Source organism: Streptomyces sp. NPDC050674 (assembly GCF_040654575.1).
Taxonomy (GTDB): domain Bacteria; phylum Actinomycetota; class Actinomycetes; order Streptomycetales; family Streptomycetaceae; genus Streptomyces.
The window spans coordinates 227,420-284,157 of the sequence record NZ_JBFAIG010000007.1 but is presented as its reverse complement, the minus strand read 5'-3'; the positions used below and the strand labels follow the sequence as shown (position 1 = coordinate 284,157).

General features: G+C 73.3%; 48 protein-coding genes (2 of these 48 running past the window's edge). 25 read left to right on the top strand and 23 right to left on the bottom strand.

Going from position 1 to position 56,738, the window contains the following annotated elements:
• The 3 genes from AB0I06_RS14780 to AB0I06_RS14770 all read left to right on the top strand — a co-directional run.
• On the top strand, positions 1–770 hold the 3' portion of the coding sequence (locus AB0I06_RS14780; RefSeq protein WP_363119153.1) for a LuxR C-terminal-related transcriptional regulator. It extends 40 nt beyond the left edge of the window; only the last 770 of its 810 coding nucleotides appear in the window; its start codon lies off the left edge, out of view; its stop codon occupies positions 768–770.
• 204 nt (positions 771–974) lie between these two features.
• Positions 975–3,827, top strand: coding sequence for an AAA family ATPase (locus tag AB0I06_RS14775; RefSeq protein WP_363119152.1), 2,853 nt, complete (start codon positions 975–977; stop codon positions 3,825–3,827).
• 203 nt (positions 3,828–4,030) lie between these two features.
• Entirely contained in the window at positions 4,031–4,822 is a 792-nt protein-coding gene (locus AB0I06_RS14770) for a serine protease (protein WP_363119151.1), read from the top strand.
• A 104-nt stretch (positions 4,823–4,926) separates the two neighbouring features.
• Here the strand turns inward: AB0I06_RS14770 and AB0I06_RS14765 are convergent, their stop codons facing one another.
• Positions 4,927–6,042 (bottom strand): winged helix DNA-binding domain-containing protein, encoded by a 1,116-nt coding sequence (locus tag AB0I06_RS14765; RefSeq protein ID WP_363119150.1) that lies wholly within the window; start codon positions 6,040–6,042, stop codon positions 4,927–4,929.
• Between the two features lie 266 nt (positions 6,043–6,308).
• Between AB0I06_RS14765 and AB0I06_RS14760 the strand changes: the two genes are divergently transcribed.
• Both AB0I06_RS14760 and AB0I06_RS14755 read left to right on the top strand, forming a co-directional pair.
• Positions 6,309–6,875 carry an isochorismatase family cysteine hydrolase gene (locus AB0I06_RS14760; protein ID WP_363119149.1) on the top strand — a complete coding sequence of 189 codons (567 nt, stop codon included), beginning with the start codon at positions 6,309–6,311 and terminating at the stop codon, positions 6,873–6,875.
• Positions 6,876–6,976: 101 nt separating this feature from the next.
• Positions 6,977–7,978 (top strand): NAD-dependent epimerase/dehydratase family protein, encoded by a 1,002-nt coding sequence (locus AB0I06_RS14755; protein WP_363119148.1) that lies wholly within the window; start codon positions 6,977–6,979, stop codon positions 7,976–7,978.
• A 15-nt stretch (positions 7,979–7,993) separates the two neighbouring features.
• Here AB0I06_RS14755 and AB0I06_RS14750 read toward each other — a convergent pair whose 3' ends face one another.
• Positions 7,994–9,106 (bottom strand): HAMP domain-containing sensor histidine kinase, encoded by a 1,113-nt coding sequence (locus AB0I06_RS14750; protein WP_363119147.1) that lies wholly within the window; start codon positions 9,104–9,106, stop codon positions 7,994–7,996.
• Positions 9,107–9,108: 2 nt separating this feature from the next.
• Positions 9,109–9,834, bottom strand: a complete 726-nt coding sequence (locus tag AB0I06_RS14745) for a response regulator transcription factor (protein WP_363119146.1) — start codon at positions 9,832–9,834, stop codon at positions 9,109–9,111.
• Positions 9,835–9,956: 122 nt separating this feature from the next.
• On the opposite strand from AB0I06_RS14745, the gene AB0I06_RS14740 reads away from it, so the two are divergent.
• From AB0I06_RS14740 to AB0I06_RS14730, 3 genes are read left to right on the top strand one after another with little or no spacing between them, the layout of a single operon-like run.
• Positions 9,957–10,652 (top strand): glycosyltransferase family 2 protein, encoded by a 696-nt coding sequence (locus tag AB0I06_RS14740; RefSeq protein WP_363119145.1) that lies wholly within the window; start codon positions 9,957–9,959, stop codon positions 10,650–10,652.
• The gene (locus AB0I06_RS14735; RefSeq protein ID WP_363119144.1) at positions 10,649–11,299 is read left to right on the top strand and encodes a DUF2064 domain-containing protein; all 651 of its coding nucleotides are present in this window, start codon (positions 10,649–10,651) and stop codon (positions 11,297–11,299) included. The genes AB0I06_RS14740 and AB0I06_RS14735 overlap by 4 nt, the downstream gene beginning before the upstream one ends.
• Positions 11,296–12,054: a class I SAM-dependent methyltransferase gene (locus tag AB0I06_RS14730; protein ID WP_363119143.1), complete on the top strand. Its 759-nt coding sequence runs from the start codon at positions 11,296–11,298 to the stop codon at positions 12,052–12,054. Before AB0I06_RS14735 ends, AB0I06_RS14730 begins: the two co-directional genes overlap by 4 nt.
• Before the next feature lie 313 nt (positions 12,055–12,367).
• Here the strand turns inward: AB0I06_RS14730 and AB0I06_RS14725 are convergent, their stop codons facing one another.
• Positions 12,368–13,609: a molybdopterin-dependent oxidoreductase gene (locus AB0I06_RS14725; protein ID WP_363119142.1), complete on the bottom strand. Its 1,242-nt coding sequence runs from the start codon at positions 13,607–13,609 to the stop codon at positions 12,368–12,370.
• Between the two features lie 116 nt (positions 13,610–13,725).
• Here AB0I06_RS14725 and AB0I06_RS14720 point away from each other — a divergent pair, with 116 nt between their 5' ends.
• Entirely contained in the window at positions 13,726–15,081 is a 1,356-nt protein-coding gene (locus tag AB0I06_RS14720) for a hypothetical protein (RefSeq protein WP_363119212.1), read from the top strand.
• A gap of 32 nt (positions 15,082–15,113) precedes the next feature.
• Here AB0I06_RS14720 and AB0I06_RS14715 read toward each other — a convergent pair whose 3' ends face one another.
• On the bottom strand, positions 15,114–15,623 hold the full coding sequence (locus AB0I06_RS14715; RefSeq protein ID WP_363119141.1) for an ATP-binding protein: 510 nt from the start codon (positions 15,621–15,623) through the stop codon (positions 15,114–15,116).
• A gap of 253 nt (positions 15,624–15,876) precedes the next feature.
• Here AB0I06_RS14715 and AB0I06_RS14710 point away from each other — a divergent pair, with 253 nt between their 5' ends.
• The 4 genes from AB0I06_RS14710 to argG all read left to right on the top strand — a co-directional run bounded on the left by AB0I06_RS14710 (position 15,877) and on the right by argG (position 22,388).
• Positions 15,877–17,688, top strand: a complete 1,812-nt coding sequence (locus AB0I06_RS14710) for a methylmalonyl-CoA mutase family protein (protein WP_363119140.1) — start codon at positions 15,877–15,879, stop codon at positions 17,686–17,688.
• Complete coding sequence (gene scpA, locus AB0I06_RS14705) at positions 17,685–19,871, top strand: methylmalonyl-CoA mutase (protein ID WP_363119139.1); 2,187 nt, start codon at positions 17,685–17,687, stop codon at positions 19,869–19,871. Before AB0I06_RS14710 ends, scpA begins: the two co-directional genes overlap by 4 nt.
• A complete protein-coding gene (meaB, locus tag AB0I06_RS14700; RefSeq protein ID WP_363119138.1) occupies positions 19,868–20,860 on the top strand; it encodes a methylmalonyl Co-A mutase-associated GTPase MeaB in 993 nt (330 codons plus the stop codon). Before scpA ends, meaB begins: the two co-directional genes overlap by 4 nt.
• Before the next feature lie 73 nt (positions 20,861–20,933).
• The gene (gene argG / locus AB0I06_RS14695; protein WP_363119137.1) at positions 20,934–22,388 is read left to right on the top strand and encodes an argininosuccinate synthase; all 1,455 of its coding nucleotides are present in this window, start codon (positions 20,934–20,936) and stop codon (positions 22,386–22,388) included.
• 64 nt (positions 22,389–22,452) lie between these two features.
• Here argG and AB0I06_RS14690 read toward each other — a convergent pair whose 3' ends face one another.
• The 3 genes from AB0I06_RS14690 to AB0I06_RS14680 all read right to left on the bottom strand — a co-directional run bounded on the left by AB0I06_RS14690 (position 22,453) and on the right by AB0I06_RS14680 (position 26,285).
• Positions 22,453–23,133 (bottom strand): hypothetical protein, encoded by a 681-nt coding sequence (locus AB0I06_RS14690; protein ID WP_363119136.1) that lies wholly within the window; start codon positions 23,131–23,133, stop codon positions 22,453–22,455.
• Between the two features lie 159 nt (positions 23,134–23,292).
• On the bottom strand, positions 23,293–24,726 hold the full coding sequence (pntB, locus tag AB0I06_RS14685; protein WP_363119135.1) for a Re/Si-specific NAD(P)(+) transhydrogenase subunit beta: 1,434 nt from the start codon (positions 24,724–24,726) through the stop codon (positions 23,293–23,295).
• Between the two features lie 5 nt (positions 24,727–24,731).
• Positions 24,732–26,285 carry a Re/Si-specific NAD(P)(+) transhydrogenase subunit alpha gene (locus tag AB0I06_RS14680; RefSeq protein ID WP_363119134.1) on the bottom strand — a complete coding sequence of 518 codons (1,554 nt, stop codon included), beginning with the start codon at positions 26,283–26,285 and terminating at the stop codon, positions 24,732–24,734.
• A 295-nt stretch (positions 26,286–26,580) separates the two neighbouring features.
• On the opposite strand from AB0I06_RS14680, the gene AB0I06_RS14675 reads away from it, so the two are divergent.
• Positions 26,581–28,110 carry an MFS transporter gene (locus AB0I06_RS14675; protein WP_363119211.1) on the top strand — a complete coding sequence of 510 codons (1,530 nt, stop codon included), beginning with the start codon at positions 26,581–26,583 and terminating at the stop codon, positions 28,108–28,110.
• Between the two features lie 23 nt (positions 28,111–28,133).
• Here AB0I06_RS14675 and AB0I06_RS14670 read toward each other — a convergent pair whose 3' ends face one another.
• Together AB0I06_RS14670 and AB0I06_RS14665 are read right to left on the bottom strand one after the other, a co-directional pair.
• Complete coding sequence (locus AB0I06_RS14670) at positions 28,134–28,589, bottom strand: VOC family protein (protein WP_363119133.1); 456 nt, start codon at positions 28,587–28,589, stop codon at positions 28,134–28,136.
• Positions 28,590–28,652: 63 nt separating this feature from the next.
• Positions 28,653–29,495, bottom strand: a complete 843-nt coding sequence (locus AB0I06_RS14665; RefSeq protein ID WP_363119132.1) for an AraC family transcriptional regulator — start codon at positions 29,493–29,495, stop codon at positions 28,653–28,655.
• A 162-nt stretch (positions 29,496–29,657) separates the two neighbouring features.
• On the opposite strand from AB0I06_RS14665, the gene AB0I06_RS14660 reads away from it, so the two are divergent.
• The 3 genes from AB0I06_RS14660 to AB0I06_RS14650 all read left to right on the top strand — a co-directional run bounded on the left by AB0I06_RS14660 (position 29,658) and on the right by AB0I06_RS14650 (position 32,544).
• On the top strand, positions 29,658–31,100 hold the full coding sequence (locus tag AB0I06_RS14660; RefSeq protein ID WP_363119131.1) for a family 43 glycosylhydrolase: 1,443 nt from the start codon (positions 29,658–29,660) through the stop codon (positions 31,098–31,100).
• A gap of 49 nt (positions 31,101–31,149) precedes the next feature.
• The gene (locus AB0I06_RS14655; protein WP_363119130.1) at positions 31,150–32,097 is read left to right on the top strand and encodes a polysaccharide pyruvyl transferase family protein; all 948 of its coding nucleotides are present in this window, start codon (positions 31,150–31,152) and stop codon (positions 32,095–32,097) included.
• Between the two features lie 105 nt (positions 32,098–32,202).
• Entirely contained in the window at positions 32,203–32,544 is a 342-nt protein-coding gene (locus AB0I06_RS14650) for a DUF3040 domain-containing protein (protein ID WP_363119129.1), read from the top strand.
• Here AB0I06_RS14650 and AB0I06_RS14645 read toward each other — a convergent pair.
• Together AB0I06_RS14645 and AB0I06_RS14640 are read right to left on the bottom strand one after the other, a co-directional pair.
• Entirely contained in the window at positions 32,541–33,518 is a 978-nt protein-coding gene (locus AB0I06_RS14645; RefSeq protein ID WP_363119128.1) for a glycosyltransferase family 9 protein, read from the bottom strand. The two genes, AB0I06_RS14650 and AB0I06_RS14645, sit on opposite strands and share 4 nt — an antisense overlap.
• Positions 33,519–33,757: 239 nt before the next feature.
• Positions 33,758–34,357, bottom strand: a complete 600-nt coding sequence (locus tag AB0I06_RS14640; RefSeq protein WP_363119127.1) for an HAD-IIIA family hydrolase — start codon at positions 34,355–34,357, stop codon at positions 33,758–33,760.
• Positions 34,358–34,569: 212 nt separating this feature from the next.
• Between AB0I06_RS14640 and AB0I06_RS14635 the strand changes: the two genes are divergently transcribed.
• Positions 34,570–35,337, top strand: a complete 768-nt coding sequence (locus tag AB0I06_RS14635; protein ID WP_363119210.1) for a polysaccharide deacetylase family protein — start codon at positions 34,570–34,572, stop codon at positions 35,335–35,337.
• A 28-nt stretch (positions 35,338–35,365) separates the two neighbouring features.
• The gene (locus AB0I06_RS14630) at positions 35,366–35,806 is read left to right on the top strand and encodes an SRPBCC family protein (RefSeq protein WP_363119126.1); all 441 of its coding nucleotides are present in this window, start codon (positions 35,366–35,368) and stop codon (positions 35,804–35,806) included.
• Positions 35,807–35,810: 4 nt separating this feature from the next.
• On the opposite strand, the gene AB0I06_RS14625 is transcribed toward AB0I06_RS14630, so the two are convergent.
• The 5 genes from AB0I06_RS14625 to AB0I06_RS14605 all read right to left on the bottom strand — a co-directional run bounded on the left by AB0I06_RS14625 (position 35,811) and on the right by AB0I06_RS14605 (position 42,441).
• Positions 35,811–36,962: an XdhC/CoxI family protein gene (locus tag AB0I06_RS14625; protein ID WP_363119125.1), complete on the bottom strand. Its 1,152-nt coding sequence runs from the start codon at positions 36,960–36,962 to the stop codon at positions 35,811–35,813.
• 37 nt (positions 36,963–36,999) lie between these two features.
• Positions 37,000–38,457 carry an NCS2 family permease gene (locus tag AB0I06_RS14620; protein WP_363119124.1) on the bottom strand — a complete coding sequence of 486 codons (1,458 nt, stop codon included), beginning with the start codon at positions 38,455–38,457 and terminating at the stop codon, positions 37,000–37,002.
• Positions 38,458–38,567: 110 nt separating this feature from the next.
• On the bottom strand, positions 38,568–40,967 hold the full coding sequence (gene pucD / locus AB0I06_RS14615; protein ID WP_363119123.1) for a xanthine dehydrogenase subunit D: 2,400 nt from the start codon (positions 40,965–40,967) through the stop codon (positions 38,568–38,570).
• 2 nt (positions 40,968–40,969) lie between these two features.
• Positions 40,970–41,551 (bottom strand): (2Fe-2S)-binding protein, encoded by a 582-nt coding sequence (locus tag AB0I06_RS14610; protein ID WP_363119122.1) that lies wholly within the window; start codon positions 41,549–41,551, stop codon positions 40,970–40,972.
• Positions 41,551–42,441 (bottom strand): xanthine dehydrogenase family protein subunit M, encoded by an 891-nt coding sequence (locus AB0I06_RS14605; protein ID WP_363119121.1) that lies wholly within the window; start codon positions 42,439–42,441, stop codon positions 41,551–41,553. Before AB0I06_RS14605 ends, AB0I06_RS14610 begins: the two co-directional genes overlap by 1 nt.
• Before the next feature lie 306 nt (positions 42,442–42,747).
• On the opposite strand from AB0I06_RS14605, the gene AB0I06_RS14600 reads away from it, so the two are divergent.
• Both AB0I06_RS14600 and AB0I06_RS14595 read left to right on the top strand, forming a co-directional pair.
• A complete protein-coding gene (locus tag AB0I06_RS14600; RefSeq protein ID WP_363119120.1) occupies positions 42,748–44,421 on the top strand; it encodes a PucR family transcriptional regulator ligand-binding domain-containing protein in 1,674 nt (557 codons plus the stop codon).
• Between the two features lie 165 nt (positions 44,422–44,586).
• Entirely contained in the window at positions 44,587–45,354 is a 768-nt protein-coding gene (locus tag AB0I06_RS14595) for a hypothetical protein (RefSeq protein ID WP_363119119.1), read from the top strand.
• Between the two features lie 313 nt (positions 45,355–45,667).
• Here the strand turns inward: AB0I06_RS14595 and AB0I06_RS14590 are convergent, their stop codons facing one another.
• The gene (locus AB0I06_RS14590; RefSeq protein ID WP_363119118.1) at positions 45,668–46,474 is read right to left on the bottom strand and encodes a GntR family transcriptional regulator; all 807 of its coding nucleotides are present in this window, start codon (positions 46,472–46,474) and stop codon (positions 45,668–45,670) included.
• A 177-nt stretch (positions 46,475–46,651) separates the two neighbouring features.
• On the opposite strand from AB0I06_RS14590, the gene AB0I06_RS14585 reads away from it, so the two are divergent.
• Positions 46,652–47,503: a (2Fe-2S)-binding protein gene (locus AB0I06_RS14585; protein ID WP_363119117.1), complete on the top strand. Its 852-nt coding sequence runs from the start codon at positions 46,652–46,654 to the stop codon at positions 47,501–47,503.
• A 304-nt stretch (positions 47,504–47,807) separates the two neighbouring features.
• Positions 47,808–48,848, top strand: coding sequence for a DUF2637 domain-containing protein (locus tag AB0I06_RS14580; protein ID WP_363119116.1), 1,041 nt, complete (start codon positions 47,808–47,810; stop codon positions 48,846–48,848).
• A gap of 57 nt (positions 48,849–48,905) precedes the next feature.
• On the opposite strand, the gene AB0I06_RS14575 is transcribed toward AB0I06_RS14580, so the two are convergent.
• Both AB0I06_RS14575 and AB0I06_RS14570 read right to left on the bottom strand, forming a co-directional pair.
• Positions 48,906–49,388, bottom strand: coding sequence for an ATP-binding protein (locus tag AB0I06_RS14575; RefSeq protein ID WP_363119115.1), 483 nt, complete (start codon positions 49,386–49,388; stop codon positions 48,906–48,908).
• A gap of 427 nt (positions 49,389–49,815) precedes the next feature.
• On the bottom strand, positions 49,816–50,439 hold the full coding sequence (locus tag AB0I06_RS14570) for a hypothetical protein (protein ID WP_363119114.1): 624 nt from the start codon (positions 50,437–50,439) through the stop codon (positions 49,816–49,818).
• A 239-nt stretch (positions 50,440–50,678) separates the two neighbouring features.
• Here AB0I06_RS14570 and AB0I06_RS14565 point away from each other — a divergent pair, with 239 nt between their 5' ends.
• Positions 50,679–51,998 carry a helix-turn-helix domain-containing protein gene (locus AB0I06_RS14565; RefSeq protein WP_363119113.1) on the top strand — a complete coding sequence of 440 codons (1,320 nt, stop codon included), beginning with the start codon at positions 50,679–50,681 and terminating at the stop codon, positions 51,996–51,998.
• On the opposite strand, the gene AB0I06_RS14560 is transcribed toward AB0I06_RS14565, so the two are convergent.
• Entirely contained in the window at positions 51,995–53,737 is a 1,743-nt protein-coding gene (locus AB0I06_RS14560) for a pyruvate dehydrogenase (protein WP_363119112.1), read from the bottom strand. The genes AB0I06_RS14565 and AB0I06_RS14560 overlap by 4 nt on opposite strands.
• A gap of 66 nt (positions 53,738–53,803) precedes the next feature.
• Positions 53,804–55,567 carry a protein phosphatase 2C domain-containing protein gene (locus AB0I06_RS14555; protein ID WP_363119111.1) on the bottom strand — a complete coding sequence of 588 codons (1,764 nt, stop codon included), beginning with the start codon at positions 55,565–55,567 and terminating at the stop codon, positions 53,804–53,806.
• A 209-nt stretch (positions 55,568–55,776) separates the two neighbouring features.
• On the opposite strand from AB0I06_RS14555, the gene AB0I06_RS14550 reads away from it, so the two are divergent.
• Positions 55,777–56,259, top strand: coding sequence for a DUF456 domain-containing protein (locus tag AB0I06_RS14550; protein WP_363119110.1), 483 nt, complete (start codon positions 55,777–55,779; stop codon positions 56,257–56,259).
• A 3-nt stretch (positions 56,260–56,262) separates the two neighbouring features.
• Here the strand turns inward: AB0I06_RS14550 and AB0I06_RS14545 are convergent, their stop codons facing one another.
• Positions 56,263–56,738: the 3' portion of a methylated-DNA--[protein]-cysteine S-methyltransferase gene (locus AB0I06_RS14545; RefSeq protein ID WP_363119109.1), read on the bottom strand. Its footprint extends 19 nt past the window's final position; only the last 476 of its 495 coding nucleotides appear in the window; the start codon falls outside the window, past its right edge; the stop codon is at positions 56,263–56,265.

The window sequence follows — 56,738 nt, the reverse complement described above, 5'->3', positions numbered from 1 at the left end:
CGCTGCTGCGTCTGCGGCGCGGCACCGGCCTCCCGGTCGCCTTCGGCGGCCTGATGGAGGCCGGGCAGCAGATGCGCATCAGCGAGCTGAGCGGCACGGCCACCCCCGCGCTGCGGTCGCTGGTGGTGACGTCCGGCACCGGTCTGGGCGGCAAGACGGTGGCGCTGTCCCGTCCGTGCGTGGTGACGGACTACTCGGCGTCGCGGCAGATCAGCCACGAGTACGACGCGCCGGTGGCCGTGGAGGGGCTGCGCTCGGTGCTGGCCGTGCCGGTGGTGGTGCGCAACCGGGTGCGCGGGGTGCTGTACGGGGCCCTGCGCACGGCCCTGCCGCTGGGCGGGCGGATGCTGGACACGGCCGTCGAGGCGGCGCGGGACGTGGAGCGGGCGCTGGTCGTGCGGGACGAGGCCCGCACGCTCGCCGCCGGGGCCGGGACGGGCCCGGGGTGGGAACAGGTGCGGGAGGCGCACGCGGCGCTGCGGGCGCTGGCCCCGCGGATCACGGACCCGGAACTGCGCGCGGAGCTGCTCGGCGCGTGTGCGCTGCTGACGGCCGACACGGGCTCCGCGGCCCGGGTCCGGCTCGCGCCCCGCGAGGTGGACGTGCTGGCGTGCGTCGCCGCGGGGGCCACGAACGCGGTGGCCGCGGAGCGGCTGGGGGTCACGCCCGAGACCGTCAAGGGGCACCTGCGGTCGGCGATGCGGAAGCTGCGGGCCCGTACCCGTGGCGAGGCCGTGGTCGCCGCGCGACGGGCGGGGTGGTTGCCGTAGGTTTGTGGTGCTTTCCGAGATGCCTGTCCGATCGCTGGGCCGACGAAGTCCCGACGGGGCGCCGGCCCTGTGTTCCGCGGCATTCGGGACTCCGCTGAATTCGCCGGCCTGCCTGTGTTGTTATTTCCCTCACGACACCGTCCCTCCGAAATTCAAACAGCTGTTGCCTAATATTGGCCAGGACACGACACAGGGAGGGAAGAGGTGACCGTGCGACGGGACTTCCAGGAGCCTCCCAGGAGCCGCCCCGACCTGGTCATCGGCCGGGAGGATCTGTTCGCGTCGGCGCGTGAGCAGCTCGGCCGAGGGGGCAGCGTGCTGCTGCACGGCCCGGCCGGAATTGGAAAGTCGACGGTCCTGCGGGCGCTGGCCGCGGATTACGGCGGCGCGGACCGGACGGTGTTGCGCTGCTCGGCGACCGAGTCGGAATCCCACCTGCCCTTCCTGGCCCTGGCGGACCTGTTCGGACTCGTGCTGGACGACGTGTCCGGTGCGCTGCCCGGCGCCCAGCGCACCGCCCTGGAGTCGGCGCTCACCGGCCGCGGCGAGTCCACGCTCCAGCGGGACGGCCTGGCGCTGCGGCTGGCCGTGCTGTCGGCGCTGCGTGCCCTCGCCGCCAAGGGCCCGGTGCTCGTGGTCGCCGACGACCTCCAGTGGCTGGACGCCGCCAGTGCGGAGCTGCTCGGTTTCGCGGCCCGCCGGCTGGGTGACACGCCCGTGCAGATGCTGTGCGCGGTGCGGACCGAGGGCCAGGAGTACGACCGTCATCTCCCGGCGTCCCCGCCCGACACCCTCGCGGTGCGGCTGGGCCCGCTGAACCGCACGCAGGTCTCGGCGCTGCTCGACCACCGCGGCTACACACCGCTGTCCCGTTCGACGGTCCGCGACATCCACCGCACCAGCGGCGGCAACCCGCTCTTCGCCCTGGAGCTGGGCCGGGCGCTGGCCGAGAGCCCGGCCCGGCCCCGGCCCGGTGAGCCGCTGCCGGTGCCCACCTCCCTGCGGGCCCTGGTGCTGAGCCGGCTGGAGATGCTGTCCGACGAGGCCCGCCGCACCCTCCTCGTGGCCAGCGCCGGTGCCCGTCCCACGCTGGCGCTGCTGCACGCGGCCGGGCGGGAGCACGCCGAGGCCGAGACGGCCCAGGCGGCGGCCCTGGGGCTGCTGACCACGGACCCCGAGGCACCGGCCCTGCGGTTCGCGCATCCGCTGATCTCGGCGGCGCTGTACGCGGAGGCGCCCGCGCAGGAACGGCGGGCCGTGCACGCCGCGCTGTCCACGGCGGCCTCCGACCCGATCGAGCGGGCCCGGCACCTGGCCCTGGCGACCACCGGCACCGACCCGGACGTGGCGGCCCGGCTCGCCGAGGCGGGTGCGCTGGCCCGGGACCGCGGCGCCCCCTCCGTCGCCGCCTCGCTCGGGCTGCTGGCCGCCCGGCACACCCCCGCGGACAGCACCCCGGGCCCCGACGAGCGGCGCCTCCAGGCCGCGGAGGACGCGATCACCGCCGGCGAGGCCGATCTCGCCCGGGACATCGCACGCGACGTACTGACGCGTGCCACCGTGCCCGCCGAGCGGGTCCGGGCCTGGATGGTGGTCATCGAGGCCGCCGGGCAGGCCCTGGGCGAGGTCGACGCCGTCTTCCCGCAGGTCCTGGCCGACGCGGGCGACGACCCGGGCCTCCTCGCCCTGGTCCACTACCAGCTGGCCTGGCGCGGTCTGGTCGTCGAGGGCGACTTCGCCGAGGCCCGCCAGGAGGCCGCGCACGCGGCGGAGCTGGCCGCCCGGGGCGGGGACCGGCGCACCGAGCTGATGGCCCTGTCGTTCCAGGCCTCCACCGAGACCCTGATGGGCCACCCGGACGCCCCCGTGACCGTCAAACGGGCGCTGAAGGAACCCCAGGACCCCTATGTGGCCTGCCACCACAACGGCGCCGGGTCGGCCCGGTTCCGCTGGCTGATCATGAGCGACCAGCTGCCCGAGGCCCGGGCCACCATCACCGCGCTGCTGCGCGAGGTGCGCCGGCGCGGCATGGTCGAGAGCGAGGTGCACTTCCTGCGCTTCCTCGCCGACACGGAACTGCGCTCCGGGCACTGCGGCCGCGCCCTGGACCTGGCCCGCGAGAGCCTGCGGCTGGCCCGGGACTCCGGGATCGGCGAGGGCGCCTCGGCCATGCTCGCCTCCCTCGCGGAGGCCTCCGCCGGGGACGTCGACCGGGCGCTGGCCCTCGCCCGGGAGGCGGCGGACCACGCCGAGGTCGACGGCGACCAGATGTATCTGTCCCGGGCCCTGGCGGCGCTGGGCTACGCCCAGCTGGTGGCCGGCGACCCGGCCGCCAGCGTCCGCTCGCTGCGCCGGGTGCGGGAGCTGGAGCAGGGCCTCGGCATCAACGACCCCGGGCGCGGGCGCTGGCACGGCGACCTCGCGGAGGCCCTGGTCCGCATCGGCGAGCCGGGCGAGGCGCAGGACGTCATCGACACGACCCGGGCGCACGCGCTGCGGCTGGGCCGGCAGAGCGTGCTGGCTGTCCTCGACCGCGCCGAGGCGCTGGTGCGGGCGGCACGCGGCGAACACGAGGCCGCCGCCGTGCGGTTGACGTCCGTGCAGGACCGGCTCGGCCGGCTCGGCTACGGCCTGGAGGAGGCCCGCGCCGCCTTCGTGCTGGCCCGGCTGCGCGCGCAGGCCGCCGCGTCCCCGCGGGCCGGCGCGCGGCCCCTGCCGGGTCCGGTGTCGTACGACGAGGCCGCGCGGCTGTTCCGGCGCTGCCGCGCGCTGCCCTGGCTGCGGCAGGTCGACGCCGCCGCGCAGGCCGGCCCGACGACGGTTCAGCCGCCCGCCGCCACGCCGGCCGTCGCCCTCGACGCACTGGAGGGGCTGGCGGCGATGGAGCGTCAGGTCGCCTCGCTGGTGATGGAGGGCGCGACCAACCGGGAGATCGCGGGGCGCCTGTTCATCAGCGTCAAGACCGTCGAGGCGACCCTGACCCGGGTCTACCGCAAGCTCGGGATCCGCTCGCGCGTGGACATCGTCCGGCTGGCCGCCGGTCGCCGCACCACCTGACCCCACCTGGGTTTACGGGGCCCGACCGAGGGTTATCCCTGCCCAACTCCCTTAGGGGGTTCCCTCATTGGGAGCCCCCTCGCCCTGGCTCTAGCTTGGGGGCGTGCCGCTCGCCGGGCACACGGAGATCCGAACAACGACGTCGGAGTCCCCGTGCACCACCACCCGCGCGACCCCCCACCGGCAACTCCCCAAGGAGACCCATGTTCGGGCTCAGCACTGCCAAGAAGGCCGCCGCCGTCGCCGCGGCGACCGCCGCCGCCGCCACGACCGCGCTGCTCGCCGCTCCCACGGCCGTCGCCGCACCCCAGCCGATCGTCGGCGGTACCACGACCACGGCGTCCGCCTACCCGTTCGTCATGCAGATCACGGACGCCTCGCAGAACCAGTTCTGCGGCGGCACGCTGGTCTCGCCCACGAAGGTCGTCACCGCCGCGCACTGCATGGTCGGCGAGACCACCAGCAGCGTGCGCGTCGTCGGTGGCCGGACCTACCTCAACGGCACCAACGGCACGGTCGCCAGAGTCAGCAAGATATGGATCCACCCGAGCTACACCGACGCCACCAAGGGCGACGACGTGGCCGTGCTGACGCTGTCGGCGTCGATGCCGTACACCCCGGCGAAGTACGTCTCCTCTTCCCAGACCTCGGTGTACGCGGCCGGCACCACCGCCCGCATCCTCGGCTGGGGCACCACCGCCTCGAACGGCAGCAGCTCCAACCAGCTGCGCACCGCGACCGTACCGACCGTGTCCGACTCCAGCTGCGCGAGCTCCTACGGCTCCGACTTCCTGAAGAGCGACATGGTGTGCGCCGGGTACTCCTCCGGCGGCGTGGACACCTGCCAGGGCGACAGCGGCGGCCCCCTGCTCATCGGGGGAGTCCTGGCAGGCATCACTTCCTGGGGCGAAGGCTGCGCCCAGGCCGGTTACCCGGGTGTCTACACCCGGCTGACCACCTTCTCCAACCTGGTCACGACGCAGGTCAACTCGTGACCACCCGCTAACTCCTGAGCAACCCTCAGGTGAAAGACCAGGGGGCGTTGCGGGCCTCCACGAGCGGCCCGCAACGCCCCCTCTCCATGCCGTGCGGCGGCTTTCTAGGTCCGCACGGCACCAAAGCGGATGTCGTACGGCGTCTGCGGGTGCATGATCCGCAGCATCCGCTCCCCCTCGGCGGTGACCTCGTCCCGCTGCTTCCGGGTGAGGTGCCCGAACGGCTCGATCACGAGGGCGTCCTCCGCCAGCCGCCACAGCCCCGCGAGGAAGCCGTCGACGAGGAGCGAGCGGTAGGCCATGTTGCCCTTCCAGGAGCGGCCCCTGTACGCGGGCGGGACGACACGCGTGCGGTCGGCGTGCGACAGCAGCAGGTTGTCGAACTCGGGCAGGAAGCGCGGCGGCGCGGGGGTGTCCGGGTCGGGGCGGGGGGCGTCCGGAAGGTCGAAGAGTTCGACGCCGCTCGCGTCCCGGAAGGTCACGAGCCGGGGGCGCAGGCGCTCGAAGGCGTCGCGCAGACGGGTCATGCCGGCCCAGGCCTGCATGTCCTTCACCGACGCCGGGCCGAAGGCGCCGAGGTAGCGCAGGACGACCGTGTCGGGCGTGGGCGCGGGCTGCGCGGGCCGGCCGAGCCAGTGTTCCGCGGTGGTGAGACTGACCTGCCCGCTGCGCTCCCACAGGCCGCGCGGAGTGACCTGCACGAGAGGGAGCCGGCAGCGGGCGGCGACGGCCAGGGACTGCGGGTCGGCGTCGGGCCACTCCTGGAGCAGTGCCTCGCGCAGCTGCTTCATGGTGCGGGGCTCGGCCTCGACCAGCTCGCGGGCGATGGCGGCGAGCCGGTCCAGGTCGACACCGGCGAGTCCGGCGCGGAAGGCGACCAGTTCCCGGTCCCGGGCGGGCTGCACCAGCGGCCGCAGGGTGAGGCAGTCGTCCGCGGTGTGGGTGTGGATGGTGGAACGCATGGTGACGATCCGGACGACCTCGCGGTCCGCCATCAGCCGGGACAGCGCCTCGGGCGTGAAGCCGTCGAGCCGGGCGGCGAGCGCGTAGTACGGGGGCTTGACGTTCTGCGCCTGGAGCCCGAGCAGATGCTCGACGGCCGCCGCCGCGGAGAGCCGGGCCGGCCGCAGGAGCAACTGCCGTTCGAGGGTCGCGCGGTTGAGGGCACGCGCGTCGAGCAGGGGTGCCGTGCCGGTGACGCTCCGCCTGGTGTTCGTCATGTGAGGCACGGTAGCGGGGCTTGCGGACAGGTTCTGGCCGCGACTGCGGGCGGCGAGCCGTGGCGTGCCGGCCCGTCCGCACCCCGAGGTGCCGGCGGGTCCGGGCGCCGGTGATTGTTACGCCCGCCGCGCCACCGGGTACTCAGAAGCGCGTTCCCGCAACCCGCACCACCCGCTCCACTCGGGAGAACCGATGCTTCGACTTCCACCCCCACCCGATCTCGCCCCACCCCATGAATGACCACACCGGACGGACGGTGGAGGGCATGGAACGAGGAGCGGACCCGTCGCGGTCGGCACTGATCGTGATCGACATGATCAACACGTACGAACACGAGGACGCCGAGCTGCTCGTGCCGTCCGTCGAAGAGGTGGTTCCCGTCCTGACCGAGCTGCTCGGCCGGGCGCGCGAGGCGGACGTTCCCGTGATCTACGTCAACGACAACTTCGGCCTGTGGCGTTCGCACCACGGAGAGCTGCTGGACGCGGCCCTGTCCCAGCCGAACGCCCACCTGATCACACCGATCCGGCCCGACGACCGGTCGCTCTTCGTCATGAAGGCCCGTCACTCGGTGTTCTTCGAGACCCCTCTGTCCTATCTCCTGTGGAGCCTGGGCGTGGGGCACGTGGTCATGACCGGTCAGGTCACCGAGCAGTGCGTCCTGTACTCGGCGCTGGACGCGCACATCCGCCACCTGGAGGTCACGGTGCCCAAGGACGCCGTCGCCTCCATCCATCCGCACCTGGCGTCGGCGGCCCTGGAGATGATGGAGCGCAACATGGGCGCCAGGATCCTCACGGCGAAGGAGGTCGATTTCCAGCGCGGCGCCTGAGGCCCGTCCGTGTCGCGCGGGAACCGGCACGCGTCTTACGGAGTCATGACGTACGACCCCGCTCGCGTGAGGCGGCGGCAGGGTGCGCCTAGCGTGCCGGTATGCGTGTACTGGTCACCGGCGGTGCCGGGTTCATCGGGTCCCATGTGGTCGCCGCCCTGCGGGAGCGGGGACACGAGGCCATCGTGTTCGACGTGCGGGAGGAGCCCGCGGCCGACGTGCGGGACCCCGCGGCCGTGGGCCGTGCCCTGGCCGGGGTGGACGCCGTGTGCCACCAGGCCGCGAGGGTCGGCCTCGGCGACGGGGTCCTCGACGCGGCCGACTACGTCGCGCACAACGACCTCGGGACGGCCGTGCTACTCGCGGCCATGGCGCGGGCGGGTGTACGGCGCCTCGTGCTCGCCGGGTCGATGGTGATCTACGGGGAGGGACGGTACGTGTGCGCCCGGGACGGGGTGGTGAGGCCCGGGCCGCGGGCGGTGGCCGATCTGGACGCGGGCCGGTTCGAGCCCGCGTGCCCGGTGTGCGGGCAGGCCCTGGCCGCCGGGCTGGTCGGCGAGGACGCCCCGGCCGATCCGCGCAACGTGTACGCGACGACGAAGCTCGCCCAGGAGCATCTGGCGGCCGCCTGGGCCCGTTGCACCGGCGGGTCGGCGGTGTCCCTGCGCTACCACAACGTGTACGGGCCGGGCATGCCGCGGGACACCCCCTACGCCGGTGTCGCCTCCTTCTTCCGTTCGGCGCTCGCCCGGGGCGAGGCCCCGCGGGTGTTCGAGGACGGGCGGCAGCGCAGGGACTTCGTGCACGTCCGGGACGTGGCGGCGGCGAACGCGGTGGCGCTGGAGGCCCCGGCCGCGCCGGGTGCGCTCACCGCGTACAACACCGGCAGCGGTGACCCGCACACCGTGGGCGAGATGGCGCGGGCGCTGGCCGCCGCGTACGGCGGGCCCGAGCCCGTCGTCACCGGTGAGTACCGGCTCGGGGACGTACGGCACATCACCGCGGACTCCTCTCGCCTGCGGGACGAGTACGGCTGGAAGCCCAAGACCCCGTTCGAGGAGGGCATGCGGGAATTCGCCCGGGCCGGGATGCGCGAGGCATAGGGCCGGGGGCCGTGGTCAGGACGCGGCCGCCGGAAGGACCACCTCGAAGCGGCAGCCCCCGGGGATGTTGCGTACGCCGGCCCGGCCCTGGTGGGCCTCCACGATGCCGCGGACGATGGCGAGGCCCAGGCCCGCCCCGGCCGGGGGCGTCCGGGCGTGCGTGCCGCGCCAGCCGGTGTCGAAGACGCGCGGCAGGTCCTCCTCGGGGATGCCCCCGCAGCCGTCCGTCACGGACAGGACGACCCCTTCGGGAGAACGCTCGGCGGCGATCGCGACGGTGCCGTCGGCCGGGGTCCTGCGGATGGCGTTGACCAGCAGATTGCCCAGGACGCGGCTCATCTCCCTGCCGTCCACCTCGACCGGCACCGGCTCGACACGGCCGCCCACCAGCCGCACCCCGTGCGCGCGGGCGAGCGGATCGGCGCCCGCGAGGGCGTCGCCGACCAGGTCGTACAGGGACATCCGGGTGGGCGTCAGGGCCAGGGCGCCGGCCTGGATGCGGGAGAGTTCGAAGAGGTCGCCGACCATGTCGTTGAGGCGTTCGACCTCGGTCCGCATCCGCTTGAGGTAGCGGTCCGGGTCGGCGGCGACGCCGTCCTCCAGTGCCTCCGACATGGCGCGCAGACCGGCCAGCGGGGTACGCAGGTCGTGCGAGATCCAGGCGACGAGTTCCCGGCGGGAGGTCTCCAGGGCGCGTTCCCGGTCCCTGGACTCGGCGAGCCGGGCGCTGGTGACCGCCAGCTCGCGGCTCACCGCGGCGAGTTCGGCGGTGGCGGGGCCGTCCGGTGCGGCGAAGTGCCCGCCGTCGCCGAAGGACCGCGCGGCCACGGCGAGTTCGCGGCTGCGGGCGACGACCCAGCGGCCCAGCAGCAGCGCGGTGGCCAGGGAGACGACGGCCGCCATGGCGACGACGGTCGTGACGACGGTCAGGTCGTGCGGCGACAGGAACATCGCCCAGGCGACGGCGAGCGTGCCCGCGAGCATGGCGACGACGCCGACCCCCGCCACCACCGCCAACGAGACGGTCAGCGAACGGCGGCGGATCAGACGCAGGACGCCCGCTCCGGCCAGCCCCGACACGGCGGCGCCCGCGAAGGCGTACAGGGCGATCAGGAGGATGTCGCGCACGGTCAGTCGTCCCCTTCGCCCGGTTCGAAGCGGTAGCCCACGCCCCACACCGTCCGGATGAGGCGGGGCCGGGCCGGGTCGTCCTCGACCTTGCCGCGCAGACGGCGGACATGGACCGTGACGGTCGACAGGTCGCCGAAGTCCCACCCCCAGACCTCGCGCATCAGGTCCTCGCGGCCGAAGGCCTGTCCCGGGTGCCGCAGGAAGAAGGAGAGCAGGTCGAACTCGCGGAGGGTGAGGGCGAGTTCGGTGCCGTTCTTGGTGGCCCGGCGCGCCGCCGGTTCCACGGTGAGGCCGGCCGCTTCCCACCGTCCCCCGGTGGCGGAGGGCCGGCTGCGGCGCAGCACCGACTCCACGCGCAGGACGAGTTCGCGGGGGCTGAAGGGCTTGGTGACGTAGTCGTCGGCGCCGACCTCCAGGCCCAGGATGCGGTCGTCCTCGTCGCCCCGGGCGGTGAGCATGATGACGGGCACCGGACCGTGGCCGCGGATCCGCCGGCACACCTCCAAGCCGTCCATGCCGGGCAGCATCAGGTCGAGCACGACCAGGTCCGGCCGGTGCGCGGCGGCACGGGCGAGGGCGGCCGGGCCGTCGTCGGCGCGGTCGACCGCGTAACCGGCGCGGTCCAGATAGCCGGCGACGACTTCGGCGACGGTCGGATCGTCGTCGACGACCAGGACCCTGGGGGCCCCGTCCGCGGTTCTGGGGGGCTCGTACGGCTGCTGCATGTCTCCAGACTGGCACCGCGCCGCCGCCCACGGGGGTGCGGGCACCGCCCCGGCCTCCGACGTCCGCGTTTCGTAAGGACCGTCGGTCCGGTATGCCCGATTCGCGTTCGTAGGGTGAGACCGTGACGACGACACCTTCGGACGTCGACGTGGTGCTGCCCTGCCTGAACGAGGCCGAGGCCCTTCCCTGGGTGCTCGAACGGATTCCGCCGGGCTGGCGCGCACTCGTCGTCGACAACGGTTCCACGGACGGCTCGGCCCACATCGCCCGCGCCCACGGCGCGACGGTGGTGACCGAGCCGCGGCGGGGGTTCGGCGCGGCCTGCCACGCCGGGCTGACGGCCGCCACCGCCGACGTGGTGTGCTTCTGCGACTGCGACGCCTCGCTCGACCCGGCGCTCCTGGTCCCCTTCGTGCGCGAGGTGCGCGACGGTGCGGCCGACCTGGTGCTCGGACGGCGGCGCCCGCAGGGGCGAGGGGCGTGGCCGCCGCACGCCCGGGCCGGCAATCTCGCGCTCGCCCGGATGCTGCGCCGCCGCACCGGGCTGCGTCTGCACGACCTCGGTCCGCTGCGCGCGGCCCGCCGGGAGCCGCTGCTCGCCCTCGGCCTCAGCGACCGGCGCAGCGGTTATCCGCTCCAGATGGTCGTCCGCGCGGCCGACGCGGGATGGCGGATCGCCGAGCACGACGTGCCGTATCTGCCGCGGACCGGGGCGTCGAAGGTGACCGGCACCTGGCGCGGCACCTGGCAGGCCGTACGGGACATGAGCCGCGTGCTGGCCGAGATGCCCGCGCGGGAAGGGGGGACCGTTCGTTGACCACGCTCCTCGTCATCGCCAAGGAGCCGCGAGCGGGCCGGGTGAAGACGCGGCTCACGCCGCCGTTCACGCCCGGGCAGGCGGCCGAACTGGCCGAAGCGGCCCTCGCGGACACGCTGCACGCCGTGGCGGCCACGCCCGCCACCCGGCGCGTCCTGGTGCTCGACGGTGCCCCCGGCCCCTGGCTGCCGCCCGGATTCGACGTCGTGGCGCAGTGCGCGGGCGGTCTGGACGAGCGGCTGGCCGAGGCATTCGCCGGCTGCGCCGGCCCGGCACTGCTCATCGGCATGGACACCCCGCAGGTGACCCCGGACCTGCTCTGCGTGGACTTCTCCGGCTGCGACGCCTGGTTCGGCCCGGCCGAGGACGGTGGTTTCTGGGCCCTCGGCCTGGCATCTGCGGACCCGGCCCTGCTGCGGGGCGTTCCCATGTCGGTGCCGGTGACGGGTGCCGTGCAGCGGGCCCGGCTGACCGCCGCGGGGCTGCGCGTGCGCGATCTGCCGCTGCTGCGGGACGTCGACACCGCCGCCGACGCCCACGCGGTCGCCGCGCTGGCCCCGCGAGGGCGCTTCGCGGCGCGGCTGGCCCGGTGCCCGGCCGGGACGCCGGTCGGCGAGCCGGGCTCCCGTCCGGTCGGCCCCCGATGAGCGCCGCCTCCTCCCCGGCCCTGGCCTGGGCCGCCGCCGACCCCTACGACGCCGCCCTGCGCGCCGGCCGCGGCCCCCTGTTCCTGCGGCGCGCCGACGGCTGGCTGCTGCCGCTCGACGTGGAGCGCTGGTGCGCCCGGGCCGACCCGGTCGACCAGGAGGTGCTGGACCGGTGCGAGGGTGCCGTGCTGGACGTGGGGTGCGGGCCGGGGCGGCTGGTGGCGGAACTCGCCGCCCGGGGGCGGGCCGCCCTCGGGATCGACGTCAGCGAGGCCGCGGTGGAGCACACCGTGCGGCTCGGAGGACAGGCGCTGCGCCGGTCGGTCTTCGAGCCGCTGCCCGGTGAGGGCCGCTGGGACACCGTCCTGCTCATGGACGGCAACATCGGCATCGGAGGCGACCCGCGCGCCCTGCTGGACCGGGTCTGCGGGCTGCTGCGCCCGGGCGGTCTGCTGATCGCCGAGACCGCCCCCGCGGACGTCGACGAACGCGTGCGCGTCCACCTCACCGATGCCCTGACCCTCAGCGGCGACCCCTTTCCCTGGGCGCGGCTCGGCACCCGCGCGCTGCTGCGGCACGCGCGGGGCTGGGAGCCGGCCGGTCAGTGGGCGGCCGGGGCACGCCGCTTCGCCGCCCTGCGCAGCAGCCACCACCGCAGCGCCAACAGCAGCGCCGATCCGCCGAAGAGGACCGCGGTGATCAGCAGCCAGCGCGCGAGGAACACCTCGGCGGGCAGCCCGGTGGCGGACCGGTAGCGCCGCTCCACCAGGCCGCTGATCAGCGGGAACCACACCAGGAGCAGCAGCCCGGAGAGGACGGCCGGTACGCGCAGGTACATCACCCACTCCCGGCGGCGGGCCGCGCCGAGCCCCCGTGCCACCGCCCGGTCCGCCGCCGCGTACAGCGGCAGCAGCACCAGGTCGTGCAGCAGCGCCGCGCCCACGACCCACAGCGCCACGCCGAGCGGGTCACCGGCGAGCAGGCGCACCCCCGCGTAGGCCGCGAGGGCGAACGAGCAGGACAGCAGCAGGATGCGCAGGGGGCTGCCGATGACGGGGCGTCCTCGCATCACAGGTCTCCGAACGTCATCCGGGCCACCCACTTGGTGTTGAGCACACCGGGCGCCGCGGGCACGATGATCCGCGCCGGGTGGCCGTGGTCGGGGGACAGGTCCGCGCCGTTGACGTACAGGGCGAGCAGGGACCGGGGGTCGGCCACCTGATTGGCGCGCAGGGCGGCCTTGCGGAAGGCGCCGTGCCGCTGGAGCGACTCGACGAACACATCCGGCGGGTCGTCCTCGTAGCCGACGAGGGCCGCGAGATCACGCAGCCGCACCCCGCGCCACCGTTGGTCCGGCGTGGACCAGCCCTCCACACAGGCGATGGGCAACGCCGATTCGTACAGAGGCAGTTCGGCGAGCCGGGCACGGCTGAGGCGGATGGTGCCCGTGCGTCCCGTCACGACCAGCCGCCAGGCGTCCCCGGCCGTTTCCGCCGCGTCGATCCCGGCGTAGGCGGCCGTCTTGTTGATCTGGAAGCCGTTCGGGCCGCTGCCGGGTTCACCGCCGCCGTGCGGGGCGAGGAGCGCGGTACGCCGCCACGCGCCGCCCAGACTCTGCCCCGCTGTCGTGGCGAACAGCAGCAGCGAGCCGCCCCCGACGAGCCACAGGGCGCCCCGCCGGGAGACGGTCGGCTCGGCGGGACGCGGGGACACCAGGTCGTCGCCGCCCTCCCGCAGCCGCCGCAGATTGCGCAGCGCGGTGGGCGTCTTCAGCACCGCGTGGGCCACGAAGGCGGCGAAGAACACCCAGGCGCCGTAGAAGTGCAGCGGGTAGAACGAGCCCGGGAAGACGTAGTCGAGCTGGACGTTGAGGACGCCGGTCACGCACTCGAAGAGACCGCCGCCGACGAGCAGGAGCAGCGAGATCCGCTCCAGGGCGTGGGCGAGCGAGCGGACCGGCGGCAGGACGAACAGCCGCGGCGCGACGGACCACAGCTTGGCGAGCAGGACGGGGATCAGGGTGATGCCGAGGGTGACGTGGACGCCCTGGTTCAGCCGGTACAGCCAGTGCGGGTTCGTCGGCCAGGCGAACAGGTAGAAGCCGAGGACGCCCTTGTCCGGGGTCTTGTCGTTGACCGGCGACAGGTCCGGGTTGTAGGCGGCGTACGAGACGAGCCCCGTCACGAACAGCACGGTGATGCCGGCGAGCAGGACGAGGCCCAGCACCGAGGTGAACCAGGGGCCGCGCAGGGGGCTGCGCCAGAAGCCGGGGGACGTGGGAAGCCGCGGATCGCGGGGGTCGACTCGCATGAGCCGACGGTAGGCCCGGGCCGCCCCCCGAGAGGGTGCGCGACCCATGACGAAACGCTGACATCGGGCCCGGCCGGCGGCCCGCGGCCGGGCGGGCGGCCTAGCGTTCCGGTGTGATCCGCACCCCGTCCTCCACCACACCGTCCCCGGGCCCGCGCCGCGATCTGTACGCGGCCGGGGCCGCCGTGCTGCTCGTGACGGCGGCGGTGCTCGCCGGGCGCCGCGTCCAGGAGACCAGCCGGACGCTGTTCGTCGACTGGCCCCCGCTGCTGGCGTCCTGGGGGCCGCACGCGGGGCCCGGTACTCCGGCGGCCCTCCTGGTGGCCGTCGCCACCGTCGCCCAGGGTCCCGCCCTGGCGGCCCGTCTCCCCTGGCGCGCCCTGCTGCCGGCGGCCTGGGGCACGGCCCTGGCATGGACCTTCTCCCTCGCCCTGGTCGACGGCTGGCACCGGGGCATCGCGCGCAGGCTCACCACCCGCTACGAGTACCTCCAGGTCATCGACCGCTTCCACGACATCCCGGCGGCGCTGCGGGACTTCACCGGGCACATCCTGCTCGACTCCCCCGACAACTGGCCCGCCCACGTCGCCGGGCACCCGCCCGGCGCCACCCTCACCTTCGTGCTGCTCGACCGGGCCGGGCTGCGGGGCGGGGGCTGGGCCGGGATGTGGTGCGTGATCGTGGGGGCGACCGCCTGCGTGGCCGTGCTGGTCACGCTCCGCGCCCTGGCCGGCGAGGCGCTCGCCCGCCGGGCGGCTCCTTTCCTGGTCCTGGCCCCGGCGGCCGTGTGGATGGGCACCTCGGCCGACGCGTACTTCGCGGCGGTGGCGGCGTGGGCCGTGGCACTGCTGGCTCTGGCGGTCACCCGGGCCTCCCTCGGGTGGGCGGGGGGCTCAGGGCTGCTGTTCGGACTGTCCTGCTATCTGTCGTACGGCCTCACGCTCGTCGCGGTGATCGCGGCGGCGGTCCTCTTGCTCGGCCGTCAGGGGGTCCGGGAGCGCCCGGCCCTGCTGGTGCCGCTGCTGGCCGGACCGGCCGTGGTCGCCACCGTGTTCACGCTCGGGGGCTTCGACTGGTGGGAGGGCTACCACCTGCTGGTCACGCGCTACGGGCAGGGCGCGGGCGGCATCCGGCCCTACGGCTACTGGGTGTGGGCCAACCTGGCCTGCACGGTGCTCATCACCGGGCCGGCGACGGCGGCCGGGCTGCGGCGCGCGGGGGCCGTCCTGGCCCGGCGTCGCACCGAGGCGCGGGCCTGCGCCCGTCTCGCGTTCCTCGTGGCCGCCGCGCTCCTCGCCCTGCTCGTCGCCGACCTGAGCGGCATGAGCAAGGCGGAGACGGAACGCATCTGGCTCCCCTTCGCCCTGTGGCTGCTCCCGGCGTGCGCGTTCCTCACCCGCCCCCGCGCCTGGCTCGCCGTCCAGGCGCTGCTCGCCCTGCTCCTCAACCATCTGCTGCTCACCGGATGGTGACGGCTGCCGGCAGCGGCTCCCCGCGCCGGGCGTCAGGCCGCCGGGCCGACGTCGGTCACCGGGCCGGCACCCGGCCCGGCGTCCGCCGCGCCCTCGTCCGGGCGCAGATGGGCGGTGATCTGCTTGCCCTCACCGAGGGGCGCCACGGTGACGTCGGCGCTGACGGCGTGCACCACGTGCATCCCGTGGCCGCCGAAACGCCGCCCGTCGCGCTGCCTGACCACCGGCAGCTCACCGGAGGTGTCCCACACGGTGATGGCCAGACCTCGGCCGGACAGCACGAGGATCATTCCGCAGGGGCCGGGAGCGTGCCGGATGGCGTTGGTGACCAGTTCGCTCACGACTAGTTCGGCGTCGATCGCCAGGGGTGCCGGGACGGGAGGGCGGCCGGTGCGGGGGACATGCGCGAGGAACGCCTGCAGGGCACGGCGGGCCTCGACCGCGCACGTCGCGCCTTCGGCCCAGACCGTGCCGCAGCGCAAGGGGGCCCGCTCGTCCGCACCCGGCTCATCTTCCGCCTGCTTCATAAGCGGGATGACCATGGGGGCTCTTTCGTTGTTGTTCGTGTTGCCGGGGTCTTTCGGTCGTTCGCTTACCCAGACGCGGACCGCACATACTGCCGATGACCCCCCGATACGGTGTGCTCTGCGCCGCACTCCCCCGCCCCGCGCCCGGCCGTCCTTCCCCGCGCGGGTTCCGGGGCGGCGGGAGAGACCGGGGCCACATTCTCGGCGAGGGCAAGGTCACAGCCGCACCCTCTGCTGCTCGTTCGTGTCCGTGACCTAGCATCCGAGCATGACGGTCCTGCCTGACGACGGGCTTGAGCTGGCCGGCGAGTTCCCTGACGTGCCCCATGAGCAGTGGCAGCGCCTTGTGGCGGGTGTGCTGCGCAGGTCGGGCAAGGACGTCGAGGGCGCCGAGGCCGAGGAAGCCCTGTCCACCGCGTTGGAGGACGGGTTGCGCACCCGTCCCCTGTACACCTCCCGTGATGCCGCGCCGGAGCCGGGCCTTCCCGGTTTCACCCCCTTTGTGCGCGGTGGTCGTGCGGAGGGGAACACGGTCGGCGGCTGGGACGTACGGCAACGGCACTCCGCTGCCGACCGTGACGCGGTGCTCGGGGACCTGGAGAACGGGGTCACCTCCCTCTGGCTGACGGTCGGGGAGGGCGGCATCGCGGTGCCGGACCTCGGCCGGGTCCTCGACGGCGTGTATCTCGACCTGGCGCCCGTCGTCCTGGACGCGGGGCGCGACAGCGAGCCCGCCGCGCGGGAGTTGCTGCGGATCCACCAGGAGCGGGGGGTCGCCCCGCAGGCGGCGCGCGGAAACCTGGGCGCGGATCCGCTCGGGCACGAAGCCCGCACCGGGCAGCGCTGCGAGGCCGGGCCTTCGGTGGAACTCGCCCGGCTGTGTGCCGGGGAGTACCCGGGACTGCGGGCGCTCACCGTGGACGCGCTGCCGTATCACGAGGCCGGTGGTTCGGCCGCGCAGGAGCTGGGCTGCTCACTGGCCACCGCCGTGGCGTACCTGCGGGAGCTGACCGGCGCCGGGCTCAGTGTCGAACAGGCCTGTGCGCAACTGGAGTTCCGTTACGCCGCGACCGCCGACCAGTTCCTGACGATCGCCAAACTGCGGGCCGCGCGCCGGCTGTGGGCACGGGTCGCCGAGGTGTGCGGCGCGCCGGGCGCCGGAGCGCAGCTCCAGCACGTCGTCACCTCGCCGGTGATGATGACGCGCCGCGACCCGTGGGTGAACATGCTGCGCACGACGATCGCCACGCTGGCCGCGGGTGCGGGCGGGGCCGACGCGGTGACCGTGCTGCCCTTCGACCACGCCCTCGGCCTGCCGGACGCGTTCGCCCGTCGCATCGCCCGCAACACCTCCACGATCCTCATCGAGGAGTCGCACCTGGCCCGGGTGATCGACCCGGCGGGCGGCTCCTGGTACGTGGAGCGGCTCACGGACGAACTCGCCCACGCGGGCTGGGAGTTCTTCCAGCGCATCGAGCGGCTCGGCGGCATGGCGGCCGCCCTGCGCTCGGGGGACGTCGAGCGGGATCTCGCCGAGACCTGGCGGGAGCGCACCGGCCGGCTGGCCAGGCGGCGCGAACCCGTCACCGGTGTCAGCGAGTTCCCCTTCCTCGCGGAGAAGCCGGTCGTGCGCGAGCCCGCGCCCGAACGGCCGTCCGGCGGGCTGCCGCGGGTGCGGCGCGACGAGGCGTTCGAGGCGCTGCGCGCCCGGTCCGACGCCCACCTCGCCGCGACCGGCTCCCGGCCGCGCATCCACCTGGCCGCGCTCGGCCCGGCAGCCGCCCACACCGCGCGCCTGACCTTCGCCGCGAACCTGTTCCAGGCGGGCGGCATCGAGCCGGTCACCGAGGGCACCTTCGCGGACAGCGGCGCGAGCGAGGCCGTGCTGTGCTCCAGCGACGCCCTGTACGAGGAGCAGGCCGCGGCCCGGGCGGCGGAACTGAAGGAGGCGGGTGCCTCGCACGTGTTCCTCGCCGGGCGTCCCGGGGAGTACCCGGGCGTCGACGGCTATGTCTTCGCGGGCTGCGACGCCGTGGCCGTGCTGTCCGCGACCCTCGACCGCATGGGAGTTGCCCGATGACCGCCCCGCATGGCATCCCCGACTTCTCCGGGATCGAGCTGGGTACCCCGGCCGCCGACGGCGGCCCCGAAGAGTGGCGCGCGGCGGTCAAGAACGCCTCCGGCGGGGACGACCTGCTGTGGGAGACCCCGGAGGGCATCGCGGTCAAGCCGCTGTACACCGGCCGTGACCTGGAGGGCCTGGACTTCCTGGACACCTATCCGGGAGCGGCGCCGTACCTGCGCGGCCCGTACCCGACGATGTACGTCAACCAGCCCTGGACGATCCGCCAGTACGCCGGTTTCTCCACGGCCGAGGAGTCCAACGCCTTCTACCGGCGCAACCTCGCGGCCGGGCAGAAGGGCCTGTCGGTCGCCTTCGACCTGCCGACGCACCGCGGGTACGACAGCGACCACCCGCGGGTGACCGGTGACATCGGCATGGCGGGCGTGGCCATCGACTCGATCCTCGACATGCGGCAGCTGTTCGACGGGATCCCGCTGGACAAGATGACCGTGTCGATGACGATGAACGGCGCCGTGCTGCCGGTGCTGGCGCTGTACATCGTGGCGGCGGAGGAGCAGGGCGTACCGGCGGAGAAGCTGGCGGGGACCATCCAGAACGACATCCTCAAGGAGTTCATGGTCCGCAACACCTACATCTACCCGCCGAAGCCGTCGATGCGGATCATCTCCGACATCTTCGCCTTCACGTCGCAGCGGATGCCGCGCTACAACTCCATCTCCATCTCCGGCTACCACATCCAGGAGGCCGGTGCGACGGCCGACCTGGAGCTGGCGTACACCCTCGCGGACGGCGTGGAGTACATCCGGGCGGGCCGTGAAGCGGGCCTGGACGTGGACGCGTTCGCGCCGCGCCTTTCGTTCTTCTGGGCGATCGGCATGAACTTCTTCATGGAGGTCGCCAAGCTGCGCGCGGCGCGCCTGCTGTGGGCGAAGCTGGTCAAGCAGTTCGACCCGCAGAACGCCAAGTCGCTGTCGCTGCGCACCCATTCGCAGACCTCCGGCTGGTCGCTCACCGCGCAGGACGTGTTCAACAACGTCACGCGCACCTGCGTCGAGGCGATGGCGGCCACCCAGGGCCACACCCAGTCGCTGCACACCAACGCCCTCGACGAGGCGCTCGCCCTGCCGACCGACTTCTCGGCGCGCATCGCCCGCAACACCCAGCTGCTCCTCCAGCAGGAGTCCGGCACGACCCGGGTCATCGACCCGTGGGGCGGCAGCGCGTACGTGGAGCGGCTGACGTACGACCTGGCGCGGCGGGCCTGGCAGCACATCGAGGAGGTCGAGGCCGCGGGCGGCATGGCCAAGGCCATCGACGCGGGCATCCCCAAGCTGCGCATCGAGGAGGCCGCGGCCCGCACCCAGGCCCGGATCGACTCGGGCCGCCAGCCGGTCATCGGCGTCAACAAGTACCGGGTGGAGACCGACGAGCAGATCGACGTGCTGAAGGTCGACAACTCCTCGGTGCGCGCCCAGCAGATCGAGAAGCTGCGGCGGCTGCGCGCCGAGCGCGACGAGAGCGCCTGCCGGGACGCGCTGGACGCGCTGACCCGGGCCGCCGCGGGCGAGGGCAACCTGCTGGAGCTGGCCGTGCACGCGGCCCGCGCCAAGGCCACCGTGGGCGAGATCTCCGACGCCCTGGAGAAGGTGTACGGCCGGCACGCGAGCCAGATCCGTACCATCACCGGCGTGTACCGCAACGAGACGGGAGACTCCCCGAGCGTGGACCGCACCCGCACCCTGGTGTCCGCCTTCGAGGAGGCCGAGGGCCGCCGCCCGCGCATCCTGGTCGCCAAGATGGGCCAGGACGGCCACGACCGCGGCCAGAAGGTGATCGCCACCGCCTTCGCCGACCTCGGTTTCGACGTGGACGTCGGCCCGCTGTTCCAGACGCCCGCCGAGGTGGCCCGGCAGGCCGTCGAGGCGGACGTGCACATCGTGGGCGTCTCGTCGCTGGCGGCCGGTCACCTCACCCTCGTCCCGGCGCTGCGCGAGGCGCTGGCCGAGGAGGGCCGCGAGGACATCATGGTCGTGGTCGGCGGGGTGATCCCGCCGCAGGACGTGCCCACGCTCCTGGAGATGGGCGCGGCGGCCGTCTTCCCGCCCGGGACGGTGATCCCGGACGCGGCGTACGACCTGGTGAAGCGGCTGTCGGACGACCTCGGGCACGACCTGTGATCGATGTCGACGCGTATGTGAAGGGCGTGCTCGACGGCAAGCGGGCGATCATCGCCCGCGCGATCACACTCGTCGAGTCGACCCGGCCGCAACACCGCGCGCTGGCCCAGGAGTTGCTGACCGCGCTGCTGCCGCACAGCGGCCGCGCCCGGCGGATCGGGATCAGCGGGGTGCCGGGGGTGGGCAAGTCGACGTTCATCGACGCGTTCGGCACGCTGCTCACCTCGCTCGGGCACCGGGTCGCGGTACTGGCCGTCGACCCGTCCTCCAGCCGCACGGGCGGCTCCATCCTGGGTGACAAGACCCGGATGGAGCGCCTGGCCGTGGACCCGGCGGCGTTCGTGCGCCCCTCCCCCACCGCGGGCACGCTGGGCGGGGTCGCCAAGGCCACCCGCGAGTCGATCGTGGTGATGGAGGCGGCCGGCTACGACGTGATCCTGGTGGAGACGGTCGGCGTCGGCCAGTCGGAGACGGCCGTCGCGAACATGGTCGACACCTTCCTGCTGCTCACCCTCGCCCGCACCGGCGACCAGCTCCAGGGCATCAAGAAGGGCGTGCTGGAGCTGGCCGACGTGATCGCCGTCAACAAGGCGGACGGGCCGCACGAGCGCGACGCCCGGGCCGCCGCACGGGAACTGGCGGGCGCGCTGAGGCTGATGCACGGCAAGGACGCCTTCTGGACGCCGCCGGTGCTGCACTGCAGCGCCCGCGAGTCGACCGGCCTGGACGCGGTGTGGGAGCGCCTGGAGCAGCACCGCACCCTGCTGGACTCCACGGGCCGGCTCACCGCAAAGCGCCGCGACCAGCAGGTCGACTGGACCTGGACCATGGTCCGCGACGAACTCCTCGGCCGGCTGCGGGCCGACCCGGCGGTCCGGGCGCTGGCGCCGGTGCTGGAGCAGCGCGTCCGGGAGGGCGAGCTGACCCCGACCCTGGCGGCCGAGCGGATCCTCGGCGCGCTGGACGGTACCGGAACGCCGTCTTCCTGAGCTCCGGCCGGTGGGGACGGCGTTTTCGCATACCCGGCTTGCATGACTATGCAAAGTGAGACATACTCTTTCTATGTCCAAGGTCCTCACCTCCCTGCCCGCCGGCGAGCGCGTCGGCATCGCCTTCTCGGGCGGCCTCGACACGTCCGTCGCGGTCGCGTGGATGCGCGACAAGGGCGCCGTCCCGTGCACCTACACCGCCGACATCGGCCAGTACGACGAGCCCGACATCGCCTCGGTGCCCGGCCGTGCCCAGACCTACGGGGCCGAGATCGCCCGCCTGGTCGACTGCCGTGCGGCGCTGGTGGAGGAGGGCCTGGCCGCGCTGACCTGCGGCGCGTTCCACATCCGCTCGGGCGGGCGGGCGTACTTCAACACCACCCCGCTCGGCCGGGCCGTCACCGGCACGCTGCTGGTGCGGGCGATGCTGGAGGACGACGTCCAGATCTGGGGCGACGGCTCTACCTTCAAGGGCAACGACATCGAGCGGTTCTACCGCTACGGCCTGCTCGCCAACCCGCACCTCAGGATCTACAAGCCCTGGCTGGACGCGGCGTTCGTGACCGAGCTCGGCGGCCGCAAGGAGATGTCGGAGTGGCTGCTCGCCCACGGCCTCCCCTACCGCGACAGCACGGAGAAGGCGTACTCCACCGACGCCAACATCTGGGGCGCCACCCATGAGGCGAAGACCCTGGAGCACCTGGACACCGGCGTCGAGACGGTCGAGCCCATCATGGGCGTGAAGTTCTGGGACCCGTCGGTGGAGATCGCCGCCGAGGACGTGACGATCGGCTTCGAGCAGGGCCGCCCGGTGTCGATCAACGGCAAGGAGTTCGCCTCCGCCGTCGACCTGGTCATGGAGGCCAACGCCATCGGCGGCCGGCACGGGCTCGGCATGTCCGACCAGATCGAGAACCGCATCATCGAGGCCAAGAGCCGCGGCATCTACGAGGCCCCGGGCATGGCCCTGCTGCACGCCGCCTACGAGCGCCTCGTCAACGCCATCCACAACGAGGACACCCTCGCCCAGTACCACACCGAGGGCCGTCGCCTCGGCCGGCTGATGTACGAGGGCCGCTGGCTTGACCCGCAGGCGCTGATGATCCGCGAGTCGCTCCAGCGCTGGGTCGGCGCCGCCGTCACCGGCGAGGTGACACTGCGGCTGCGGCGCGGCGAGGACTACTCGATCCTCGACACGACCGGCCCGGCGTTCAGCTACCACCCGGACAAGCTGTCCATGGAGCGCACCGAGGACTCCGCGTTCGGCCCCGTGGACCGCATCGGCCAGCTCACCATGCGCAACCTGGACATCGCCGACTCGCGCGCCAAGCTGGAGCAGTACGCCGGCATCGGTCTGATCGGCACCGGCAGCCCCACCATCGGCGCCTCCCAGGCCGCCGCGACCGGGCTGATCGGCACCATGCCGGAGCTGCCGCAGGGCGGTGCCGAGGCCATCGCCTCCCGCGGCGAGGTCTCGGAGGAGGACGCCTGGCTGGACCGCGCGGCGATGGAGTCCGGCACGGACTGACCCCTCGACACCGCCGAGAGGCCGGACCGACATCGCGTCGGGCCGGCCTCCGGCGTCATCGGACCTACCGGGCCGCCGCGCCTTCGGTGGACACCTCCTGCGGCAGACATCCCTCGACCCCCTGCTGTTGCCCCAGGGCGAAGGCGTCGACCCGCTCGGAGGCGCTTCCGTGGTCCCCGACCTTCGTCCAGGGGGTCTTGTCGGCGTCGCGGACGAACGCCGTCTCCACCTCCTCGGCGTCCCCGGACTCGAAGACGACCGTGCCGTCCCGGGCGGCGCCCTCCAGTTCCGCCCCCGCCAGACAGTCCGCCTGCAACTCACCGTCGATCGTCCGCAGTTGGACGTCGAGACGGTTCTGTATGGCGTGCCCCCACTCGTGTGCGACGACCAGGTACACGAACGCGTCCCCGTACCGGTAGCCGTCGCTCATGAGGTCGGTGTCCCAGGCGACGTAGTCCTCGGTGGTGGTGCAGTAGAAGGCGTTGTCGTCGGCCAGGGGCTCGCCGCCGCAGGTGGGGACGTCCGGCGCGGCGCCGTCGTAGGCTCCGAGGACGGCGGGCGGGACGTACGTTCCCGTGAAGTATTCGGACCAGTGCCCGTCCCAGAACGCGTCGACGCCCCGCACCGCCGACTCGATGTCCTGCGCCATCGTGTCGGCCGGCTCGGCGGAGGCGTGACCACCGGAAACGCTCAGCGCCGCGGCGGCCAGTGCCGCGCACACGCGCATCCGCTGCTGATGGGCCATCGTTGACTCCGCAACAGGACGATGTCTCCCCGTGGCAGCGTCAGTTCGTGCGTACCGGGCGTTGCCGCGGTGCCTCTCCCCACCAGTCAACGCCGATACGTCGCCGCCCGCATCCCCGAACCCCGTGCCCCGCCGGACCGTACCGGCGGGGCAGCGCGCTCATCCTGTCGTGCCCGCCATCTCCCGGACCGGGGTGTCCAGGGCATCCAGGCCGCGCAGGATGTCCTCCACCCGCTGCCGGGCGTCGCCGAAGAGCATCTGGGTGTTCTCGCGGAAGAACAGCGGGTTCTGCACGCCCGCGTACCCGGCGGCCATGGACCGCTTGAAGACGACCACGTTCGCCGCCTCCCACACGTGCAGCACCGGCATGCCCGCGATGGGGCTCGACGGGTTGTCGGTGGCGGCCGGGTTGACCGTGTCGTTGGCGCCGATGACCAGGACGACCGAGGTGGCGGCGAAGTCGTCGTTGATCTCGTCCATCTCCAGGACGATGTCGTAGGGCACGTTGGCCTCGGCGAGCAGCACGTTCATGTGCCCGGGCAGCCGGCCGGCGACCGGGTGGATGCCGAAGCGCACCTCGACGCCCCGCTCGCGCAGCTTGCGCGCCAGTTCGGCGACCGGGTACTGCGCCTGGGCGACTGCCATGCCGTAGCCCGGGGTGATGATCACCGAGGAGGCGTCGCGCAGGAGTTCCGCGGTCTCCTCGGCGCTGATCTCCCGGTGCTCGCCCTGCTCGCCCTCCTCGGCCGCCGCGGCCGGGGTGCCGAAGCCGCCGGCGATCACCGAGATGAAGGACCGGTTCATCGCCTTGCACATGATGTACGACAGGTAGGCACCGGAGGAGCCGACCAGCGCGCCGGTGACGATGAGGAGGTTGTTGGCGAGCAGGAAGCCCGAGGCGGCCGCCGCCCAGCCCGAGTAGCTGTTCAGCATGGAGACCACCACCGGCATGTCGCCGCCGCCGATGGAGGCGACCAGGTGCGCGCCGAGCGCCAGGGCGACCACGGTGACCGCGATGAGCAGCCCCATGTTCGGACGGGCCACGAACGCGATGGTCAGCCCCACGAAGGCGACCAGAGCGCCGATGTTCAGCACGTGCTTGCCCGGCAGGGTCAGCGGACGGGAGGCGATGCGCGCCGAGAGCTTCAGATACGCGACGACGGAACCCGTGAAGGTGACGGCGCCGATGAACACCCCGATGAACACCTCGGCGTGGTGGATGCCGAGCAGCGAGCCGGACAGCTCGGTGTCGACGTCGAGGTAGCCGTTCCAGCCGACGAACGTGGCGGCCAGGCCGACGAGGCTGTGCATGATGGCGATCAGTTCGGGCATGCCGGTCATCTCGACGACCCGGGCCCGCCACAGGCCGATGCCCGCTCCGGCGGCGGTGGCGACGGCGATCAGCACCAGTCCGGTGGCGGTGATGCCGCGCGAGGCGAGCCCGACGGTCGCGGCGAGCGCGACGGCCATGCCCGCGATGCCCCAGACGACTCCGGAACGCGAGGTCCGGTGCTGGGAGAGACCGGCGAGGCTGAGGATGAACAGCAGCGCCGCGACGACGTAGGCGGCCTGTGCGGCCGTGTCTGTGGTCATCCTGATCAGCCCTTCGAGAACATGCCGAGCATGCGGCGGGTCACGGCGAATCCGCCGAAGATGTTGATGCTCGCCAGCAGGATCGCGGCGAACGACAGCACGGTGACGGCGGTGTCCCCCCGCCCGATCTGCAGCAGCGCGCCGACCACGACGATCCCGGAGATGGCGTTGGTGACCGACATCAGCGGGGTGTGCAGGGCGTGGTGCACGTTGCCGATGACGTAGAAGCCGATGACGATCGCCAGGACGAACACCGTGAAGTGGCCGAGGAGTTCGCTCGGGGAGAAGGCCGTCACCAGGAACAGCGCGAGGGCCCCGGCGGCGACCAGGGCGTAGGAGGCCCACGCGGGGCGGGCGGGCTTCGCCGGTGCCTCGGCCGCGGGCGCCGCCGGTTCCTTCGCGGCGGGGGCGGGCGCGGCGGACACCTGCACCGGGGGCGGCGGCCAGGTCTTCTCGCCGTCGCGGACCACGGTCATCGAACGCTGCACCACGTCGTCGAAGTCGAGGACGAGCCGGCCGTCCTTGCCGGGCGTGAGCAGCTTCATCAGGTTGACGAGGTTGGTGCCGTACAGCTGCGAGGCCTGGGCGGGGAGCCGGCCGGGCAGGTCGGTGTAGCCGATGATCGTCACGTCGTTGTCGGTGACGACGGCCTTCCCGGCGACCGTGCCCTCGACGTTGCCGCCCTGGGCCGCGGCCATGTCGACGATGACGCTGCCGGGCTTCATGCGGGCGACGTCCTCGGCGGTGATCAGCCGCGGCGCCGGGCGGCCCGGGATGAGGGCGGTGGTGATGATGATGTCGACGTCGGCGGCCTGCTCGGCGTACAGCTGCGCGGCGAGCCGGTCGTAGTCCTGCGAGGTGGCCTTGGCGTAGCCGTCGGTGCTCACCTCCTGCTCGGTCGAGACGGTGAGGAACTCCCCGCCCAGCGAGCGGACCTGTTCGGCGACCTCGGGCCGGGGGTCGGTGGCGCGCACCACCGCGCCGAGGCTGCGGGCGGCGCCGATCGCCGCGAGGCCGGCCACTCCGGCACCGGCCACCAGGACCTTGGCGGGCGGCACCTTGCCGGCGGCGGTCACCTGGCCGGTGAAGAACCGGCCGAAGGCGTGCGCGGCCTCGACCACGGCCCGGTAGCCCGCGATGTTCGCCATCGAGCTGAGGACGTCCAGCGACTGGGCGCGGGAGATGCGCGGCACGGCGTCCATGGCGAGCACGGTGATCGGCCGCCGGGCCAGCTCCTCGACCAGTTCCGGATGGAAGGCGGGGCTGATCAGCGCGATCAGCGTCGCCCCGTCGCGCAGCCGGGCCGTCTCCTCGCCCGAGGGGGCGTTGACCTTGAGCAGGATCTCCGCCTGCCAGGGGTCGCCGAGCCGGGCGCCCGCCTCCTCGTAGGCCGCGTCGGAGAAGCGGGACGAGGCTCCCGCTCCCGGTTCGACCACCACGTCGTACCCGAGCGCGACGAGTCTGCCCACGGTGGCCGGTGTGGCCGCCACCCTGGTCTCGCCCGCAGTCGATTCGGCCGGAATGCCGATCCTCTGCGGTTCAGCTTCCGCTGGAACCATCGTCTGCCTCTCCTCGTTTATGTGTCTGTCCTCCTTGGTGCCCGCATCCTGCACGGTCGACGCGGCATCCGTGGCGGACCACGGTCACATGGCCGGGGAGGCCGTCCTCACACGACCGAGGGGTTGCCGGTTGGGCCGTCCGGCGGTATTGCCGTGACGGGAGAGGCGGCAGTTGCCCCGTGATGCGGCATGTTTCCGGCGGGCGCAGACTGAGCGTGTGAGCAACGTGCGCCCGGGGCGCGGGACCGCGTCCCCCTCCCGAACCGCGCCACAGCAGACGCTGGCGCTGGCGGCGATGATGTTCGCCGTCGCCATGACCTTCATCGACCAGACCATCGTGTCGATCGCCGCTCCGGACATCGTGCGCGAGCTGGGTCTGTCGTCCTCCGGGATGCAGTGGGTGGTCAACGCCTATCTGCTGGCCCTCGCGGCGTTCTTCGCGCTCGGCGGGCGGCTCGCGGACCTGTACGGGCCACGCCGGGTCGTCGTCGTCGGCACGCTGGTGTTCGTCGTCTCGTCGGTGCTGTGCGGCTGCGTCCCCGAGATCGACGCCGCGCAGGCCTGGCTGATCGTCTTCCGGGCGACCCAGGGACTGGGGGCCGCTCTGCTGTTCCCCGCCGCCCTGGCCGTGGTGGTGGCGGTGTTCCCGGTCGAGCGGCGCGGCCGTGCCCTGGCCCTGTTCTTCGGCGTCACCGGTGCGCTGACGGCCGTCGGCCCGCTCCTGGGCGGCTGGCTGACCGGCTGGACCTGGCGGGCGGTGTTCTGGGTCAACGTCCCGGTGGCGATCGTGGCGCTGGTGCTGACGGCCCTGGCGCACATCCCCGACCGGCGGCGGTCCGGCACGCTGGACGTGCCGGGTGCCGTCCTCATCGCCCTCGGCATGGGGCTGAGCGTCCTCGGCTTCCAGCAGGCGTTCTCCTGGGGCTGGGACAGCTGGGCGACCTGGGTGTGCATCGTCGGGGGCCTGGCGGTGCTGGCCGGGTTCGTCCGCTACGAACGCCGGGTGGAGCACCCGCTGATCGACCTGCGGGTCTTCCGCGACAAGGCGTTCAGCGTGGACGCGCTGGTGCTGTTCTTCGCGATGCTCGCGTTCGTCCCGCTGTTCTTCTTCGCCTCCGTCTACGCGCAGGTGTCGCTGAGCGCCTCGCCGAACCAGGCGGCGCTGTTCCTGCTGTACTTCTTCGTGGGCTTCGCGATCGCCTCCCAGTGGGGCGGCCGGATCCTCGACACACGCGGCGCCCGTCCGGCGCTGAAACTGGGCGCGGTGGTCGGCGCCGTCGGGTTCGCGCTGTGGGCGGGCGAGCTGACCAACCTGAGCATGCACGACCAGTGGCTCTACGCGGCGCTCGCGGGGGCCGGTATCGGCTTCATCCTGGCGCCGGCGTCGACGGACGCCGTGAACCGGGCCATCGGCACCTCCTACGGCGAGGTCACCGGCATCACCCAGACGGTGCGCAACTTCGCGGCCAGCGTGGGCATGGCGGTCTACGGCACGATCCTGACGCACGTCACGACCGACAACGTGACGGGCACCCTGGAGTCCCGGGGCGTTCCGGCCGGGACGGCGCGGAGCGTGGCGCGTGACGTCACCGAGTCGGTCACGGGCAACGGCGACGCCCGGCCGCCCACCGGCACCGGCCCCGCCGCCGAGGCGACCCGGGACGCGATGTCCGCGATCCGCGTGGACTTCGCGGAGGCCAACCAGTGGGTGTTCTACGGCATGGCCGTCGCCCTGGGCATCGCCTTCCTGTGCGCCCTGCGCCACCCGGGCGGCAAGGTGGACGCGCGGGCCCCGGCCGAGGAGCCGGTCGCGGGCCGCCTCTGACCGCCGCCCGGGGACGGGCCGCCTCAGGCGGAGAACAAGTCGTCGGTGCGCCGCTGGATCTGATCGGGCGTCAGGTCCTCGATCTGCTGGGAGATCATCCACTGGTGCCCGAACGGGTCGGCCAGGCGCCCGCCGCGCTGCCCGTAGTGCTGGTCGGCCACGGGGTGCACGACGCTCGCGCCGGCGCGCAGCATGGCGTCGGCGACGGCATCGGCGTCGGACACGTCGAGGGCCATGATCACCGGGGTGCCGCCGAGATCGGGCGGCGCCGGGTCGCCGTCGCCGGCGTCCTTCACGGCGATCACCGCGTCGCCGAGCCGCAGCAGGGCGTGCACGATCCGGCCCCCGGGGCCGGTGTACCGCTCGATCTCCTCGGCGCCGAGCGCGGTGCGGTAGAAGTCGACGGCCCCGGACCCGTCGGAGACCACGAGCCGGGGGTAGAGCCGGGTGAGGGCGGGCTTGCCGCTTGCGTTCGTCATGCCGCCACGATGGCCGGTGCACCGGGGCGGTGGATTGTAGAAAACGGCCAGTCCCGGCAGGCCTCACCCGGGGAGCGGTACGTGGTTGCCCTCCCGCGGCGAGCGGGGCGCGTACGCGGTCGGGGTGATCCCGGCGAACGCCCGGAACTCGTGGATCAGATGCGCCTGGTCGTGGTAGCCGCAGTCCGCGGCGAGGGCCGCCCAGTCCGGCGGCCCGTGCCCGGCGTTCACACGGCCCAGCAGGCGCTGGAAGCGGCGGATGCGCGCGTACCGCTTGGGTCTCAGGCCCAGGTGTCCGGCGCAGCGGCGGGTCAGCCGTCCGGCGGTCCAGCCGAGCCGGTCGGCGACCTCGCCCACGGGGGTGCCGCGGTCGAGCAGGGCCGCGGCGCGCAGGACGGCCGGGTCGGGCCCCGGGGCGCCTACGGCCCTGCCCAGCAGGACGGTCTCCAGCACACGCAGCCCGGCCCGCGGGCCGCCGCCGGCCACGGCCTCCAGCAGCCGCTCGCGCAGCACCGCGCCGTCCGTGCCCCACAGTTCGTCCAGGCCGACGAGTTCGTCGCGGACGTCGCAGACCGGCGCGGTGACGAAGGGGCGGGCGCCCGCGGGCCGGAACGCCACCCACAGCACCGCCCGTTGCTGCGCAGAGTCGATCACGGCCGGTTGTGAGGACGGCCCGTGCAGGGCCGCGCCGCCGGTGCGCTGGTCCGCGCCCCGCAACGGGGAGGAGGACAGGGTGTCCCCGTCGAGGTTCACCAGCAACTGCGCCCCGCCGGTCGGCAGGGCCAGCTCCGCGGAGTGCGCCAACCGCCCCTGTGCGTAGCCCATCGCGCCGATCAGCGCGACGAGCGCGGGCGCCGAGGGGCGGACCATGAGCGAGACGGGCGGCTCCCCCGCCGTACGGGCCATGCGTCCAGCCTAAGGCCCCTCGGACAGGACCCTTCGTCCGAACCGTTGACGGGGGTTGGGACCCCCCTTATCTTCTGACCCACCTCCTGGTCGAATTGACGAACTGCGTTCGATATCACGGACAAGCTCCTTGTCCTCGCTCCCCTATTCCGGAGAACCTCCTTGAGACCCACCGCCGTACGGCTGCTCCTGGCCGTCCTCGTCGCCCTCACGACCTGCCTCGCCGGCGCGCCCGCCCAGGCCGCCGTGCCCGACTCCCCCGGCGTCACGTACACCAACCCGATCGCGGAGAAGCGGGCCGATCCGCACATCTTCAAACACACCGACGGCTACTACTACTTCACCGCGACCGTCCCCGAGTACGACCGCATCGTGCTGCGCCGCGCGACCACCATCCAGGGCCTGAAGACCGCGCCCGAGACCACCATCTGGACCAAGCACGCCAGCGGCGTGATGGGCGCCCACATCTGGGCACCGGAGATCCACTTCATCGACGGCAAGTGGTACGTGTACTTCGCGGCGGGCGCCACCAACGACATCTGGGCGATCCGGATGTACGTCCTGGAGGGCACCGGCGCCAACCCGCTCACCGCCTCCTGGACGGAGAAGGGCCAGATCAAGACCCAGTGGGAGAGCTTCTCCCTGGACGCCACGACCTTCGTCGTGAACGGCGTGCGCTACCTGGCCTGGGCGCAGCGCGACCCGTCCGTGAACAACAACACCGACATCTACCTCGCGAAGATGGCCAACCCCTGGACGATCACCGGCACTCCGGTGATGCTGTCGCGGCCCACCTACTCCTGGGAGACCGTCGGATACAAGGTCAACGAGGGTCCGGCCGTGATCCAGCACGGCGGCAAGGTCTTCATGACGTACTCCGCGAGCGCCACCGACTCCAACTACTGCCTGGGCATGCTCACCGCCTCCGCGGGCGCCGACCTGCTCACGCAGGCGTCCTGGAGCAAGAGCGCGACCCCGGTGTTCACCAGCAACGCCACGACCGGCCAGTACGGCCCGGGTCACAACTCGTTCACCGTCTCCGAGGACGGCAAGAGCGACATCCTCGTCTACCACGACCGCAGCTACAAGGACATCAGCGGCGACCCGCTCAACGACCCCAACCGCCGCACCCGCGTGCAGAAGGTCTACTGGAACGCCGACGGCACCCCGAACTTCGGAATCCCGGTGGCCGACGGGGTCACCCCGCAGCGCTTCTCCTCGTACAACGTCCCGGACCGGTTCATCCGCCACTACGACTACCGGGCGAGGATCGAGGCGAACGTCACCAAGCTCGCCGACTCGCAGTTCCGCGTCGTTCCGGGCCTCGCCGGCAGCGGCACCGTCTCGCTGGAGTCGGCCAACTTCCCGGGCTTCTACCTGCGGCACAAGAATTTCGAGGTGTGGCTGGAGAAGAACGACGGCAGCGCGCAGTTCGCGTCCGACGCCACGTTCCACCAGCGCGCCGGGCTGGCGGACTCCGCGGGCGTCTCGTACGAGTCCTACAACTACCCCGGGCGCTACGTCCGCCACTGGGAGTACCTGCTGAACGTGCAGGCGGTGAGCACGGCGACCGACCGCGCGGACGCCACCTTCTACGCCCAGTGACGACACGACCGGTGCCGGTAATGCACTGAATGCCCTGAATGCCCGCACCATGGGCGGGCACTCGGGGCAGGTGCACACACCACAGGGCAAGCGACCGCGCAGGGTGCTGCTCACCGGGTGGTTCAGCTTCCGGGACAGGGAGGCGACCGCCGGGGACGTGCTGGCCCTGCGCCGGGTGGAGGACGTACTGATGGGGACGGGCATCCCCTACGACGTCGCCTGGAGTCCACGTTTCCGTCCCGAGGCGCTGCATCTGGACCGGCTGTGGCCCGAGGACTACAGCCACCTGGTGTTCGTGTGCGGCCCGCTGCACGGGCCGCAGGTGGAGGAACTGCACCGGCGGTTCGCGCACTGTGTGCGGATCGCCGTCGGCACCTCGGTGATCGACCCCGGCAGCGCCGCCGTCACGGGCTTCCACCGGGTCCTGCCCCGGGACGGGCCCGACAGCGAGCCGGTGGAGGACCTGGCGGCCCGCGCCCCGGACGTGCCGGCGCGGCCCGTGGTCGGGGTGATCCTGGCGCACGGGCAGCACGAGTACGGGCAGCTGCGGCGGCACGGGCAGGTCGCCGAGGAGGTGACGCGCTGGCTCGCCGCGAAGGACTGCGGCCGGCTGGAGCTGGAGACCCGGCTCGACACGCACGACTGGCATCTGAGCGCCACGCCCGCGCAGTTGCAGTCCGTGCTGGCCCGGCTGGACCTCGTCGTCACCGACCGGCTGCACGGGCTGGTGATCGCGCTGCGGGTCGGTACGCCGGTGCTGGCCGTCGACCCGGTCGCGGGCGGCGCCAAGCTGACCGCGCAGGCCCGTGCCTGCGGCTGGCCCGCGCTGGTGCCCGCCGAGCGGCTGGATGTGCGGCAACTGGACCGCTGGTGGGACTGGTGCCTGACCGGCGGCCGGGTGACCGCCCGGCAGATCCGGGACGGGTTCCGCGAGGGCACCGTGCCGGACAGCGCGGACCGGCTCGTCGAGGCGCTGGCACGGTCGGGACCCGGTTAGCGCGGGGCCACCACGGGGCATCCGCTTGTACGTCCCCCGCTGTGCTTCCCCTGCCGCACGTCCCCCCGGGAGGAGAGACGGTCCGGCCGCCCGGAAGGAGTAAGCGTGTCCATCGGCCGACTTCCCGAGAACGAGCAGCGCATCCTGGACGAGATGGAACGGGCCCTGCGTCGCGACCGTCGCCTCGCCCGCAGGCTGCGCGCCCACCGAGTGAGCCGCCGCCCCGACCCCGCCCGCGTCCTGGCCCGTCTGGGCTCCTACCGTCCCCGTGGCTGGACCGTGGCGGCCCTGCTTGCGGTGTCGGTCGCACTGATGGTGGCCGGGATCGTCACGTCCGAGCCGGGTGTGATCTGGGCGTTCGCCGCGCTGTGGCCCGTGACGCTGTTCGCCGCGTTCCGGCTGATGTGCCGGTGGTGCGGGAGCACTGACGGGGGTTCCTTCCGCTAAGGCCGCCCGGCGCCGGGCAGTTCGTCCACGGCTCCCAGGACGTCCCCGACGGTGATCCGCAGCAGTGCGGGATCGGGCCGGCGGCCGTGCGGGTCGCCTTCCGGGCCGTACCACAGGGCGCGGTGCCGCGGGTCGGGCGGCGGGCCCCAGCGGCTGGGTGCGACCGGCCCGAACAGGGTGACGGAACGCGTGGCGTGGGCGACCGCGAGGTGAGCGACACCGGTGTCGCCGCTGATCACGACGTGGGCGCCCGCGACGAGGGCGGACAGCCGGTCGAAGGGCAGTCCGCCGCCGAACACGTCGGTGTCGGGCAGGCCGGCCCGCTTGGCGAGCCGGGCCATTAGGTCTCCCTCGGCCGCGCCGCCGGTCGCCACCACGCGCAGGCCCCGGTCGCGCAGTCCCGCCGCGACGGCCGCGTACCGCTCGACGGGCCAGCAGCGCGCGGGCGATCCGGCGCCGGGGTGCAGCACGGCCGCGCCGGGCGCCGGGGACGCGGCCCGCGGGCGGGGCAGCAGCAGATCGCCCGGGTCGGCCTCGATGCCGTAGGCCCGCAGCAGCCGGCACCAGCGGTCGCGCTCGTGTTCCTCCGCGTACCAGGGCGGGCCGTCGATCTCGGGCAGATCGGGGTGGGCGAAGGCGAGCAGCTTCAGCGGGCGCAGGCCGAGGAGCAGGCGGTGACTGGGCGGGCCGTTGCCGTGCAGGTCGACGGCGATGTCCGGGGGCGGGCCGGTCCAGTCGAGGGTGCGCGGGACGGCCCGGCCCGGGGCGGAGGCGGGCAGCAGCCGGTCCACGGCCCCGGTCGCCGCCGCTACCGGCGCGAGTTCCGCGGGTGCGGCGAGGACGAGCTCGTGCGCCGGGTAGGCACTCCGCAGGGCGCGCAGCGCGGGCACACCGGCGAGGAGGTCGCCGAGCCCGAGGGCGCGCAGGACGAGCAGACGGGGGCGGGCACTCTGCGCTGTCCGTTCCGGGGTCATGCCAGCAGCCTGCCGTGCCCGCACCGGGTACGCCGCCGCAGACCACCCAACCGGTGCCCACCGGCACACCCGCACGCCTGTCAGCGGCCCGCACGCCCCGTCAGTACCGGAAGCCGACCGATACGCCCGAGGCCCTCACGGCACCGGCACCCGTCGGCTCGGCCGGGCGCCCCCGCACGTCCCGACCGGTCAGGCCGGCACCACACCGGCCCGGCGACCGCCCGATGCGCCCGAGCCCCTCACCGGCGCCCGCCGGGCCCCTGGCCGGTCGTGAAGGCCTCCTGGATGGGGCGTTCGTCGGCGAGGACGCGGCCCTTGGGCGGGCCGTCCAGTACCGCGCGGACGGCGGTGAGCAGGTCCGGGGCTACGTGGTCGGCCCGCGTGGCCTCCTCGGGGCGGGTGCGGCCGTTCGGGACCAGGATGCCGTGGGCGCCCGCCCGGCGCGCGGCCTCGACGTCGGCGGCCCCGGAGCCGATGACGACGAGCTCGGCGGGCCCGGTGCAGACGCGTCCGCCCGCCCACAGCAGCATGCCGGGCTGCGGCCTGCGGCAGCGGCAGCCCTCGCCGGGGCCGTGCGAGCAGACGGCGAAGACGTCGCAGGGGCCGAGGAGTTCGTCCACGCGGTGGTTGACGCGGCGCACGTCGGCGTCGGTGAGCCGCCCGTCCGCGACACCGGGCTGGTCGGTGATCACGCCGGTGCGGATGCCGCGCTCGCGCAGCAGGGCGAGTGCCTCGCGGGCACCGTCGACCGGGCGTACGCGGTCGGGGTCGGCGTTGTGGGGGACGTCCTCGACGAGCGTGCCGTCGCGGTCGAACAGCACGGCCTTGACCGGACTCACGGGGTGGCCTCCTCCTGCCGGGCGGGGGTGGGTCGGTGGCGCCGGGCACCTGCCGGCCGGTGCCGGGTCGCGGTGGGACTGCCGTGCTCGCGAGTGCCGCGCGAGGGCGCGCTCAAACTCCGCGTCAGGCCCGTCGGGGAACGCCGAAGGGACTATACAGTGCGTGTATACGCGCGATGTACAGTCCCGGCATGCCTTCTCCGACCAAGAAGATGAAGAAAACGGGGACCGCGTTCCGAACGGCCGGAGCGCTCGCGGCGACCGCCGCCCTCACCCTCGCCCTGACCGGCTGCGCGGGGACCGACCCCACCGCCCCCAGCGCCGTCCGGGCCCGGCCGGCCGCCGACTTCCGGGCGGCCGGTTTCGGCACCGCCGACTGCCGCGAGGTCAAGTGCATCGCCCTCACCTTCGACGCCGGGCCGAGCGAGCACTCCGCACGGCTGCTGGACATCCTCAAGGAGAAGAAGGTCCCGGCGACCTTCTTCCTCCTCGGCAAGCGGCACATCGTGAAGTACCCGGAGCTGGTGCGGCGCATGGCCGACGAGGGGCACGAGGTGGCCAGCCACACCTGGGACCACAAGATCCTGACCGGCCTGAGACCTGAGGAGATACGCGAGGAGCTGGAACGCCCCAACGAGGAGATAGAACGTCTCACCGGCCGGCGCCCCACCCTGATGCGCCCGCCGCAGGGCCGCACCGACGACACCGTGCACGCCATCTGCCGCGAACTGGGCCTGTCCGAGGTGTTGTGGAGCGTGACGGCCAAGGATTACCAGACGACCGATTCCGACCTGATCACCCGCCGGGTCCTCAAGCAGTCCTCCCGGGACGGGATCATCCTCCTCCACGACCTCTACGACGGCACGGTGCCGGCCGTGCCGGGGATCATCGACGCGCTGAAGGAGCGCGGGTACGTCTTCGTCACGGTGCCCCAGTTGCTGGCGCCGGGGAAGGCGGAGCCGGGCGAGGTGTACCGCTGACGCTCTGCGGGTTCCCTACGATCGGGACGTGGCGAACATCCAGCTCGAACGCACGGCCCCGCTCCCCCTCGACGAGGCGTGGCGGCGGATCACGCGGTGGCCCCGGCACGGTGGGGCGGTGCCGTTGACCGTGGTCCGGGTGGAGCCGCCGGGGCCGACCCGCGAGGGCACCCTGGTCGTGGCCCGCTCGGGCGCCGGGCCTCTGTTCTTCGACGATCCGATGGAGGTCACCGTGTGGCAGCCGCCCGAGGGCGGGGCCGCGGGAGTGTGCCGGCTGGAGAAGCGGGGCCGTGTGGTGCTCGGGTGGGCCGAGTTGGAGGTGCGGCCGGGGCCGGGGGGCCGCGCGCGGGTGATCTGGCGGGAGGAGATCCGGGTCAGGTTCCTGCCGTCGCTCTTCGACGGTGTGGTGCGGCGCTCCTCGCGGTACGTGTTCGGGCGGGCCCTCAACCGCCTGCTCCGACAGCCCTGACGGCTCAGGCGACCGACCCGATCCGCCCGGCCGTCTTCGACCGCGGCTCGTGGTGGATCGGCGTGTGCGCCCCGGTCAGCGGGACCCCGCTGCCGCCCCGCTTCCCGGCGACGATCTCCGCCGCGATCGACAGGGCCGTCTCCTCGGGCGTACGGGCTCCGAGGTCCAGGCCGATCGGCGAGTGCAGCCTGCTCAACTCCCTTTCACTGACGCCGACTTCCCGCAGGCGGGCGTTGCGGTCCAGGTGGGTTCGCCGGGAGCCCATGGCACCGACGTACGCCACCGGCAGCCGCAGTGCCAGCTTCAGCAGGGGCACATCGAACTTGGCGTCGTGGGTGAGCACGCACAGGACCGTGCGGGCGTCGACGTCCGTGCGCTCCAGGTAGCGGTGGGGCCAGTCGACGACGATCTCGTCGGCGTCCGGGAAGCGGGTCCGGGTCGCGAAGACGGGGCGCGCGTCGCACACGGTGACGTGGTAGCCGAGGAACCTGCCCATGCGGACCAGGGCGGAGGCGAAGTCGATCGCCCCGAACACGATCATGCGGGGCGCGGGGACCGACGACTCGACCAGGACCGTGAGGGGCGCTCCGCAGCGGGAGCCCTGTGCGCCGATCTCCAGGGTGCCGGTGCGGCCGGCGTCGAGGAAGGCGCCGGCCTCTGCGGCGACGGTGCGGTCCAGTTCCGGATGGGCGCCGAAACCGCCGTCGTACGAACCGTCGGGGCGGACCAGCAGGGCGCGGCCCGTCAGTTCGGGCGGGCCCGACGCGATCCGCGCCACCGCCGCCGCCTCCCCTCGGGCGGCGGCGGTGAGCGCGGACGCGACCACCGGGCGGACCGGATCGGCGGCCCGCACCGGGGTGACCAGGATGTCGATGACGCCGCCGCAGGTCAGGCCCACGGCGAAGGCGTCGTCGTCGCTGTACCCGAAGCGCTCCAGTACGGTTTCGCCGTCCCGCAGCGCCTGCTCGCACAGCTCGTAGACCGCTCCCTCCACGCAGCCGCCGGAGACCGAGCCGATGGCCGTGCCCTCGGTGTCCACCGCGAGCGCGGCGCCGGGCTGCCGGGGCGCGCTGCCACCGACGGCCACCACGGTGGCCACGGCGAAGTCACGGCCCTGCTCGACCCACCGGTCCAGCTCCTCGGCGATGTCCAGCATCTGTCTCGGTCTCCTCGGGGTTGCGGCGGGCGGGGCGTCAGTGGACGCCCAGCCAGCTCTCGATCGGGTTGAGGGCGAAGTACACGAGGAACACCGCCGTGAGGATCCACATGAAGGCGCCGATCTCGCGCACCTTGCCCTGGGCGGTCTTGATGGCGACGTAGGAGATGACGCCCGCCGCGACCCCGGTGGTGATGGTGTAGGTGAACGGCATCAGCACGACCGTGAGGAACACCGGGACGGCGGTGGCCCGGTCGGCCCAGTCCACGTGCCGGGCGTTCATCAGCATCATGGCGCCGATGACGACGAGGGCGGCGGAGGCGACCTCCTGCGGAACGATCGCCGTGAGCGGCGTGAAGAACAGGCAGGCGGCGAAGAACGAGCCCGTCACCACGGATGCCAGGCCGGTGCGGGCGCCCTCGCCGACGCCCGTGGCCGACTCGATGAACACCGTCTGGCCCGAGCCGCCGGACACGCCTCCGATCGCGCCGCCGGCCCCGTCGATGAACAGCGCCTTGGACAGGCCCGGCATCCGGCCCTTGTCGTCGGCGAGCTCGGCCTCGGTGCCGACGCCGATGATGGTGGCCATCGCGTCGAAGAACCCGGCGAGCACCAGCGTGAAGACGATCATGCCGACCGTCATCGCGCCGACCTCGCCCCAGCCGCCGAACTCCACGTCCCCGAAGAGCGAGAAGTCGGGCATGGAGACGGCGCTGCCGTGCAGTTCGGGTGCGCCGCCCGCCCACTGCCGGGGGTCGATGACACCGGCGGCGTTGAGGATCGCCGCGACGACCGTGCCGCTGACGATGCCGATGAGGATGGCGCCCGGGACGTGCCGGGCCTGGAGCATGAAGATCAGCAGCAGGGTCCCGGCGAACAGCAGCACGGGCCAGCCGGCCAGTTCGCCCGCCGGTCCGAGCGCGAGGGGCGTGGCCTTGCCCTGGTGCACGAAGCCGGACTTGTAGAAGCCGATGAGGGCGATGAACAGCCCGATGCCCATGGTGATGCCGTGCTTGAGCGCGAGCGGGATCGCGTTCATGATCATCTCGCGCAGGCCGGTGACGACCAGCAGCATGATGACCACGCCGTACATCACGCACATGCCCATCGCCTGCGGCCAGGTCATCTCGGGCGCGACCTGGGAGGCGAGGACCCCGGAGACGGACAGACCCGCGGCGAGGGCGAGCGGCACCTTGCCGACGAAGCCCATGAGCAGGGTGGTGAAGGCCGCGGCGAACGCGGTCGCGGTGATCAGGGCCGGCTGGGCGAGCGTGGCCCCGGCCGCGTCCTTGCCCGACAGGATCAGGGGGTTGAGCAGGAGGATGTACGCCATCGCCATGAAGGTCGTGATGCCGCCGCGCACTTCACGGGCGACCGTGGACCCTCTGTGGGATATGTGGAAGTACCGGTCGAGCCAGGACCGTCCGGCCGGGACGCGGGTGCCTTCACCCGCGTCTTCGGCTGTGGCCCTCGGCTCCAGTGATTGCTGGGTCATGGGTGCCGTCTCCCAAGTTTCAAAGGGGGTTGGGATGTTCACGACCCGGGGGACGGCCCGAGACGAACAGGGGCCCGGGGGGCGGATGCCCCCCGGGGCAACGTGACTGCTCAGCCCTCGGAGAGCTGGGTGCCCGTCAGGTGCTCGGGCCTCACCGGGGTCCGGTTCAGCTCGAGCCCGGTCGCGTTCCGGATGGCCGCGAGCACGGCCGGGGTCGACGACAGGGTGGGGGCCTCGCCGATGCCGCGCAGCCCGTACGGGGCGTGCTCGTCGGCGAGTTCGAGGACGTCGACCGGAATGGTCGGCGTGTCGAGGATGGTCGGGATCAGGTAGTCGGTGAAGGAGGGGTTCTTGACCTTCGCCGTCTTCGGGTCGACGACGATCTCCTCCATCACCGCCACGCCCAGGCCCTGCGTGGTGCCGCCCTGGATCTGGCCGAGCACCGACAGCGGGTTGAGCGCCTTGCCGACGTCCTGGGCGCAGGCCAGCTCGACGACCTTGACCAGGCCGAGTTCGGTGTCGACCTCGACGACGGCCCGGTGTGCGGCGAAGGAGTACTGCACGTGCCCGTTGCCCTGCCCGGTGCGCAGGTCGAAGGGCTCGGTGGGCCGGTGCCGCCACTCCGCCTCGACCTCGACGGCCTCGTCCTCCAGGACGTCGACGAGGTCGCCGAGGACCTCACCGCCGTCGGTGACGACCTTGCCGCCCTCCAGGAGCAGCTCGGCCGTCGCCCAGGCCGGGTGGTAGGAGCCGAACTTGCGGCGCCCGATCTGAAGGACCTTCTCGCGGACCAGCTCGCAGGAGTTCTTCACCGCGCCGCCGGTGACGTACGTCTGCCGCGAGGCCGACGTCGAACCGGCGCTGCCCACCTGGGTGTCGGCCGGGTGGATGGTGACCTGGGTGACGCCCAGCTCGGTGCGGGCGATCTGCGCGTGGACGGTGACGCCGCCCTGGCCGACCTCCGCCATAGCGGTGTGCACCGTGACCACGGGCTCGCCGGCGACGACCTCCAGGCGCACCCGGGCGGTGGAGTAGTCGTCGAACCCCTCGGAGAAGCCCACGTTCTTGATGCCGACCGCGTAGCCCACCCCGCGGACGACGCCCTCGCCGTGCGTGGTGTTGGACAGGCCGCCCGGCAGCTGCCGTACGTCGGCGCCCTCGCTGGACTCCCACTGGCGCTCCGGCGGCATCGGCATCGCCTTGACGCGGCGCAGCAGTTCGGCGACGGGGGCCGGGGAGTCGACGGGCTGCCCGGTCGGCAGCAGCGTGCCCTGCTCCATGGCGTTGAGCCGGCGGAACTCCACCGGGTCCATGCCGAGCTTCGCGGCGAGCTTGTCCATCTGCGCCTCGTAGGCGAAGCACGCCTGGACCGCGCCGAAGCCGCGCATCGCGCCGCAGGGCGGGTTGTTGGTGTAGAGGGCGATGGCCTCGATGTCCACGTCCTCGACCACGTAGGGGCCGACGGACAGGGAGGAGGCGTTGCCCACGACGGCCGGGGAGGCGGAGGCGTAGGCGCCGCCGTCCAGCACGATCCGGCACTTCATGTGGGTGAGCTTGCCGTCCTTGGTGGCCCCGTGCTCGTAGTACAGCTTGGCGGGGTGGCGGTGGACGTGCCCGAAGAAGGACTCGAAACGGTTGTAGACGATCTTGACGGGCTTGCCGGTGCGCAGGGCCAGCAGGCAGGCGTGGATCTGCATCGACAGGTCCTCGCGGCCGCCGAACGCGCCGCCGACGCCGGAGAGCGTCATCCGCACCTTGTCCTCGGGCAGGCCGAGGACGGGCGCGATCTGGCGCAGGTCGCTGTGCAGCCACTGGGTGGCGATGTAGAGGTGGACGCCGCCGTCCTCCTCCGGCACGGCGAGCCCGGACTCCGGGCCGAGGAAGGCCTGGTCCTGCATGCCGAAGGTGTACTCGCCCGTGACGATCACGTCGGCCCGCTCGCGGGCGGAGGCCACGTCCCCGCGGACGATCGGCTGGCGGTGCACGATGTTGGGGTGCGGGACGTGACCGGCGTGGTGGTCGTCGCGGTTGTCGTGGAGCAGGATCGCGTCCGGGGCGGTGGCGGAGGCCTCGTCGGTGACGACGGGCAGCTCGCGGTAGTCGACCTTGATCTTCGCGGCGGCGCGGCGCGCGGTCTCCGGGTGGTCGGCGGCGACCAGGGCGACGGGCTCGCCGTGGTGGCGGACCCTGCCGTGGGCGAGGACCGGGGTGTCCTGGATCTCCAGCCCGTAGTTCTTCACGTCGGTGGGCAGGTCGTCGTAGGTCAGCACGGCGTAGACGCCCGGCGTGGCCAGCGCCTCGCTCGTGTCGATCGAGACGATCTCGGCGTGCGCGACGGTGGAGCGCAGGATCTGCCCCCACAGCATGTCCTCGTGCCACATGTCGGACGAGTACGCGAACTCGCCGGTGACCTTGAGGGTGCCGTCGGGGCGCAGCGTGGACTCGCCGATGCCTCCCTTGGTCCGGGAGCCCTGGGTGATCTTCGTGGGGGTTCCGCTGGGGGACGCCATGATCAGACCGCCTCCGACTGCCGGGCGGCCGCGAGGCGGACCGCGTCCATGATCTTCTCGTAGCCGGTGCAGCGGCACAGGTTGCCCGACAGCGCCTCGCGGATGTCCGCGTCGGTCGGGTTGGGGTTGCGCTCCAGCATCTCGTCGGCGGCGACCAGCAGCCCGGGGGTGCAGAAGCCGCACTGCACGGCGCCGGCGTCGATGAACGCCTGCTGGATCGGGGACAGGTCGCCGCCCTCGCCGGTCTGCGAGTCGGCGCTCCTGGCCTGCCACCCCTGGGCGTCCTGCAACGACGTACCGCAGGCGCCGGACGCGCAGCCGCCCTCGGCGCGCTGCTTGGCGAAGTCGGCGAGCCCCTCGACGGTGACGACCTCGCGGCCCTCCACCTGCCCGGCGGCCACCAGGCACGAACACACCGGCACGCCGTCCAGACGGACCGTGCACGAGCCGCACTCGCCCTGCTCGCAGGCGTTCTTCGAACCCGGCAGTCCGAGCCGTTCCCTCAGCACGTACAGCAGGGACTCGCCCTCCCACACGTCGTCGGCTTCCTGCGGACGGCCGTTGACCGTGAAGTTGACGCGCATCACGCAGCTCCCTCGGTGGCGCGGCGGGCGCCGCGGTAGGACTCCCAGGTCCAGGTCAGTGTGCGGCGGGCCATGACGCCGACCGCGTGGCGGCGGTAGCTCGCCGTGCCCCGGACGTCGTCGATCGGGTTGCAGGCGGCGGAGCACAGGTCCGCGAACTGCTTGGCGACCGACGGGGTGATGATCTGCCCGTTGTCCCAGAAGCCGCCCTCCTCCAGCGCGGCGTTCAGGAACTCCTCGGCGGTCTTGGCCCGAACGGGTGTCGGAGCGGCCGAACCGATGCCGGTGCGCACGGTCCGGGTCGCGGGGTGCAGGGCGAGCCCGAAGGCGCACACGGCGATGACCATGGCGTTGCGGGTCCCCACCTTGGAGAACTGCTGCGGCCCGTCGGCCTTGCGCACGTGTACGGCGCGGATCAGCTCGTCGGGCTCCAGCGCGTTGCGCTTCACCCCCTTGTAGAACTCGTCGATCGGGATGAGACGGCTGCCGCGCACCGACTCCACCTCCACCTCGGCGCCCGCGGCGAGCAGGGCGGGATGGGCGTCACCGGCCGGGGAGGCGGTGCCGAGGTTGCCTCCCACACCGCCGCGGTTGCGGATCTGCGGGGAGGCGACCGTGTGCGAGGCGAGGGCGAGCCCCGGCAGCTCGGCGCGCAGGTTCTCCATGATCTTCGTGTAGGGCACGGAGGCGCCCAGCCGCACGCTCTCCTCGCCGACCTCCCACTCGGTCAGGTCGCCGACGCGGTTCAGGTCCAGGAGGTACTCGGGCCGGCGGTGGTCGAAGTTGATCTCGACCATCACGTCGGTGCCACCCGCAATCGGCACAGCCGAGGGGTGCTCCGCCTTCGCGGCGAGCGCCTCCTCCCAGCTGGCGGGGCGAAGGAAGTCCATGACCGGCTCTCTTCTTCGTCTTCTCGTGGGGCGTTCAGATTGAGCCAATCCGTGTGCGGCGGTCCCGGCTCGTTCTTGTGCTGTTGACGCGTAGTGGACTCAGTACACAGCGCGCTGCGCCGAGCGAGTCAGTCACGGAAACCATGAAGGAGTTGGCTGGCCAGGTAAGGCATCTTGTAGATTCGTATGAACGGAGCCCCTGGGAAACCTCCTCGTTCTCCTGTGGAAACGCGCGACACGGCCGCGTGACCTGGAACACAGCCGGGGCAGGGCTTGATTTCGAGACAAAGAACGGCGGCGACGAGAATGCGGCTGCGCGCACTGCTGGACACCGACGCGCTGGGCCTCAAGCTGCTCGGCGGCGAGGAGGAGCTGGACCGCACGGTGCGGGGTGTGATGACCACCGACCTGCGCGATCCCAGCCGCTACCTCGCGGGCGGCGAACTGGTGCTCACGGGGCTGGCCTGGCGCCGGGACGCCGACGACTCGGAGCCGTTCGTCCGGATCCTGGTGCAGGCGGGCGTGACCGCCCTGGCCGCGGGCGAGGCCGAGCTCGGGGATGTCCCGGAGGACCTGGTCGTCGCCTGCGCCCGCCACCGCCTGCCGCTCTTCGCGGTGCACGAGTCGGTGGCGTTCGCGACGATCACCGAGCACGTCGTACGGCAGGTCTCCGGCGAGCGCGCCGGGGACCTCGCGGCGGTCGTGGACCGCCACCGCCGGATGATGACCTCCGGCCCGGCGGGCGGCGGCCCGGACGTGGTCCTGGACCTGCTCGGCACCGACCTGGACCTGCGGGCGTGGGTCCTGTCCCCCACCGGCCGCCTGATCGCGGGCTCGAAGGCGGCCGGCCCCGCCCTGCCTGCCGGGACGTGCGCCAGGCTGGCGGGAGAACACCTGGCTGCCATCCGTACGGGCCGCCGCGGCCCGCACCGCGCCGTCCTGGGCGCCACCACGTACTCCCTGTTCCCGGTCCGCTCCACGGGCCGCTCCCCGCAGCCCTCCCGGGACGCCCGCGAGTCGGTCCTGTCGGACTGGCTGCTGGCCGTCGAGGCGGACGCCGCGGACTGGCCCGAGGAGCGCCTGGACCTGCTCTACGGCGTCACCCAGCTGATCGCGGTCGAACGGGACCGGCGCGACGCGGCCCGCACGGTCCGCCGCCGCCTCGCCCAGGAGGTCCTGGAACTGGTCCAGACGGGCGCGGCCCCCGCCGAGATCGCCGCCCGTCTGCGCGTCGCGGCGCCGGTGCTGCTGCCCGGCCTGGGCGCCGCGCCGCACTGGCAGGTGGTCGTGGCCCGCGTCGACTGGGACGGCGAGGACATCGAGGGCGGTCCGGTGGCGCAGGCCCTGCTGGAGGAGGTCCTCGTCGACCCCGCGGCCGCCGGGCCGGAGCACTCCGACCGCATCGCCGTGGCGCACGCGGGCGGCGAGGCCATCGCCCTGGTCCCCCTGCCGGCTGTCTCGACCGAGCACGACGGCTCGGAGGTGGGGATCCTCGCGGACACACTCCTGGAAGCCGTACGGGACCCCCTCACGGCGGGCCTCGACGACGACGGCCGCCTCACCCTGGGCGTCAGCGCGGCCGTCCACTCGGCGGAGGGCCTGCGCGGCGCGCTGGAGGAGGCCCGCCACGCCCGGCGCGTCGCCGCGGCCCGCCCGGGCCGGGTGTGCGCGGCGGGCCACCAGGAACTGGCCTCGCACGTCCTGTTGCTGCCGTTCGTCCCGGACGACGTCCGCCGGGCCTTCACGGCCCGTCTGCTGGACCCCCTGCGCGACTACGACCGCCGCCACCGCGCCGAGCTGATCCCCACCCTGGAGGCCTTCCTCGACTGCGACGGCTCCTGGACCCGCTGCGCCGCCCGTCTGCACCTGCACGTCAACACGCTGCGCTACCGGATCGGCCGGATCGAGCAGTTGACGAGTCGTGACCTGTCGCGCCTCGAGGACAAGCTGGACTTCTTCCTGGCACTGCGCATGAGCTGATACACGGGGTGTCCCGGCGGCAAACCCGGGGCACCCCCGTGTCCCACGACTTTGTGAAATCCTTCACCCGCCCCCTTGGCCCGGCCCGCCGATTCATGCTGAGATGCCGCCACCACTCAACAGCTCGATGGCGTGCTCGGGGAGGGCAACGTGGCGCATACCGCCATGTCTGGTAACGGAACGACCGCCGGTGACGATCCCCTCCAGACCGCGGTATGGCGGCTGCGCTCGCGCGGGTGCTGGTCCGACGCGGCCGCCCTGCTGCTGCCGGCCACACCGGCGGCGGCGCTCCAACGCGCGTCGCTGCTGGTGGAACGGTGTCTGTACACCGAGCGGGGCTGGGAGGAGGCCGAGGACGCGCTGCGCACGGCCGAGGCGATGGCCCACAGCGACGACGAACGCGGCGCGGCCGCTTGTGAACGCGGTTACCTGGCCTACGCGGCGACGCTGCTCGCGGTGCGGGACCGGGCCGACGAGGCGCGGGCCGCGCTCGGGAGGGCGGCGGCGCTGGTCCCTCCCGGGGCTCCGGCGCGGGCCCTGCTGGACTTCCGCCGGGGTCTCCTCGCGGAGAACCTGACGAGCGCGCCCCAGGCCGCGCGGGCCGCGTACCGCCGGGCCCACGCGGGGGCGACGGCCCACTCCGACCCTCTGCTGCTCTCCTTCACCTGGCGCCACCTCGCCGGACTCGCCCTGCGGGACGGGGACTTGGCCGAGGCGCGGCACGGGTTCGCCGAGTCGCTGCGGATCCGGGAGGAGCTGGGCTATCTCGTCGGCACGGCACCGGCGCTGGTGTCCCTCGCCGACACCGAGACGGAACCGGAGGCGTCCCGGCTGCGCGAGGAGGCCCGGCGGCTGTTCCGGCTGCTCGGGGGCGTGCCGACGTGGCTGTCCCGCCAGTTGGCTCCGCCGGTTCCGCCGGCCGCGACGGCTTGAGGGGCTGCGAGGTACTCGGCGTTGTCGCTGAGGCCGGGTGGGTTCGCAACCCGGCGGAACGAGGTGCCTCCCCCAAGCTCTCGGCTTCGCTCGAGCAGGGGGGACCCCCATCGCCCACCCGTGCCGCCCCAGGCGGCACGCATGCCCGCAGGCTGAGCGGACCCGCACCCGCGTACGGCGAGAAGGGGCCGTGTCGGGGGGTGTCCGCCCGCAGCGGTTGGCGCGTCAACGAACAGTCAGTCGGCACGCAAGCCCATCGCGCCGTTCCGAGGACGGACACCCCCCGGCGCGGCCCCGACCCACCACCCGGCGATCAGGCGGAGCCCGCGCCCGCTCCCGCGAAGTGTTCGCCCACCAGCGCCCGCACCACGTCCAGGTCCCGGGCGACCAGCGCGTCCAGCAATGCCGTGTGCTCATGGGCGTCCGCCAGCAGATCGGCCCGCGCCCGGACCCCGTGTCCACCCCCGACCAGCGGCCACTGCGCCCTGCGGTGCAGGTCCTCCGCGATCCGGACCAGCTGTACGTTGCCCGACAGGGACAGCACGGCCCGGTGGAACCCCCGGTCGGACTCCGCGTAGGTGGCCCGGCAGCCCGAGGACGCCGCGCGGACCGTCGCCTCCGCCAGAGGGCGCAGCTCGGCCCAGCGCTCGGCGGGAACGGTGCGGGCCAGCCGCAGCATCACCGGGACTTCGAGCAGCGCCCGGACCTCGGCCAGTTCCGCCAGGTCCCGGACTCCCCGCTCGACCACGCGGAACCCGCGGTTGGGGACGACCTCGACGGCGCCTTCGAGGGCCAGTTGCTGCATGGCCTCCCGGACCGGCGTCGCCGAGACCCCGAACCGCTCGCCCAGCACCGGCGCCGAGTACACCTCTCCGGGCAGCAGGTCCCCCGCCACCAGCGCGGCGCGCAACGCGTCCAGGATCTGCCCGCGCACCGAGGCCCGCTGGATCACCGGCCGGACCCGCGGGGCACCCGGCGCGGCCGGCTCGCCGTGCGTGTGCTCCCCCCGCACCTCTGCGGCCTGGGGCGGAACCCGCGCGGGCCCGGCCGGTTCCGCCGCCGCCCGCGCCGCCGCCCACGGCGTCCCCGTGCCCGCGGAGCCCTGCGCTCCCTGCCTCACGGGGCCTCCTCCGGATGTGTCGGTACTTGGGGTCATTACGGCGGGTTGTTACTCGTCCGTCAAGCACCATAAGCGCACCGGCCCTCCGTTCACATCCCAGTTCGATGTCTACGGATCTTGGGTAAGGTTAGGCTTACCTTCAAGAGCCCCGTTTCACCCCGACGGATCGGTGATCACATGCCCGCCCCCCTTTCGGCCGTCTCCGGCGCCTACACCCGCCTGGCCGAGATCCTCCCGGGGCTCGCCGTCACCGAGCTGGACACCGGCGACGAGGCGCCGCACGGCGGCGGCTGGACCACCGCCGCCGACCTCGCGGCCGCGGGTCCCGCCCTCGACCGCTTCCTGGCGTGGGACGTGGACCAGATCGAACGGGACTACGGCCGGCGGGCCCGCCCCGACGTCGTCGCCGGCTTCGGCCTGCACCGCTACGCCTGGCCCGCCTGCCTGCTGATCACCATGCCGTGGTTCCTGCACCGCCGGGTCCCCCGCTACCCCGTGACCCATGTCTCGTACGACCGCACCACCCCCGGCCACGCCATCGGGCACCTGGCCGTCCGCCCCGCGGGCTTCGCCTGCCTGCCCGGCGACGAGGCGGCGGCACTGCCCGGCGCCCGGGTCGTCCCCGACGAGGAGGCGCTGCGCGCGGAAGTGCGGTCGGCGGTCGCCGAGCACCTGGAGCCGGTCCTGACCGGTTTCGGCCCCCGGATGCGGCGCCGCGGACGCGCCCTGTGGGGTATGGCGACCGACGAGATCGTCGATGGCCTGTGGTACGTCGCCCAGCTGCTCGGCGAGACCGAGGAGCGGCGGGCGAGGCGCGAGCTCGAGCTGCTCCTGCCGGGCGCGGCCAAGCCGTACGTGGGGACGCCGGCGTTCCGGGAGCTGACCGGCCCCGCCGGCGAGCCCCTTCTCACCCGGGACCGCGCGAGCTGCTGCATGTTCTACACGCTGCGCCCCGAGGACACCTGCGCCACCTGCCCGCGCACCTGCGACGCGGAGCGTGTCACCAAGCTGCTGGCCACGGCCGGTTGACGCACGGGCGGGGCCGATCACCCCCGCCGTCCCGTAAGATCATCGCGATACCGGGCACCCACATGCCCACCCGCGATTCACAACTTCCCCACTGATCACGGGAACTTTCCGGGGAACCACTCGTACGGGTAGTCTTGTTCGAACTCAACTCCCGCCCCTCACGCGGCAGTTCGAGCAGAACGCCGCCCTGGGCATTCCCTTGCACTTCCTTGGCGGCCTCTTGCCCCGAAACCCTCTGAGGGCCGATGGGATTGGGCCACTATGGCGGGCGTTACGCCCTATCCCAATGCAAGGGACCACCCAGATGAGACTGACCGACATATCGCTGAACTGGCTGCTTCCGGGCGCCGTGCTGCTCCTGGGCATGCTGGCGGCGGTGGCGGTGCTCGCGCGCGGCAAGCGCTCCTCGGTCAAGAACGCGAGCGCGGACGACTCCTGGGAGCGCAGCGAGGAACGCCGCAGACGCAAGGAAGCCCTCTACGGCACCCTCTCCTACCTCCTGCTCTTCTGCTGTGCGGCCGTCGCCGCCCTGCTCTCCTTCCACGGCCTGGTCGGCTTCGGAGAGCAGAACCTCGGGCTCTCCGGCGGCTGGCAGTACCTCGTCCCGTTCGGTTTGGACGGCGCGGCGATGTTCTGCTCGGTCCTCGCGGTGCGCGAGGCCAGCCACGGTGACGCGGCGCTCGGCTCCCGGATACTGGTCTGGACGTTCGCCTTCGCCGCGGCCTGGTTCAACTGGGTGCACGCGCCCCGGGGCGCCGGCCACGCGGGTGCCCCCCACTTCTTCGCGGGCATGTCCCTGTCGGCGGCGGTCCTGTTCGACCGCGCGCTGAAGCAGACCCGCCGGGCCGCGCTGCGGGAGCAGGGCCTGGTGCCCCGCCCGCTGCCGCAGATCCGCATGGTGCGCTGGCTGCGCGCCCCCCGGGAGACCTACCGTGCCTGGTCGCTGATGCTCCTCGAGGGTGTGCGCAGCCTGGACGAGGCCGTCGACGAGGTGCGCGAGGACAAGCGCAAGAAGGAAGAGACCCGGCAGCGGCGGCGTGACCAGCAGCGCGTGGAGCGGGCCCAGCTGAAGGCGATCAGCCGCGGCCACCGCGGTCACTTCGGCCGTGGCGGCGGACGGCAGCTGGACGTCCAGGTGGAGCGCGGCTCCTCGCAGGTCTCCGCGGAGCCTGCCATATCGGCGCCGGAGCCCCTGCCCGTCCGCTCGCGTCCCTCCCTTCAGCCGGTGCGCAAAGGGACTGATCCCGTGACCGTGGACCTCACCGCGGAGGACGACACCATGGCGCTGCCCCGTCTGGACTCCCTGGAGCGCAAGCTCAAGGACCTTGAGCAGCAGTTCGGTTAGCCGAGTCGCGTCAGGAGCGGCGAGGGGCGTGGCCTGCGGGCCGCGCCCTCTCGGCGTTCACGCCGCCTCCGCCTCCAGCTCGAACCAGACGGCCTTGCCCACGCCGTGCGGCCGGACCCCCCAGGCGTCGGCGAGGGACTGCACCAGGAACAGGCCCCGCCCGTTCGTGCCGTCGTCGGCGACCGGTACCCGCGGCCGGGGCAGGCGGGCCACGAAGTCCCGCACCTCCACCCGCAGTCCGCGAGGTCCTACGGTGGCCGTCAGGACCGCGTCGTGGTCGGTGTGGACGATCGCGTTGGTGACGAGCTCACTGGTGAGCAGTTCGGCCACGTCCGACTGCCCGTGCCTGCCCCACTGCCCGAGCAGTTCCCGCAGGGCTCTGCGGGCCTCCGGGACGGCCCGCAGGTCCGCCCGCCCGAGTCTGCGCCGCAACTGCGGCGCCGGTGCCTGCTCGATGATGCCGTCGGTCCCGTCCTCCACCGTCTTCGTCGCGAAGCCCCCGATCGCTATGGGACCGCCTCGTCGTGCCTGCCTCTCCATGTCCCCCGCCCGCGCGCCGATGTCGGTTCCCCTCCTGCTCGAACACGTTCACGGGGATCCATGCCCCAACGGGCACGCGGCAGTCATGTCGGATCGTCAACGACCGGGTGTTCGGCCACCGGGACGGCGCGGCCTGGCCGGGCGGCGGGTCGCCGAGCGGTACGGCGACGGAGGGGAGGGAGGCAAGAGGGTAGCCGGTCATCGTCCCCGGACGGATCCTGACCGCCGGAGATCGGACGATGGGCCGATGGCCGGCTGCCGATCCCTGCGTACGCGGTGAGGGGCCGGGGCACCGGGCCGGAGTGTGCGGCACCGCCGTGAAGTTGGCCGAAGTACGACGGTCCGCACGGCCGCCACGAGCAGGGCGGGGGCCGCCCTCCCCACCCCCGTGGCGGGAGGACGGCCCCCGGTCTCGCGTCGGGCGCGGTCAGTACAGCTTGTTGACGGCGGTGGTCGTCGTCTTCTTGAAGGCACCGACGGGGGCGTCCTCGAAGTCGCCCATCTGGCCCCACTTCACGACGGTGACCGTCCTGCCGTCGCGCCCGACGGACAGCAGCGAGATGTCGGTGGCACCCCAGGACGTCTCGGTGTGCAGGCCGCGGACGCGGGCGCCCTCCTCGACGGGGAGCGTTCCGTAGTCCCGGCCCTCGGCCTCGATGTCCGGGTCGGCCTTCTCGATCCGGTCGGCGCAGGTGCGGATCAGATCGTCGTAGTGCTTCGCCAGGGCCTTGGCCTGAGCGGCTGTGCCGGTCACGACGGTCAGCTGCACGGCGCCCGTCTCCAGTTCGGTCCGGAACTCGCGGTGCCGGTAGGTGTAGGAGAGCACGCCCTCCGTGCTCACGCAGGAGCCGAGCGACTCCGGGAAGCCCTCGGTGACCGGGCCGGCCGTCCAGGCCGAGGTCGGGTGCGGCGGCAGCTCGGACGCCGACAGGAACTTCGGTGCGGCGGCCTTCGGCGCGGCACCGGCGGCCGGTGCCGTGAGGACCGTGCCCGCCGCGAGGGCGGCGACGGTGAGTGCGGCGAGCGCGCTCGCTCGGACGTGCTTGGGCATGGGTGTCCCCCGTGAGTGCAGGAATGAATGCGTGGATGGTCGATGCCACCGCGAGTCCGGCTGGTCGGCCCGGACCCGCTCGGTGCGACACCACAAGCATCAGCGGTCACACGGGGCGGACGCAACAGCCCCCGGCCGATCCGGCGCGGTGGAACCATCCCAGCCCGTCTGACGTGCAGGTACATGAGGTGCCTGGGATGCCGTTCCGGGCCGGGTCGGACCGTGAGGACGGGGGAACGGTGTCGGCAGACAAGCACGTCGACGACGTCGGGGAGTTCGCGGCGCTGCTGAGGACGCTGAAGGAGCGCACGGACCGCAGTTACGGTGCGCTGGCCCGGCGTCTGGCGATGAACACCTCGACCCTGCACCGCTACTGCGCGGGCGAGGCGGTCCCGGTGGACTTCGCCCCCGTGGAGCGTTTCGCCGCCCTGTGCGGGGCGTCCCCGCAGGAGCGTCTGGAGCTCCACCGCCGGTGGCTCCTGGCGGTGGCGGCACGGCAGCGGCCCCGGGCGGCGTCCCCGGCCGTGACGGCCGGGGACGAACAGGGCGCGCTCGCCGCGGTGGCGGAGGAACCGCGGCCCGCGCCGCGAGCCGTCGACGGCCCTGCCGGCGAGGCGGCGCCGCTCCCCCGCCGTCCCTGGTACCGCCGCGGACGCGTCGCGGCCGGCCTGGTGGTGGCCTGCGCGGTGCTCGCGGCACTCGGGAGCCTCGCCGCGCTGCCGGACGGGCGGCGTGCGTCCGCCGGCGACCGCGCCCCGTCGGCCGGTCCGGCCCCGACCGTGACGGCGGAGCCGAAGGCCCCGGACCGCGCCGGCACGGCCTCCCCCACCCCGAACGGCGGCTCCCCCACCCCCGAGCGCCCCTCGCCCTCCGCCACGGCGACGAAGAAGCCCGCCCCCTCCTCCTCCGCCCGCGCCACCCCCGCCGACGCGGACGACTCCACCGCCCCGCTCACCTGGTCGGCCGACTCCCAGGCGTGGAAGCTTGGCTGCGGTCACGACTACGTCGTCGCCGCGCCGCCCGGGGAGGTGCCACCGCCACCGGTCCCGCAGGACGCCGGGGTCTGGGCCGCCTCACAGAACGCGGTGCACGGCGGCGAGACACTCGTGCGGCTGTCCGTCCAGGGGCGCACCGACACGGCGGTGGTGCTGGAGGCGCTGCGGGTGCGCGTGGTGGGACGCACGGCACCCGCGCAGGGCAACGCCTACGCCATGGACCGGGGGTGCGGCGGTGCCCTGACCCCGCGCTCCTTCGACGTGAACCTCGACAAGGACCGCCCCATCGCCCGGGCGGTCGCCGGGAACGACACGGGTAAGCCGATCCCGGCGGTGCGCATGCCCTACCGCGTCTCCGCCCGGGACCCGGAGGTGCTGCTCGTCAACGCCAGGACCCAGGCGTGCGACTGCCGCTGGTACCTGGAGCTGGACTGGTCCTCCCAGGGACGCACGGGCACGGTCCGGATCGACGACGGCGGCCGCCCGTTCCGGACCAGCGGCATCAAGGGCCTGCCCCGCTGGGTGTACGACACCTCGGCACGCGCGTGGACGCCGTACGACTAAAATCGGGGCACGTTGCGCAGGTTGGACCGGGCCATCTGGAGCATCCGGCCGACGCCGCCGTCCAGCACGATCTTCGAGGCGGACAGGGCGAAGCCGGTCACCATCTCGGCCTTGATCTTCGGTGGGATGGACAGCGCGTTGGGGTCGGTGACGACGTCGACGAGGGCCGGGCCCTTGTGCTTGAAGGCGTCCTTCAGCGCCCCGGCGAGGTCCTTGGGCTTCTCGACGCGCACCCCGTAGGCACCGCAGGCGCGGGCGACGGCGGCGAAGTCGGGGTTCTTGTTGGCGGTGCCGTGTGACGGCAGGCCGGCGACCAGCATCTCCAACTCGACCATGCCGAGGGAGGAGTTGTTGAACAGGACGACCTTGACCGGGAGGTCGTACTGCACCAGCGTCAGGAAGTCGCCCATCAGCATGGAGAAGCCGCCGTCGCCGGACATCGACACGACCTGCCGCTTGCGGTCGGTGAACTGCGCGCCGATCGCCATGGGCAGCGCGTTCGCCATCGAGCCGTGGGAGAAGGAACCGATGACACGGCGGCGGCCGTTGGGTGAGATGTAGCGGGCGGCCCAGACGTTGCACATGCCGGTGTCGACGGTGAACACGGCGTCGTCGGCGGCCACTTCGTCCAGCACGGACGCCACGTACTCGGGGTGGATCGGCGTGTGCTTCTCGACCTTGCGCGTGTAGGCCTTCACCACCCCCTCCAGCGCGTCCGCGTGCTTCTTCAGCATCCGGTCCAGGAAGCGGCGGTTCTTCTTCTCCTTCACCCGCGGGATCAGACAGCGCAGTGTCTCCCGTACGTCACCCCACACCGCGAGGTCCAGCTTGGAGCGGCGGCCCAGGTGTTCCGGCCGGATGTCGACCTGGACGATCTTCACGTCGTCGGGGAGGAAGGCGTTGTAGGGGAAGTCGGTGCCGAGCAGGATCAGCAGGTCGCACTCGTGGGTCGCCTCGTAGGCGGCGCCGTACCCGAGCAGTCCGCTCATGCCGACGTCGAAGGGGTTGTCGTACTGGATCCACTCCTTGCCGCGCAGGGCGTGTCCGACCGGGGACTTGATCTTCCCGGCGAACTCCATGACCTCGGCGTGCGCGCCCGCGGTGCCGCTGCCGCAGAACAAGGTGACCTTGCCGGCCTCGTCGATCATCTCGACGAGCCGGTCGATCTCGGCGTCACCGGGGCGGACCGTCGGCCGGGAGGTGACGAGGGCGGTCTCGACGGCCTGCTCCGGGGCGGGCTCGTCGGCGATGTCGCCGGGCAGGGTGACGACGCTGACGCCGCTGCGGCCGACGGCGTTCTGGATGGCGGTCTGGAGCAGCCGCGGCATCTGCTGCGGGCTGGAGATCATCTCGCTGTAGTGGCTGCACTCGGCGAACAGCCGGTCGGGGTGGGTCTCCTGGAAGTAGCCGAGGCCGATCTCGCTGGAGGGGATGTGCGAGGCCAGGGCGAGCACCGGGGCCATGGAGCGGTGGGCGTCGTAGAGGCCGTTGATGAGGTGGAGGTTGCCGGGGCCGCAGGAACCGGCGCAGGCGGCGAGGCCGCCGGTGATCTGCGCTTCGGCGCTGGCGGCGAAGGCGGCGGTCTCCTCGTGCCGGACGTGGATCCAGTCGATGGCGGAGTTACGGCGGACTGCGTCGACGATCGGGTTGAGACTGTCGCCGACGACGCCGTAGAGGCGTTTGACCCCGGCACGGGTCAGGATGTCGACGAACTGTTCCGCGACGTTCTGTTTGGCCATGGTTCTCGTCTGCCCCTTCGGTCTCCTGGGATCCCTCCGGGTTCCATCAAGTCACACCGCTCGCGCTCACGCCTCCCACACCGCGGCGGCCGTACGGTCGTCCGCATAACCTTTGACCCGTACTTGGGAGTCGGCGAGGAACGCGGCGAGGCCGGGCGGCTCGGGGCGGGACCAGCGCTCGGCGAGGTACTCGCCCAGTTCGGGCTCACCGCGCAGCGGTTCGGCGAGGCCGCCGCTGCACATCAGGAGCGTGTCACCCGGGCGGGCGACGGAGGTGCGGAAGCGGAAGGGCTCGCGGGGCGGCTCCGGGGCCGGTTCGTAGGGGCTGGGCGGGGTCGGGATGCCCAGGTCCATGGTGAGCCGGTCGCCCTCGGGCGTCTCGGAGGGCGGCGAGCCGAACCCCACGACGGGTTCGCCCCTGACGTCGGCGACGGGCGGTTCGATGTCCTGCCACTCCCCCTCCCGCAACCGGAACAGTCCGCCCGGACCGACCCCGAAGAACACGCGGGTGCGGCAGGCGGGATCGGCCGGCAGCAGCAGACAGCGCAGGCTGGCCGCGTACTCCTCCGGGTCGAGCCCCCGTTCGGAGGCGCTGGCCCGCAGCTTGCCGAGACTGCGGTCGGTGAGCCGGTGCAGCCCGGACTTCAGGTCACCGCGGCGGCCGTCCCTTATGTCCTCGACCAGGCGTGCGTGGCTGCGCCCGACGGCCCTGCCGATCCAGTGGCAGGCCTCGGCGGCGGCCCGGTGCGCACCGGGTGCGGCCCGGGCCCCGGTCGCCATCGCCACCAGCAGCAGCGCGCGCTCCCCTGTCCCGAACCGGGCCGTGAGCAGCGAGTCCCTGCGGGGCTCACCCCGGTACCGCGCGGAGTCGCCCCGCACCGAGACGGCCCGCAACGTACAGGCTCCGTACCGGGCCCCGTCGAGCACGGTGTCCGCCACGAGGTCGTCGAGGTCGTCCGGATCGGCGGCCGGGAGAGCCGTGGGCTCGGCGTCATAGGTGGGCGGCCGGGTCCCCACGTGGCCACGGGAGTGGGGGACGGACACGGGCCGCTCGATCCGGGGGCCGGCCTCTTCGGGCGGAGCGGGCGGCTCGGCGGGGCGTGGCGGCGCCGAGGGGGGGTCCATGGGCGGTGGAGCCGTGGGGGGTGGGGCCGTGGGCGGTGGGGCCGTGGGCGGCGGCCCGGCCGGGCGCGGGGGCAGGGGCGGCAGTTCTCCGGGACTGGCAGGCGAGGCCTGCGGTCCTGCCGGAGAGGTGGGGATCACCGGCGCGTCGTCCACCGTGGCCGAGCGGGACCCGAGGTCCGGCCAGGTGGGAGGCGCCGTGCGGGGCGGGGGGACCGGGGGCGCGGAGGAGGGGGGCCGCCCCGGCCCGGCCGGGGCCCCACCGGAGCCACCCGGCGAAGCCGCACCGCCCGGACCCTCCGGTGGGAGCCCACCGGGGTCGGCCCCCGGCCGAGCCGCGTCGTCCCGGCCGGCGGAGGGAGGGGACGCCGCCGGGAAGCTCGCCGGCCCCGGTGGGCGGGGCGGTGGCGGTTCCCAGGGGGCGCGTGGTGGAGTCCGGTCGGCCGGGGGCAGCGCGTCGGGGAAGTCGTCGGCTCCGGTCCGGGGCGCCGGGACCACCGGCTCCGCTCCGTACGGCCGCGCCGTCCGCCCCTCCGCCGGACCGGACCGCCCTCGCGGCCCGTCGCCCACCGCTCCGGACGCCGAGGCGAACCGGTCGTCCAGGGAATCCGGTGCCGGTGCCGGGCCGGTGTCGTCGGTGGAGTCGTCGTACAACTGCCTCCACCAGTCGTCCTCGTGACCGGTGGGCCTTCCCCCCTGCTGGCTCATGCCCGTAATTGTCCACCGCACGAGCGGGATGAAAACGGGGCTTGTGGAAAAAACCGGCCCGCCGCGGCCTCGTGAACGGCACGTCGAGTGAGTCGTAGAACGGCCATGCGAATCGGGCCCCGGCGGGGCGCGAGCGGCTGACCTGCGGGTCTGGGCTGCGGCCAGGCTCCTGACCTGCGCGTTCTCGCGGGTTCCGGCAGTCTGGTCAGATGGGAGTGTGGGACCTCCTGCTGGTCGGGCTGGTCATCCTGCTCGGGCTGTGCGGAGTGCTGCTGCCCGCCATGCCGGGATCGTGGCTGGTGTGGGCCGCGGTCCTGTGGTGGGCGCTGAAGGATCCGCAGCCCGTCGCCTGGTGGGTGCTGGTCGGCGCCACGGTCCTGCTGCTCGCCTCCCAGGCCGCGCGCTGGGCCCTGCCCCCGCGGCGGCTGCGGATGAACGGCACCACCCGCCGCATGCTGGCCTGCGCCGGAGCCGGTTCCCTCCTCGGTTTCGTCCTGGTGCCCGTCCTCGGCGCGATCCCGGGATTCCTGGGCGGGGTGTACCTGTTCGAGCGGCTGCGTCTGGGCCGTCACGCCGACGCGGTCGCCGCCCTGCGCACGGTCATGCGCGCGGGCGGCTCCAGCGTCCTGGCCGAACTGTTCACCTGCCAGCTGATCGCGGCGGCCTGGGTGGGCGCGGTGTTCTGGGGCTGAGCCTCAGGCCGCAAGCACACCCTCGTGCGTCAGCAGCCGCACCTTGCGGTCCAGGCCGCCCGCGTAGCCGGTCAGTGCGCCGCCCGCCCCGATCACCCGGTGGCACGGCCGGACCACCAGCAGCGGATTCGCGCCGATCGCCCCGCCCACGGCCCGCACGGCCGCCCGGGGCGCCCCGATGCGCGCGGCGATCTCGCCGTACGTCACGGTCGAGCCGTACGGGATGTCGTCCAGCGCGGCCCAGACCTTCTCCCGGAAGGGCGTGCCCTCGGTGCGAAGGGCCAGGCGGAACTCCTTCAGCTCCCCGGCGAAGTAGGCGGCGAGCTGCTCCTCGGCCTCCCGGAAGGGCCCGGGGTCGCGCCGCCAGTCCTCGCGCACGGTGCGCCCGCCCTTCTGGCCGGGCAGCGACAGGGAGGTCAGCTCGCCGGTCGGGGCGGCGGTGAGGAGCAGCGGCCCGAGGGGGCCGGGCACGGTGGTCC

Coding starts and splice junctions, on each gene's coding strand:
- AB0I06_RS14610 (WP_363119122.1), bottom strand. CDS start 41,551: ATGCGCGTCAACTTCACGGTCAACGGCCGTCCGCAGGAAGCCGACGAC.
- AB0I06_RS14580 (WP_363119116.1), top strand. CDS start 47,808: ATGAGACTGACCGACATATCGCTGAACTGGCTGCTTCCGGGCGCCGTG.
- AB0I06_RS14575 (WP_363119115.1), bottom strand. CDS start 49,388: ATGGAGAGGCAGGCACGACGAGGCGGTCCCATAGCGATCGGGGGCTTC.
- pucD (WP_363119123.1), bottom strand. CDS start 40,967: ATGGCGTCCCCCAGCGGAACCCCCACGAAGATCACCCAGGGCTCCCGG.
- AB0I06_RS14715 (WP_363119141.1), bottom strand. CDS start 15,623: ATGGTCATCCCGCTTATGAAGCAGGCGGAAGATGAGCCGGGTGCGGAC.
- AB0I06_RS14770 (WP_363119151.1), top strand. CDS start 4,031: ATGTTCGGGCTCAGCACTGCCAAGAAGGCCGCCGCCGTCGCCGCGGCG.
- AB0I06_RS14605 (WP_363119121.1), bottom strand. CDS start 42,441: ATGGACTTCCTTCGCCCCGCCAGCTGGGAGGAGGCGCTCGCCGCGAAG.
- argG (WP_363119137.1), top strand. CDS start 20,934: ATGTCCAAGGTCCTCACCTCCCTGCCCGCCGGCGAGCGCGTCGGCATC.
- AB0I06_RS14595 (WP_363119119.1), top strand. CDS start 44,587: ATGTCTGGTAACGGAACGACCGCCGGTGACGATCCCCTCCAGACCGCG.
- AB0I06_RS14730 (WP_363119143.1), top strand. CDS start 11,296: ATGAGCGCCGCCTCCTCCCCGGCCCTGGCCTGGGCCGCCGCCGACCCC.
- AB0I06_RS14555 (WP_363119111.1), bottom strand. CDS start 55,567: ATGAGCCAGCAGGGGGGAAGGCCCACCGGTCACGAGGACGACTGGTGG.
- scpA (WP_363119139.1), top strand. CDS start 17,685: ATGACCGCCCCGCATGGCATCCCCGACTTCTCCGGGATCGAGCTGGGT.
- AB0I06_RS14745 (WP_363119146.1), bottom strand. CDS start 9,834: ATGCAGCAGCCGTACGAGCCCCCCAGAACCGCGGACGGGGCCCCCAGG.
- AB0I06_RS14655 (WP_363119130.1), top strand. CDS start 31,150: ATGGGCGGGCACTCGGGGCAGGTGCACACACCACAGGGCAAGCGACCG.
- AB0I06_RS14635 (WP_363119210.1), top strand. CDS start 34,570: ATGAAGAAAACGGGGACCGCGTTCCGAACGGCCGGAGCGCTCGCGGCG.
- AB0I06_RS14600 (WP_363119120.1), top strand. CDS start 42,748: ATGCGGCTGCGCGCACTGCTGGACACCGACGCGCTGGGCCTCAAGCTG.
- AB0I06_RS14570 (WP_363119114.1), bottom strand. CDS start 50,439: ATGCCCAAGCACGTCCGAGCGAGCGCGCTCGCCGCACTCACCGTCGCC.
- AB0I06_RS14760 (WP_363119149.1), top strand. CDS start 6,309: ATGGAACGAGGAGCGGACCCGTCGCGGTCGGCACTGATCGTGATCGAC.
- AB0I06_RS14645 (WP_363119128.1), bottom strand. CDS start 33,518: ATGACCCCGGAACGGACAGCGCAGAGTGCCCGCCCCCGTCTGCTCGTC.
- AB0I06_RS14755 (WP_363119148.1), top strand. CDS start 6,977: ATGCGTGTACTGGTCACCGGCGGTGCCGGGTTCATCGGGTCCCATGTG.
- AB0I06_RS14550 (WP_363119110.1), top strand. CDS start 55,777: ATGGGAGTGTGGGACCTCCTGCTGGTCGGGCTGGTCATCCTGCTCGGG.
- AB0I06_RS14620 (WP_363119124.1), bottom strand. CDS start 38,457: ATGACCCAGCAATCACTGGAGCCGAGGGCCACAGCCGAAGACGCGGGT.
- AB0I06_RS14670 (WP_363119133.1), bottom strand. CDS start 28,589: ATGACGAACGCAAGCGGCAAGCCCGCCCTCACCCGGCTCTACCCCCGG.
- AB0I06_RS14560 (WP_363119112.1), bottom strand. CDS start 53,737: ATGGCCAAACAGAACGTCGCGGAACAGTTCGTCGACATCCTGACCCGT.
- AB0I06_RS14680 (WP_363119134.1), bottom strand. CDS start 26,285: ATGGTTCCAGCGGAAGCTGAACCGCAGAGGATCGGCATTCCGGCCGAA.
- AB0I06_RS14625 (WP_363119125.1), bottom strand. CDS start 36,962: ATGCTGGACATCGCCGAGGAGCTGGACCGGTGGGTCGAGCAGGGCCGT.
- AB0I06_RS14710 (WP_363119140.1), top strand. CDS start 15,877: ATGACGGTCCTGCCTGACGACGGGCTTGAGCTGGCCGGCGAGTTCCCT.
- AB0I06_RS14725 (WP_363119142.1), bottom strand. CDS start 13,609: ATGCGAGTCGACCCCCGCGATCCGCGGCTTCCCACGTCCCCCGGCTTC.
- AB0I06_RS14690 (WP_363119136.1), bottom strand. CDS start 23,133: ATGGCCCATCAGCAGCGGATGCGCGTGTGCGCGGCACTGGCCGCCGCG.
- AB0I06_RS14665 (WP_363119132.1), bottom strand. CDS start 29,495: ATGGCCCGTACGGCGGGGGAGCCGCCCGTCTCGCTCATGGTCCGCCCC.
- AB0I06_RS14585 (WP_363119117.1), top strand. CDS start 46,652: ATGCCCGCCCCCCTTTCGGCCGTCTCCGGCGCCTACACCCGCCTGGCC.
- pntB (WP_363119135.1), bottom strand. CDS start 24,726: ATGACCACAGACACGGCCGCACAGGCCGCCTACGTCGTCGCGGCGCTG.
- AB0I06_RS14675 (WP_363119211.1), top strand. CDS start 26,581: ATGATGTTCGCCGTCGCCATGACCTTCATCGACCAGACCATCGTGTCG.
- AB0I06_RS14765 (WP_363119150.1), bottom strand. CDS start 6,042: ATGACGAACACCAGGCGGAGCGTCACCGGCACGGCACCCCTGCTCGAC.